This window comes from Phreatobacter oligotrophus (genome assembly GCF_003046185.1).
GTDB lineage: Bacteria > Pseudomonadota > Alphaproteobacteria > Rhizobiales > Phreatobacteraceae > Phreatobacter > Phreatobacter oligotrophus.
The window spans coordinates 109,552-164,073 of sequence record NZ_PZZL01000009.1 but is presented as its reverse complement, the minus strand read 5'-3'; the positions used below and the strand labels follow the sequence as shown (position 1 = coordinate 164,073).

The window sequence follows — 54,522 nt, the reverse complement described above, 5'->3', positions numbered from 1 at the left end:
GCGGCTCGCCTTGCCATAGGCGACCTCGCGCTTGAGGTCCGGGTAGCCGGTAAGTTCGGTAATGGTGCCGTCGCGGATCGCCTCATCGACGAGGGTGTTGGGATGGGCGGTGTTGATGCCGATCATCTCCGGCCCGAAGCCGACATCGGCCTCCACCAGTTCCCAGGAATGGCTGAGCTTCCGCGCGGGATTGTCGGATTTTGACAGCCAGACGCGGTTGCCCTCGCCCTGGAGCCCCATCATCGAGCCGGGATTGGCGCAATGGGCGGTGATCGCCTCGCCGCTGTCGAGGATCACGTCCGCCAGGAAGCGCTTGTAGCGCTTGACCAGGCGGCCGGGGACGAGCGGCGAGACGAAGCGCATGGGCGGATCAGGCCACCTTGCCCCCGAGCTCGTCCTCGACATGGGCGCGGACGATCTCCTCGAAGCTCGTCTCCGCCTTGAAACCGAGGGAGGCGGCGCGCTTGGCGTCGAAGCGGCGCGACCAGCCGGAAACGATGCGGATGATGAGCTCGTCCGGCTCACGGCGCACCAGCTTCAGCGCCTTGTCGCCGCCGATCTTGCGCAGCGCCTCGAGCTGCTCGCCGACGGAAGCGGCGACGCCGGGCATGGCGAGGCTGCGACGCCAGCCGAGCTGGGCCGTGTCCATGGTCGCGGCATGGATGAGGAAGCCCACCGCCGAGCGCGGGCTCGCATGGGTGTGCACCACGTCCTCGCCGACGGGCAGGATCGCCTCCTGGCCGACCAGCGGCTCGCGGATGATGTTGGAGAAGAAGCCGGAGGCCGCCTTGTTGGGCTTGCCGGGGCGCACGCAGATGGTCGGCAGGCGGATACCTATGCCGTCGAAGAAGCCCTTGCGCGAATAGTCGGCGAGCAGCAGTTCGCCGATGGCCTTCTGCGTGCCGTAGCTGGTGAGCGGGGTGAGGAAGAACTCGTCGTGGATGGCGTCGGGGAAGGGCGCGCCATAGACGGCGATGGACGAGGTGAAGACGACGCGCGGGTGATAGGGCGCCTTCACGCCCTCCTGGCGGATCGCCTCGAAGAGCTGGCGGGTGCCGTCGAGATTGATGCGGTAGCCCTTGTCGAAATCGACCTCGGCCTCGCCGGAGACGATGGCGGCGAGGTGGAAGATGACATCGGGGCGGCCGGCGACCATGGGGCCGGCGGTGTTGGGAAAGGAGATGTCGACGGCCCAGCTCGTCACCTTGCCGGAAAAGCCGGCAGGCGCCTCGGGCGCCACCACGTCGACCAGCGACAGTTCGGTGACCGGCTGGCCGCCGAGCCCGCCGTCCTTCACCAGGCATTCGGTGAGCTTGCGGCCGATCATGCCGGCGGCGCCGATGATCAGGATATGCATGGGCGTGTCCTCGTCTTTTGAATCGATTTGGACGCACGCTAGCGCGCCCCGCGGTGGCGGGGAATGGGCGCGCCGCGAAGAGGCGCCGTGCGCGGGACGGGTAACGGGATCAGCGCGCCAGATGCTCGGGCGCGACCGCAAGGCGGGCGTCGAGGCCGGCCTGCAGCCAGGTGATGTCCAGACCGGTGCGGAACTGGCCCGCCAGCACCTTCTGGATCAGCTCGGTGCCGAAGCCCTGGCGCGCCGGCCTGGCGATGGGGCGCTCCGACCGTTCGCGCCAGGTGATCTCGACGCGCTCGCTCCCGCGCACGACGGACAGTGCGAGGCGGCCGTCGCTGCCGGCCAGCGCGCCATATTTCACCGCGTTGGTGGCGAGTTCGTGCACCATCAATGCGAAGGCGGTGGCGGCCCGCGGGCCGATCTCGATCTCGTCGCCCTCCAGCGTCACGGCGCCTGGGCGAAGGTCGTCATAGGGCGCGAGCATCTGGCGCAGGAAGCCAAGGAGGGGCACACGCTCGCCGCGCTGCAGGCCGCCAGGAGCGACATATTGCGTCGCCTGGGCGAGAGCGGCGATGCGCTCGCTGACCGCGCGGGCGAAGGCGAGGTGCTCGGTCTGGGAACGTGCCGACAGCATGATGACGCCCTGCACCACCGCGAAGACGTTCTTGATGCGGTGGGCGAGCTCGCGGGCGAGAAGCTCCTTCTCCTCCTCCGCGACCCGGCGCGCCGTCACGTCGATATGGGCGCCGACGAGGCGCAGGGGCTCGCCGCTCTGGCCGCGCTCGATCTCCGCCTTGGCGAGGATCCAGCGCAAGGCCCCGTCAGAGGGCCGGATGATGCGGTATTCGGCGGTGTAGTCCGTGTCGGTGCCGGCCACCGCGGCCTTGAAATGCTCAACCACCCGCTGGCGATCCTCGGCATGGATGCGGGCGACCCAGGCCTCGTGGGTCTCATGGGTGGCATCCTCGGGCAGGCCATGGAGCTGGAGATATTCGGGTGACCGGCGGTTGCGAAACTGGCCTCCGGTCAGGTCGACCTCGAGGCCGCCGACCTGTCCGATCCGTTGCACCCGCGCCAGCTCCGCCTCTCGCTGATGAAGCCGTTCGGCGACATCGTGCTCCGCGTCGCCGGCCCTCCCCGTGTCGCGCATGGGTCTCCTTCACCGGCCCATAGCGCCGGACCTGCGTCAACGCGGTCAATGGGAGCTGGTTCCAACTGCGTGGAGAGACTTTGACGACGGAACCGCCGGCGTTGTCAGCGCTTGTCTCGGCATCACCTCAGGAGACAGCCATGAGCCACGAAGCCGGGACCCCGGACGCCGTCTACGACCTCATCGAGACCATCGGCATCGGTATGCTGGTTACGTCGCGCCAGGGCGCGGACATGCTGCGCGCCCGCCCGATGGCCGCGTCGGTGAAGCGGCAGGAGAATGCGATCTTCTTCCTCACCGATGCCGAAGGTTCCAAGGACGACGAAGTGCGCGAGGACCCGAAGGTCTGCCTGGCCTTCGCCGACCCGAAGGGTCAGCGCTATGTCTCGGTCTCGGGGACAGCGCGCATCAGCAACGACCGCGCCCGCATCAAGGAGCTCTGGTCGGTCGGGGCCCAGGCCTTCTGGGACACGCCGGACGACCCGGCGATCCAACTCGTCGAGGTTCGTCCGACGGAGGCCGAATTCTGGCAGGGCCCGGGGCGCATTGTCAGCGCTGTGAAGATGGCCGTGGCGGCGGCGACGGGCGGGCGTCCGGATCTCGGCACCAATGCCAAGGTCGGAATGCGCTGAGCCGCAGCAGCCCGGTCAGACGCGACAAGGGGGAGCCGGCGGCTCCCCCTTTTTGATGGTGCTCAGGGAATCGCAGGCGCGGGCGTCGGCGGACCGGCGCCATCCGCCTAGCGATCTCCCGGCATGATCGCATCCGGCTCGTCCGATGGACGGGGTTCCGGGAGGATCACGTCATGATCGATCTGGACGTGGCGTTTGGGCAGCTTGACCGGCCCCTCGCCGGTTTTGGCCGGGGGTGTCGGCAGGTCGGTGGGTATGGCGCGGCTCCTTCAGCGGCGATCGCGCGTTTCGGCGGGATCGGCGAAGGGCGCGGGATCGGTCTCGCGCCGGCGGTCCTTCGGCATGGGATCGCGCTCGGGCGCCTGCTGCTCCGCCTCGACCGGTTCGCCCCAGCCGCCGGGCTCCTTGGGATGGTTGATCGGATGATTCACGGCATCCTCCTCGCCTCGGTGACGACGGGTCGAAACGACCCGTCCTCATCACCAACCGGCGGGAGCGGCGGCCGTTCCCCTCTCAGCCACGCGAGGCAGGATCTGTCGCCGGATAGGCGCGCAGGAAGGTCTCGGTGGCCATGCGGGCATGGGCTGCCGCCTCGTCGGCGGTCACAGTCGGGTCCATGCCGAAGATGATGGCGCGGCTGGTATCGGCGAGGCAGAGATCGAGGAACTGCCGGGCGGCGCGGTAGGGATCGGCGGCGGTGAGGCGCCCCTCCCGCACCAGGCGCTCGAAATAATCGCCGAGCCGGCGGGTGGAGAATTGCGGGCCATCCTCGAAGAAGGCGCGGCCGATCTCCGGCATGCGCGGCGCAAGGCCGACGACGAGGCGCAGGCGCTGCACGGCGTCGGGCCGGGCCATGGCGAGGATGGTGCGGGTGCCGAGCTCGGTGAGGACCTCGGCCAGCGGCCGCTGGTCGTCGGACGGGAGCGCGAACCGTTCGGCCTGCTCACGCTTCTCGATCGTCACGAGGGCGACGATGAGATCCTCCTTGCTGGGGAAATAGGCATAGATCGTCGCCTTGGAGACGCCGGCGGCGCGGGTGATGGCATCCATGCTGGCCGCCTCGAAGCCGCGTTCGAAGAAGACCCGGCGCGCTCCGTCGAGGATCTGGCGGCGCTTGGCGCTGTCCAGATCCGGCGCTGTCGCCACGGCGGCCTCGGCCTGCCGATCTCCCATTTGCGCTCATCTCCCATGCCGGATCGCCCTTGAAGGCCGCTTGTCCTCGCCGAGGCTGCGGGCTAAGTCAAGATAAAACTAAACTGTACAGTTCATTGGAGGTCGCCATGGCCGAGACACCCGGTTCGCCTCCCGCCGCCACGCCAGCACCGGTCGCGGCAGCTCCGGTTCCGAAGGGTCGCCGCCCCGCACGGATCCTCGCGGTGATCGGGCTGGTGGCGGTTGCCGCTGGTGGCTGGTTCGGCTGGGACTGGTGGGTGAACGGTCGCTTCACGGTCTCGACGGATGATGCCTATGTGAAGGCCGACACGACGGTGCTCGCTGCCAAGATTGCCGGCTATGTCACGCAGGTCGTGGCCCGCGACAACGCCGCGGTAAAGGCCGGCGACCTTCTGGCGAAGATCGATGACGGCGACTACCGGCTGGCAGTGGATTCCGCTGCGGCCCGCGTCGCCACGCAGGATGCGACAATCCAGCGGATCGAGACGCAGGTCGAGGCTCAGGGCGCGACGGTGGAGCAGGCCCGCGCCCAGCTCTCCGCAGTCGAGGCTGACACACCCCGCGTCGAGGCCGCCCTCGCCCGTGCCCAGCGTCTGCTCAGCCAGGAGTTCACCAGCCAGGCGGCGCTCGATACGGCGAAGGCCGATCGGGAGCGCAACCGGGCCCAGATTGCCCAGGCGAGAGCCGCCATCCTTGGTGCCGAGGCGCAAACGACGGTGCTGAAGGCGCAGCTTGCCGAGGCGCAGCGCACGAAAGTGGAGCTCGAGGCCGCCCTCGACCGCGCCCGCCGCGACCTCGCCTTCACCGAGATCCGCGCCCCCATCGATGGCGTCGTCGGCAACCGGGCCGTCCAGGTCGGGCAGTATGTGCAGGCCGGCACGCGTCTCCTGGCCCTCGTCGACACCGGCACGACCTATGTCGAGGCGAACCTCAAGGAGACACAGCTCGCCCGCATCGCGGTCGGCGAGCCCGCGACGGTGGCGGTGGATGCGTTCGGCGGAAGGGTGCTCGCAGGCCGCGTCGACAGCATCTCGCCGGCCTCCGGATCGCAGTTCTCGCTGCTGCCCCCGGAAAATGCCACCGGCAACTTCACCAAGATCGTCCAGCGAATCCCCGTCCGCATCCGCCTCGACGCGGAGACACTGGCGGAGGGGCGTCTTCGCCCCGGCATGTCGGTGGTCGTCTCCATCCGCACGGACGGCGGTGCCGCGCCGTCCAAGGTCGGTGCGGTCGCCCCTCGCAGCCAGCCCGCTGACGGTGGCCGGGCCCTGACCGCCAGGTCGGCGCCGTGAGCGCGGCAGCGGGCACCATGACGGCAGAACCGCCGGTCGCCGTGCCGGCCGACAGGGTGCCGCTGTCGCGGGTCTTCGCCTTCCTCGCCATGGTCTTCGGCATGTTCATGGCGATCCTGGACATCCAGATCGTCTCGGCCTCGCTCGCCGAGATCCAGGCAGGTCTCTCGGCCAGCGCCGACGAAATCTCCTGGGTCCAGACCTCCTACCTGATCGCCGAAGTCATCATGATCCCCCTGTCGGGGCTGCTGTCGCGGGCGCTCTCGACGCGGGTGATCTTCACCGCCTCCTGCGCCGGTTTCACGCTGATGAGCCTGATGTGCGCGATGTCCGGCTCGATCACCGAGATGATCATCTGGCGGACGCTGCAGGGCTTCCTCGGCGGGGCGATGATCCCGACCGTCTTTGCCACGGCCTTCACCGCGTTCCCGCCGTCGAAGCGAGCGGTGATCTCGCCGATGATCGGCATGGTGGCGACGCTGGCCCCGACCATCGGCCCGACGGTCGGCGGCTATCTCACCGACCTCTTCTCCTGGCACTGGCTGTTCCTCATCAACGTGCCGGCCGGGATCATCGTCTGCCTCATGGTCTGGCGGCTGGTGGACTTCGACAGACCCGAGCCGGCGCTGCTGAAGCGCTTCGACTGGATCGGCCTCGCGGGCATGGCGATATTCCTCGGTTGCCTCGAATTCGTGCTGGAGGAAGGGCCGAGCAAGGACTGGTTCCAGGACCACCTTGTCCTCCTCTGCGCCGTGCTCTGCGTCACCGGCGCCGTCGTCTTCTTCTGGCGTGCCTTCACGCAGGACGTGCCGATCGTCGACCTGACGGCCTTCGGCAACCGCAACTTCTGGAGCGGGTGCCTCGCCTCCTTCATCTGCGGCATCGGGCTCTACGGCCTGACTTATCTGTACCCGGTCTATCTCAGCCGCGTGCGCGGCTTCTCGGCGCTGATGATCGGCGAGACCATGTTCCTCACGGGCATCGTCATGTTCATCTCGGCGCCGATCGTGGGCCGCCTGTCGCGAAGCATGGACCTGCGGCTGATGATGGCCTGCGGCTTCATTCTCTTCGCCGCCGGCACCTGGCAGGCGAGTTTCATCACCAAGGACTGGACCTTCGGCGAGCTCATCATCCCGCAGGTGCTGCGCGGCTCGGCGCTGATGCTGTGCATGGTGCCCATCAACAACCTGTCGCTGGGCACCATGCCGCCGGCGCGGATGAAGAATGCCGCCGGCCTCTACAACCTCACGCGCAATCTCGGCGGCGCGGTGGGGCTCGCGCTCATCAACACGCTGATGAACAACCGCACCGACCTGCACCTGCAGCGCCTGCGCGATTCCGTCGCCTGGGGGCGAACCACGGCCGAGGAGACCCTGGCGGCCCTCACCCAGCAATATCAGTCGCTGGGCTCGGATGCCGAACTCGCCGCCATCAAGCAGATGGCGGCCATGGTGCGCCGCGAGGCCTTCGTCATGGCGCTCGGCGACGTCTTCCTGGCGCTCACCGCGCTGTTCCTGATGATGCTGCTGCTCATCCCGCTGATGCGGCGGCCGCAGGCGGCGGGAGCGGCCGGAGCGCATTGAGCCCGGGCCGGCCGGTTCGTTGCTTCCAGCCGGGGCGCCAGGCCTTGAACTCGGCCTTGGTCGCCTCGTTGGCGGGATAGAGCCCGAAGATGGTGCGCCCCTCGCGCACCTTCTCTTCGACGAAGTCCTCGAAGGCGGTCTGCTCATAGGTCTCCGCGGCGATCTCGTTGGCGAGATGGGCGGGGATCACGACCACGCCCTCGGCATCGCCCACGACGATGTCGCCGGGGAAGACCGGGACGTCACCGCAGCCGATCGGCACGTTGATGTCGGTGGCGTGGTGGCGGATGAGGTTGGTCGGGGCACTTGGACGGTTGTGGTAGACGGCGAAGTCCATGGCGGCGATTTCCGGGCTGTCGCGGAAGCCGCCATCGGTGACGATGCCGGCGACGCCGCGCTGGTGAAGGCGGGAGATCAGGATGCCGCCGGCCGAGGCGGCACGCGGATCCTTGCGGCTGTCGATGACCATGACATGGCCGGGCGGGCATTCCTCGACCGCCTTGCGCTGGGGATGCTCCCAGTCCTCGAAGACGCCGAGATGGTCGAGGTCCTCGCGCGCGGGGATGTAGCGCAGCGTATAGGCCTCGCCGACCATGCGCGGCGCGGCCGGGTTCAGCGGCCTCACGTCCTGGATGAACTGGTTGCGGAAGCCGCGCTTGAACAGGGCGGTGGTGAGTGTCGCGGTGGAGACGCGCTTCAGCTTGGCGCGGTTCTCGTCGGTGAGGGCAGTGGTCATGGTGGCGGGTCCGATGCTCATTCGATGGTGATGCGGGCCTTTTCCGCGACCACCTTCCAGCGGGCGGTCTCGGCGGCGATATGGGCAGCAAACTCGGCTTCCGTCGATCCGATGGCGGTGACGCCGACGGCCTTCAGCTTCTCGACCGTCTCCGGCTCGCGCATGACGGCCTGCACCTCGCGGGAGAGGCGGGCCGAGATCTCCGCCGGCACCGCGACAGGGGCGAAGAACCCGTGCCAGGACGTTGCGGCGAAGCCGGGAATGAACTCGGAGAGGGCCGGGAGATCCGGCGCGAAGGGCAGGCGCTCCGGCGTCGCAGTGGCGAGCGCCCGGATCTTGCCGGCCTGGATATGCGGCCAGGCGACGGTGATGTTGTCGAAGGTCATGTTGACCTGACCGGCGAGCAGATCCTGGGTCACCTGGCCGGAGGAGCGATAGGGCACGTGGACGATGTCCGTGCCGGTCTCCAGCTTGAAGAGCTCGCCCGCCATGTGGATCGAGGTGCCGGCGCCCGAGGAGGCGAAATTGTACTTGCCGGGCTCGCGCTTCAGCAGGGCGATGAGCTCCGGGACGGTGCGCACCGGCATGTTGACGTTGACCATCAGCAGGTTCGGCACCGAGGCGACCAGCGACAGCGGCGCGAAGTCCTTCACGTGGTCATAGGGCAGCTTCTTGTAGACGCTGGGATTGATGGCGTGGGTCGAGACCGTGCCCATGCAGAGCGTGTAGCCGTCCGGGGTCGAACGCGCAGCCGATCCGACGCCAAGACTGCCGCCAGCCCCCGCCTTGTTCTCGACGATGAAGCTGCCGCCGATGCGCGAGGCGAGCCGGTCCGCGAGGATGCGGCCGAGCAGGTCCGTCGTGCCGCCGGCGGCGAAGGGCACGATGATGGTGACCGGGCGGGCCGGCCAGCCAGCCTGGGCACGGGCGAGCGACGGGGCCGCGAGACCGGCGGCACCGGCGGCGAGCAGGGTGCGGCGGGACAGGGCGGAGACAGAGGGCGGGAGCTTGGTCATTGGGCTGGTCCTCGGATGCGGTTCCTCATGGGCCGGCTGGGGGCCGGTCTTGCCGCGGGTCCTAGCATGCAAACCTGGAATTTGAAATCTGAAATTTCAGATTGCAGATGCTTGCGTTCTGTGGTGAGAAGGCGCCCCATGCCGCGGCGTCGCCGCCGCCGGACCCGACCATGACCACCGCCACCGCCCTGCCCCCCGTGGACCCGATCCTCACCCGCAGCCTGCGCGAGCACGTTCACGAGCGACTACGCGCATCCATCGTCGCGGGGCGCTTCCCGACGGGCGAGCGGCTCAACGAGCGTCAGCTGGCCGACATGCTCGGCGTCTCGACGACGCCGGTGAAGGATGCCATCCGCATGCTGGAGGGCGAGGGCCTGGTGCGCATCGAGGCGCGACGCGGCGTCTACGTGCTGTTCTCTGCGCGGCAGGCCTACGAGATGGCGCTGGGACGCGCCTCGCTCGAAAGCGTGATGGCGCATATCGCCGCCAAGACCATTTCGATGGAACAGCTGGCGAACCTCTCGGGCCTCGTGAACGAGATGGAACATGCCACGGCCCACGGGGCTCTCGAGGAGCTGGTGCGGCTCAACGAGAGTTTCCACGGCGCCATCCACGCCGCCTCCGGCTGCCACTATCTCGAGCGCCGGCTGGACGGCCAGCGCATGTACGACACCGCCCAGCGCCTCTCGCTGCTCTCCGAGCCCGGCCAGCGTCAGGCGGGCTTCGTCGAGCATCGCGACATCTACGAGGCGCTGGCCGCCCGCGATCCCCGGCTCGCCGAAACGCGGATGAAGCGGCACATCCTCCGCTCCGCCCGGGAGCACGTTCACCTCGTCTTCGGCGACGTCCTGAAGGATCTCGACTATGACTGCGATTGATGTGAAGGCCACCCTGACCGGCATTTCCGGTGTCCATGCGACGCCCTATGACGCCGACGGCAACCCGCACTGGCCGACCATGGCGCGCATCGTCCGCACCATCGCGGAAGCCGGCATCCACAACATCGTTGCCGCCGGCAATACCGGCGAGTTCTATCCGATGACGCCGGCCGAGATCGCCCGCACCCATGCGGTGGCGGCGGAAGCTGCCGCCGGCAAGGCCATGGTGACCGCCGGCATCGGCCGCTCGCTCAAGGAAGCCATCGAGGCAGGCCGCGCGGCAGCGAGCGCCGGCTGCAACGCGGTGATGGTGCATCACCCGCTCGACCCCTTCGCCGCGCCGCAGTCGCAGGCCGACTACATCCTCGCCATCGCCGAAGCCCTGACCGTGCCGGTCGTCGCCTATATCCGCTCGGACGCCATGGGCGTCGCGGACCTGTCGCGCGTCGCCACCCATCCGAATGTCGCGGGCGTGAAGTTCGCGAGCGCCAACCTCATGCTCTTCGCCGATTGCGTGCGCGCCACCGCCGGCACCTCGGCGGTTTGGATCTGCGGCCTCGCCGAGGGTTGGGCCGCGCCCTTCTATGCGCTCGGCGGCCGCGGCTTCACCTCTGGCCTCGTCAATGTCGTGCCGGATCGCTCGCTCGCCATCTGGCAGGCGCTCGAGGCCGGCGACTTCGCCACGGCCCGTGCCGGCGTCACCGCCATTGCCGGTTTCGAGCACATGCGCACCAAGTACGGCAACGGCGCCAATGTGACGGTGGTGAAGGAGGCCATGGCGCTGATGGGCCTGCCCATGGGCCCGGTGCGCCTGCCGGGCCTGCCGGCGCTGAACGCGCAGGAGAAGGCGGAGCTGACCCGCATCATGACAGGCTGGGGCGTGCTGCCCGCTGCCGCCGCCGAATAATCCAAGCGCCTGACACTTCCAGAACAAGATTGCCGAGGAACGTCCCATGTCCGCCAAGAAGTCGCCGAAGGATCTGCGCAGCTACCGCTGGTTCGGGACCAGCGACATGCGCTCGTTCGGCCATCGCTCCCGCACGCTGCAGATGGGCTATGGCCGCGACGAGTTCATGGGCAAGCCGGTCATCGGCATCATCAACACCTGGTCGGACGTGAACCCCTGCCACCTTCACCTGCGCGACCGCGCGGAGGCGGTAAAGCGCGGCGTCTGGGCGGCCGGTGGCTTCCCGGTCGAGATCCCGGTCATGTCGGTGTCGGAGCAGTACCAGAAGCCGACAACGATGCTCTACCGCAACTTCCTCGCCATGGAGGCGGAGGAATCGATCCGCTCCCACCCGCTCGACGGCGTGGTGCTGCTCGGCGGCTGCGACAAGTCCACCCCCGCCCTCGTCATGGGCGCGACCAGCGCCGGCCTGCCCTTCATCTTCGTGCCGGCGGGGCCGATGCTGCGCGGCAACTGGGCGGGCAAGACGCTCGGCTCGGGCTCGGACGTTTGGAAGTACTGGGCCGAGAAGGAAGCCGGCAACATCACCGAAGCGCAGTGGAACGACATGGAGACGGGCATCGCCCGTTCCTTCGGCACCTGCATGGTGATGGGCACCGCGGCGACGATGATGAGCCATGCCGAGGTGCTCGGCCTGACCCTGCCCGGCGCCTCGGCGATTCCGGCTGCGGATTCGGCTCATCCCCGCATGGCCGCCATGGCCGGCAAGCGCATCGTCGAGATGGTCTGGGACGACCTGACGCCGGACAAGATCCTCACCCGGAAAAGCTTCGAGAATGCCCTGGTGGTTCACATGGCCGTGGCGGGCTCGACCAACGCCATCATCCACCTCATCGCCATGGCGGGCCGCGCCGGCGTGCCGCTGACGCCCGACGACTTCGACGCCTTCTCGCGGAAGGTGCCGGTCATCGCCAATATCAGGCCCTCCGGCGGCTTCCTCATGGAGGACTTCTACTATGCGGGCGGCCTGCCGGCCATGCTGAAGCAGCTGAAGAGCCTCCTTCACACCGACGCCATGACTGTGACGGGCAAGCCGCTCTCGCACATGATCGACCTGGCGCAGGTCTATGACGCGGACATCATCCGGCCGCTGGACAAGCCCGTCTCCACCGAGAACGGCCTTGCCGTGCTGCGCGGCAACCTCGCCCCCGGCGGCTGTGTCATCAAGCCCTCGGCGGCCGAGCCACGGCTCCTGAAGCATACCGGCCCGGCGCTGGTCTTCGAGACCTATGACGAGATGTCCAAGGCGGTGAACGACGAGACCCTCGACGTCACCGCCGACCACGTCATGGTGCTGAAGAATGCCGGCCCCGTCGGCGGACCAGGCATGCCCGAATGGGGCATGCTGCCCATCCCGAAGAAGCTGCTGAAGCAGGGCGTGCGCGACATGCTGCGCATCTCCGATGCCCGCATGTCAGGCACCAGCTATGGCGCCTGCGTGCTCCACGTGGCGCCGGAGGCCTATGTGCGCGGGCCGCTGGCGGCGGTGAAGACCGGCGACCTGATCAGCGTCGACGTGGAGGCGCGCTCCATCTCGGTGAACCTCACCGAGGCCGAGATCGCCGCCCGCATCGCCGCCTGGACGCCGCCGGACCGCGACTATCCGCGCGGCTGGGGCAAGATGTCGGCCGAGCATATCCGGCAGGCCGACCAGGGCTGCGACTTCGACTTCCTCGAGGGCACGGCGAAGATCCCCGAGCCCGAGATTCACTGACGCCTGCGCGTCCGCCGCAGGGGTGGCAGCGCCGCCCCGGCATGGACGGCCGGGGACCTGCGTGACAGTCTCCGTGCCATGGCGGTTCTCTGGCTTGGCGAAGCGGATGTCGAAGCGCTCGTCGACCCGGCGATGCTGGTCGACGGGCTGGCGCAGGCTTTCGCCGACCTTGGCCGCTTTATCGAGCGTGACGCGGCGCGGATCGACGGCACGGATGGCGCGACCGGCTATCTCTCGGTCTTCCCGGCGGTGGATCACGGCGGCGACCTCGCCTCCGCCAAGGTGCTGGCGGGACGGCCCGCCAATGCGGCCGAGGGGCGCCCCGAGATCGATGCGGTCGTGATTGCCGCCGAGCCCACCACCGGCCAGATCGCCGCCATCCTCTCGGCCCGCAGGCTGACGGCCTATCGCACCGCGGGTGTCACCGCGCTGGCGCTGCGCCTGCTCGGGGTGACGAACGCGACCATCGCGCTGGTGGGCACCGGCCTGCAGGCGCGCACCCATGCGCGGGTACTGATCGAGACGGACATCGCGGAGCGGGTGATCATCGCCTCGGCCTCGCGGGGTGTCGAGGCGGCTGACACCTTTGTGGCCAGCCTGTCGCCCGCCATCGCCGCACGATGCGAGGCGGCCCCGCTGGCCGGCCTTGCCGGACGGGCCGATGCCCTGGTGACCCTGTCGCTGGCTGCGACGCCGCTGCCGGTCGGGCCGCTGCCGGATGGCGGCATCCTCGTCGGGGTCGGCCCCTTCTATCCCGAGGCGCACGAACTCGACCCTGCCCTTGTCGCATCCGCTGATACCGTCATCTCCGACCATCCCGAGCGGCTGCGCCGGCAATGGGCCGGGCATGCGGTCGCGAGCCGCGCACTCATCGGGATCGACGACCTCGCCGTTGGCCGCGCGAGCGCGCCTGCCCAGGGCCGGCGCATCGTCCTCTCGGATGGCCGTGCCTTCGAGGACAATGTCGCAGCCCGCCAGATCCTCGCCGCCGCCCGCGCCACCGGGCGTGGCCATCCCCTGCCCTGAGGCCCGCATGACCAGCCCAACGCCCGTTGCCTTCCTGCAGGAGCTCATCCGCCTTGGCCGCGACGGCGAAGCGGCCGTTCAGGCACGGGTCGCCGATGCGCTTGCGGCGATCGGCTGCGCGGTCGAGACGGTCGATTACGATCCCGCCGGCGTGACCCTCAAAGAGGAATTCGCCACCGGCCAGACGATCCAGCCGGGCCTGCGCCGCGCCGTGGTGGGCCGCCTCAAGGGGAGCGGCGGCGGACGCAGCCTCATCCTCTTTGCCCATCCCGACGGCGAACCGCACGGCGATCTCTCCCGCTGGAGCGTCGATCCCTTCGCCGGCGTAATCCGCGACGGCCGCATCGTTGGCTTCGGCGTCGCCGACGATCTCAGCGGCGTCGCTGCGATGATCTCGGGGCTGGCGCTGGCCCAGGCAGATGGCTGGCGCCCGGCGGGCGACATCATCATCGCCTCGACGCCGAGCAAGCGCCACGCCCGCGGCGTCGCTGCCCTGCTGGCGCGGATGGTCCCACCCGACGCGGCGCTCTACCTCCACCCCGCCGAGTCCGGCATGGGCATGGCGGAGGTGAAGGCCTGCACGCCGGGCCTGGTGGAGTTCCGGATTTCCTTTGCCGGCAAGGCACCGGAGACGGTGGAGCCGGGTCAGACCGCCTTTGCGCATCGCGCAGTGAGCGCTGCAACCGTTCAGGCGGCGCTGCTTGCTGCCCTCGCTGAGCTGGACCAGGCGCGCGGCGCGCGCATCCGCCATGAGCGCATCGCCGGCTTCGTCGGGCGTGCGACCAACCTCCACGTCTCCCATGCCCGGCTCGGGGTCGAGGGTAAGCGCAACACCATCGCCGTCTCCGGCGTGATCGAGGGCGCGGTGTCGATGCCGCCGGGCGAGCGCCTCGCCGACGTGCGGGGGGAGATCGCAGCGACTGTGAAGGCGGTCTTCCAGCGCGCCCCCTTCGACGCCCTGCCGAAGCCGGAGATCGCCTTCCTCGCCGGCGTCGCGGGCGCCGAAGTTCCGGCCGATCATCCGCTGTTCCGCGCCGCCGATACCGCCATCACCGCCGTGGTCGGCAAGCCGTCCTTCGTCAATCCCGTCCATACGGCGAGCGATATCCGGGTGCCGATCCTGCAGGCCGGTATTCCCTGCATCGGCCTCGGGCCGCTCGGCGGCAACCTCACCCAGAACGGCTTTGCCGATGAATGGGTGGACGCCGCCGACCATGAACGCTGCGTGGCGGTGGTGGCGGCGATCCTGAAGGACTGGTGTGGCTAGAACCTGTCGAGCCCGAACATGGCGTGCGGCAGGTCTGAGCGGCCGTCGACCATGAGGTCGCGGGTGATACGGGCGACGACCGGCGCCAGCGAATAGCCGTTCGAGGTCACGCAGTTGAAGAACCCAGGCGCGCCAGGCATTTCGCCGAGGATCGGCGCGCCGTCGATGTTGATGTTCATCGCCGCCCAGACACGGACGATGCGCAGCCGCGCCGCCGCGGGCAGCACATGCGCGGCAACCCAGGCATTGCCCTCGATGCTCGCCATCTCGACATGGCTCGCGCCCGTCGCCGGGTCGAGCGAGGCCGGCCAGGCGCCGCCGATGACGAGGCCGCCCGTATCGGCCTGCTTGAGGCTCAGGTGCCGGCTCGCATGGGCGACGAGGTGCTTGACCATTGTCGGCCCGGGCTCGGTGACAATCATCTGCAGGGGCGCGCCCTGGACGGGGATCGGCCGCGCCGCCATGGCGGCGACGCGCGAGGCCCAGCCGCCGGCGCAATTGACGACGCGGCGGGCGACCACTGTCCCGGCTTCCGTCTCGACGCGCCAGCCTGCGCCCTCGCGTTCGATGGACGTGACGCCGGCAAAGGTCTCGAACCGCGCCCCGGCTGCTTTCGCCATGGCGACGATGGCGGGCGTCGCCCTGAGCGGATTGATCTTGCCCTCGTCGCGGCAGAGCGCGGCGCCGGTGAAATGCGGGGCGATCAGCGGCTCGAGGCTGCGCAGCTCGTTGGCGCCGATCAGCTCGGAATCGATGCCGTAGCTTTTCTCCAGCGCCGTCTTCTGGGCGAGGAAGGCCATGTCGGCCTCGCTCTCGCCGACCATGACGCCGCCGGGCGTCGCCATCTCGAAATCGGCTCCCGACAGAGCCTCGATCTCCTTCCACAGGCGGATGGAGACGGGGGCAATGCGCAGCACCTCCGCCGCCGGGCGGCCGCCGGCCTGGGCCTTGGCGCCGAAATCGAAAGAGAGGAGCTGGACGTGGAGGCTGCCGGCATTGGCGCCTGAGGCTTGGACGTTGGGCTCGTGCCGGTCGACGACGGTGACGGAAACGCCGGAGCGGGCGAGCTCCCAGGCGACCGCGGAGCCCACCACGCCGGCGCCGATCACCACGACATCGGTGTCGATGCGGCCGAAGGGCTCGCGTTGCAGCGTCACGCGCGGCGAGACCGCGGGCGGGGCAGACTGGCGGTGGCCACCCCATTCCGCCTTCTCAACCGCGATGGCGCCAAGCGGCACGGGCCGGGCCGGCGGTCGCGGCGCGAAGAAGGCGCCGACATCGGGCGCGGGGCCGCCCTCCGCCGCGACGAGGCGGGTGAGCGGGCCGGCGCAGAAGCGGCCCTGGCAGCGGCCCATGCCGGCGCGGGTGAGGCGCTTCACCGCCGCCAGCGTCGGGCTCGCCGTACGGCAGGCCTCGCGCACGGCGCCGGCGGTCACCTCCTCGCAGCGGCAGACATGGGTCGTGTCGGCAATGGACCCAGCGTCGAATTTTGGCTGCGTGAACAGCGACCAGAGGGCCGCCTGGAAGCGGCGGGCCTTGGCCAGGTCGGCGGGCGCCGTGGCCGCTTCCGGAGGAGGCCTGAGGCCGAGCTTCGCCGCGATCGAGCCGGCCGCCAGCGCACCCTGCGCCAGCGCCACCCGCGATCCACCGATGGCCGCGCCATCGCCTATCGCATGAATGCCCGGCACGCTCGTCGCACCGTCATCGGCCGTTTGGACGGCGACGTGGCCGGCGGCGGCATCGACATAGGTGAGCCGGCATCCGAGCTGCCGGGCAAGTTCCGCCTGGGGCTGGAAGCCCATGTTGAGCGCGACGGTGTGGCAGGCGATGCGGTCGGTCGCGCCATCGGCGCGGCTTATCTCCACAGCCTCCACGCCATCCGTGCCATGGATCGCCGCAACGGTGCTGCCCCACAGCACCGGCACCCCGGCACGGCGCAGGGCTGCGAGCTGGCCGATGCCGGCGAGGGTCAGGCGCCAGTCGGCGGCGAGCATCCGGGCGAAGGGCGCGAGCGCGGCCAGCGAGGGCCCGGGACCCGAATCGATCACCGCGGCCGGCCTGTGCCCGGCCTTCACCAGTTCCAGCGCCATCTGGATGTTGAGCGGGCCGGATCCGGCGATAACGATGGGGCCGGCGGGAATCGCCCCTTGCGCCCGGACGAGGCCCTGCAGGCCGCCGGTGGTCATCACGCCGGGCAGGGTCCAGCCGGGCAGCGGCACGGGGCGCTCGCTCGCCCCCGTGGCGATGATGGTGAAGCGCGGCTCGACCACACAGGCGCCCTCGGGGCGCAGCACGCCGACGCCCTCGCCCGCCGAGGCGTACCAGACGGTGGCGGAGGTCCAGAGTTCGGCACCGGAGCGGCGCAGGCGCTGGTCCAGCGCGCGCCCCTCGGCGAATTGCGCATCGGCCGGAGTCGCAGAGGGATCGCCCACCTGCCGCGGCTTGAAATACTGGCCACCCGTGGCCGCCCGCTCGTCACAGACGATGACGCTGGCGCCGGCCTCGGCCAGGAGCGCAGCAGCTGTTGCACCCGCCGGTCCTGCGCCGACCACCAGCACGTCGACGGCGCGGCGCGGCAAGGGGCCGGCCGCAGGCGGCGCGAGATCGGCCAGAGTCTCGGCCGTGCCGGAAGCCGAGCCGACGGCCATGCCGTCGGTGACCTTCTCCAGGCAGGCGCGCACACCTGTGCGGCCGTCAACAGTGACGAGACAGTCGAAGCAGGCCCCCATGCCGCAATGGATGCCGCGGGGGCGGTCGTTCCGCGTCTGCCGCAGGGCCGCCATGCCCTGTGCGGCGAGCGCAGCGCCGATCGTCTCTCCCCGGCGGGCGAGAATGGCCTGTCCATCGAAGGTGAAGCGGAGGGCCTCCTCCGGCGCGAGGTCAGGACGCAGGGCCGGGGTCATGTTGCCTATCGCTTTGCATACAAGGCATATACTGTTTCGATCATCTGACCGGAAGCCATCCGAGGAGAAGGCCATGCGCCCGTTTCGTGGAACCTACACGGTGCTGGTCACCCCCTTTACGGCCGATGGGTCGGCGGTGGACCTCGCGGCGCTGGCGCGGTTGGTCGAATTCCAGATCGCCGAGGGCATTCACGGCCTCATCCCGCTCGGCTCCACCGGCGAGTTCCTGTCGGTGACGCCGGACGAGCGCCGCGCCATCGTCGAGACGGTGGTGAAGACCGCCGCCGGCCGCGTGCCGGTGCTGATCGGCACGGGCGGCGAATGGACCCGCGACGTGGTCGCCATGTCGCGCGAGGCGGAGGCCCAGGGCGCCGACGGCGTGATGATCATCCCGCCCTTCTACAGCGTGCCGACCGAGGACGAGCTCTACGTCCACTACAAGACCGTGGCGGACGCCATCTCCATCCCCATCATGGTCTACAACAACCCGGCCACCGCCAATGTGGACCTGTTGCCGGAGACCGTGGCGCGGCTCTCAACGATCGAGGGCTGCTGCTACATCAAGGAATCGACCCTGGACGTCACCCGCGTGCGCGACATCGTCCGCATCTGCGGCGACCGCATGACGGTCTTTGCCGGCGTGCTCGGCTTCGAATCCTTCTGGCTCGGCGCCGAGGGCTGGGTGGCGGTCTGCTCGAACGTGGCGCCGCGCCTGTCGGCCGAGCTCTTCAACGCCTCGGTGGACCGCCGCGACCTCGACGAGGGAACGGCCATTCACCGCAAGCTGATTCCGCTGCTGCCCTTCGTCGGCGGGCCGCGCTATGTCTCCGGCACCAAGGCGGCCTTCGAGATGATGGGCATGCAGATGGGTCCGCCGCGCGCCCCGCGCCTGCCGCTACCCGAGGCCGACAAGCCGGCGCTGCGCAAGGTGCTGGCCGGCATGGGCCTGCTCCCGACCAGCGCAGTGGCGGCCGAGTAATCAGCCGATCGCCAGCAACCGGCGCGGGGTCGCGACGAGGAGCGTCTCGATCTCGGCCTCGCTCCAGCCGCGGTCGCGCATGAGCGGGCGGACATTCGCGAGGATGTGCCGGTAGCCGTGGCCGCCCTGGGCAAGAAGGCGGGTGCGGGTGCAGATGTCGTGGCTGATGACGACGCGGTCTCCAAGGCCCGCATCGAAGAGCCGGCGAAGCGCCCGCAGGCGCATCCAGTCGTTGGGCAGGTCGACCACGCCCATCCAGTAGTTCGATGTCTCGATGCCGAAGAAGTCGTATTCGACGACGCAGCGGCGGGCGAGCGCCACGACCGCGTCCACATCTTCCGGGTGGGTGCGGTCCATGTGGCTCATGACCACGCGGGAGAGGTCGGCGCCGGCCGTCTCGAGCACGTCGCAGATCTCGGTGCAGGCTTGCGGATGGCGACCGGGATGGACGTTGATCATCGCTCCCGTCCGCCGCTGGGCCTTGGCGCCGGCGATCAGCGAGCGCCGCTCGAAGGGCGTCATCGGCCAGGAGACGCCGATCTCGCCGATCACGCCGCAGCGCACGTCGGTGCCCCAGGCGCCCTCCGTCACCTGCGCGACGATCGTCTCGGCCAGGGCCTCGACCGGCGCCTCCCGCGTCGCCTCATCGACATAGCCGTCGGTATAGAACCCTGCGCCGAGGACGATGTGCACGCCCGTCTCACGGGAGAGGTCGCGCAGGCCGATGGGGTCGGGGGCGATGCCGCCTGTCGTAAGGTCAACGATGGCGCTGCCGCCGGCGGAGGCAAATGCCGCGAGATCGTGCGCCGCGACGGCCCGGTCGGCGAGGATGTGGTGGCCGGGGACCATCGGCCGGTAATCGAGCTCGTGGCGATTGTCGAGGGTGATCGAGAAGTCGCCGCCCTGGCCGCGCCATTCCGGTCGGGTGAGGTCGCAGAGAACGTGCTCGTGCATGAGCGTCGGCCCCAGCGCCTCCGCCGCGACCGGTCCGCTGACCGTGATGATCGTGCCGCTCATGCGTTGGTCCTCATCGTGTCGGGCGCTGTCTGGCCCACTGGGAGGCCCGCGTCAGGACCACACCGGACCTGCTGATTCATCGCCCCGCGCCGCTTGCGGTTCCAGCTTATCGTGGCATACGCTGTGCATACAATCGGGATGAAGCCGCTCCCGAACCGGGCGGCGCGATGAAGGAGTGTCGCACCATGAGTCGTGATCCGTCCCTGACCCTGATCGATCGCCGAACGCTGCTGGCAGGCACCGCCGCTGTCGGCCTCGCAGCGGCCCTGCCCGGCCGCGCCTTCGCCCAGGCGAAGATCGCCGCGCCCAACATCATCAAGCCCGGCACGCTCGTCATGTCGGTCAACCCGACCCTGCCGCCACTGCAGTTCGTCGATGATCGCGGACAGTTGCAGGGCATGCGCGTCGAGCTCGGCAACGAGATCGCCAAGAGCCTCGGCCTGACGCCGGAATATGTGCGGATCGAGTTCGCCGCCATGGTGCCGGGCCTCGCCGCCAGGCGCTGGGACATGATCAACACCGGCATCTTCTGGACCGAAGAGCGCTCCAAGCTGATGTACATGGTGCCCTACGAGCGGGCGGCGATCAGCTTCCTCGTGGCGCGCGGCAATCCGCTGAAGATCGAGAAGTGGGAAGACCTCGCCGGCAAGGCGGTCTCGGTCGAGCTCGGTGGCATCGAGGAGCGGCGCACCCGCGAGGTCGACACGATGCTGAAGGCCAAGGGCCTCGCCGGCATCACCATTCGCACCTTCAACAACTTCGCCGAGGCCTTCCAGGCGCTGCGCGCCGGCCAGGTCCAGGCCTCGACCTCCATCGACGCCACGGCGATGTTCTGGCAAGGCCGCGGCGACTTCACCCGCGCCGTCGCCGGCCTGTTCCCGCAGACCGCGACCTTCGCCTTCGCCAACAAGACGCTGGCCGAGGCCGTGGTTGGATCGCTGAACGACCTCAAGAAGTCCGGCTACTACGACCAGCTCTTCGACCGCTACGGCGTGCTGAAGATCGAGGGCGACACGTTCAAGATCGACGGTCCCGGCCCCGCCTGATTTCGCAGCATCCGCAGTCCGGCGGCCGGAGCCCTTCCGGCCGCCCATACCCCGAGGAGCCCCGCCGATGCGCGTGTGGAACTGGGAAGGCTTCTTCAGCTATTTCACCAACCCCTATCTGCTCGAAGGCGCCCTGGTCACCCTGTTCCTGACGCTGTCGACGCTCGTCCTCGGCTTCGTGCTCGGGCTTGTCATCACGCTGATGCGCATGTCGTCGTCGCGTGTGTTGTCGGGTATCTCCAAGTTCTATGTGTGGGTGTTCCGCGGCACGCCCCTGCTGGTCCAGCTCATCATCATCTATACGGGCCTGCCGCAGCTCGGCCTGGTACGGCTTTCGGTGTTCGAATCGGCCGTCCTGGGCCTTGCCCTCAACGAGGCGGCCTACCTCTCCGAGATCCTGCGCGGCGGCATCCTGTCGGTCGGGCCAGGGCAGAAGGACGCGGCCAAGGCGCTCGGCCTCAACCGGCGCCTCGCCTTCGTGCTGATCACCATGCCGCAGGCGCTGCGCGTCATCATCCCACCGCTCGGCAATTCGGTGAACGGCCTCCTGAAGACGACGTCGATCGCCTCGGTCATTTCAATGGAAGAGCTGCTGCGGCGCGGGCAGATCCTGATGCAGCAGCGGTTCGAGGTGCTCGAGATCTTCTGCGTCGTCGCGATCATTTATCTGGTGATGACCACCGGATGGGACTTCATCCAGAGGCGCATCGAGGCGCATTTTGGCAAGGCCTATGGCGGCATGAGTAACACGCAACTCGTCCGTGACGACCGCTGACGATGGGTGTAGGGAGGCGGTATGACAACTGTCCTCAATCCTGACAGAGACCTTTCGGCCGACCACCTGACCTCCGGGGGTGGCGTGAACCTATCGTCGCTCGCCCACAAGGCCGTGTCCGAGATGATCCGTGACCGCCGGCTGAGGGGCGGCGACACCATCGTCGAGGCGCGGCTTGCCGACATTCTGGGGATCTCCCGCACGCCGCTGCGCGAGGCGCTGCAGCGACTGGAGGGCGAGGGGCTGGTGCGCAAGGTGGCGAACCGCTCCTATGTCGTGCGTCTTGTCGACCTCGGCGAATATCTCCACAGCCTGAAGGTCCGCGAGATCCTCGAAGGCGAGGCAGCCGCGCTCTCCATCGGCGCCATTCCCGGCGAGGAACTGGCTGCGACGCGCCACGAGATCGAGACCCTGATGTCCTCGACCTCCTATCACACGCAGGCGCACTGGCAGTCCGACGACCGCCTGCACGGTCTCTACATCGACCATTGCGGCAATCCGGTCATGGCGGAGATGATCCGGGCGCTGCGCGTAACGACGCGGCTCTTCGAGATCGCCAAGCTCAAGGACCGGCTGGAGCCCGACTCGACCGAGCACCTCGCCATTCTCGCTGCGCTGGAGGCCGCGGACCGCCGCGCCGCCCGCACCGCGGTGCAGGTGCATTGCCGCAGCCTCAGGGATTTTGCGCTGGCGACGGTGCGCTGATCCGGAAGAGCCGGCGGGGATTGTCCCGGACCGCCTGTGTCAGAACCTGGCGCGGCACGCCTGCCGCCTCCAGCAACATGAGGAAGCAGCGCAGGCCCTCGACCGGCGGCGGCAGCAGACACACCCCGCAGTCGCTCGACAGAATCACGCGCTCAGGCGGCGCTGCAGCGATACGCGCGACCATATCGCCGACGCCGGAGGCGGCGATGGTGTGTTTCTCGGAATCCACATGGGTGAGCCCGACGGCCGTGGCGTGGCTGACGAAGAAGAACGAGAACTCCACATGGCCACCCGCCGCGACCACGGCGGCGACGGCCTCGGGCGCGGCATGGTTGGTGGGGAAGAGGATGCGGGCGACGCCGCGGGCCTTCGCCTCCTCCGCCAGACGCACGGCCTCGGCATCCGCGACATGGCCGAGATTGAACACCACGTCGTGGGCCGCGCAGAGGTCGAGAATCTCGGGCAGCGGATCGGGCAGAGGCCCCGACTCCGGTACGGCGAAGCAGGCCTCGACATGGAGGGGCGAACGGTGCTCCTGCCGCGCGACATGGCGGGTGTGGTGGGTCGGCAGCGACAGGAAGCGCGCGCCGGTTCCCGCGCCATAGCCATAGGCTAGGGCGATGCGCGCGGCCTCCGCCGAGACGCCGCCGGCCGGCGGCTCCATGATGAGGCCGCCGAAGACCTCGACGCCGAGGTGACCGAGCTCGCGCATGGCGAGGGCCGCAATCCCTGAGGAATTGGCGAAATTGTCCATGAGACCGAGGCCGGCCATGCCGGCGGCGGCGGCCTCGCGCACCGCCTCGAAGACGTCGAGGCGCCGTCCGTTGATGTGCGGACAGGCATGGACATGGCCGTCGACGGCGCCGGCGAGGAGGTCAAGGCCGGGCGGCGGCGGGCGCATGGGTCGCCTCCTCAGTGCCGCAGGATCTTGGCGGTGAAGTCGCGCAGGCGCTCGGTCTGCGGGTTCTCGAAGATATCCTTCGGGCTGCCCGTCTCGACGATGCGGCCGCGGTCCATGAAGATCACCCGCGTCGCGACCTCGCGCACGAAGGCCATCTCGTGGCTGACGACGAGCATCGTCATGCCCTCGGCCGCGAGGCCGCGGATCGTGTCGAGCACCTCGGTGACGAGTTCGGGATCGAGGGCGGCGGTGATCTCGTCGAGGAGCAGGATGGCGGGGTGCTGGGCAAGCGCCCGGGCGATGGCCACGCGCTGCTGCTGCCCGCCGGAGAGCTCGTCCGGATAGGCACCGAGCTTGGCGCCAAGGCCGACGCGCTCAAGCAGCTTCGCCGCCTCGGCCTCAACCTCCGCCTTTGGCCGCTTCTTCACGATCTGCGGGGCGATGGCGACATTGCGCAGTGCCGTCATGTTCTGGAAGAGATTGTACTGCTGGAAGACGATCGCGAACTGCTCGCGGGCACGGCGCAGCGACTTGGCCTGGTCATAGCCGATCGTCTCGCCGGCGAGGCGCACCGTGCCGCGCGTCGGCTTGTTGAGGCCGATCAGCGTGCGGAGCAGCGTGCTCTTGCCCGAGCCGGACGGCCCGATCAGCGCCACGACCTCGCCCTTGGCGATGCTCACCGAGACGTCCGTGAGCACCTCCTGACGCCCATAGTTGGCGCTCACGCCCTGCAACTCCAGAAAAGACAACTGCGCCTCGCGTTCCATCGCCTGCCCGATGATTCAGCTTGCACCGAGACGGAAGATTGCACAACATCGGTATACAATCCTGGCCAAACGAGAGGGGGCACTCATGAGCGCGGATCGTATCAAGGGCGCGAAGGGAACAGGCGGGCTGTCGCGTCGCGGCGCCCTCATCGGCGCCGCGAGCCTCGCCGGCCTCGGCCTGACCAAGGCCGCGCTGGCCAAGCCGCTCGCCGAGGTCCTGTCGACCAAGAAGCTGCGTGCCGGCATCAACCCGACGCTCGTGCCCTTCGGCGTGTTCAACCAGCAGAACCAGATCGACGGTTTCGACGCCGACATTGCCCGCGAGATCGCCCGGCAGATGCGCGTCGAACTCGAGATCGTGCAGGTCGGCTCGCCGGACCGCATCCCCTTCCTGCAGGCCGACCGGATCGACATCGTCCTCGGCGCCATCACCCGCACGGTCGAGCGGGCCCTGGTCATCGACTACACGATCCCGCTGCACACCCAGAGCGTGGTCATCCTCACCAAGCAGAGCGGCACGGCCGTGCCGATCGCCAAGCCCGCCGACCTCGACAACCCCGCCGTCCGCCTGGTCCAGGTGCGCGGCACTGTCGGCATCCCGTGGATCCAGGCCAATGCACCGAAGGCCCAGGTGACGCTGCTCGACAACTACCCCGACACGTTCCGCGCCCTGCAGCAGGGTCGCGCCGACGCCATGGTCGACGTCCTCGAGTCCATCGTTGTGCCGATGAAGAACGTCGCCGGAGTGCAGTGGAAGGTGCTGGACGAGGTGCTCGCCAGCACCTGGGTCGGCATCGGCGTGCAGAAGGGCAACACGACGCTGAAGGATGTCCTGAATATCGTGCTGTTCGAGATGCATCGCTCCGGCTTCGTCGGCAAGACCTGGGAAAAGTGGTTCGGCGTGCCGATGAAGACGCCCGTTCCGATGAACCCCATGTTCTGAGGCCCTCGATCCTCTGACGGGTGCCGCGCCGGCCCTGAGCCGGCGCATCGTCCGGGACCCGGCCACGGCCGGGTCACCAGGAGAGCAGCATGACCCTGCAATACGGCCAGGTCCTCCGCTACCTGCCCGACTTCTTGATCGGCGCGGCGATCTCGCTCGTCATCGCCCTTGTCGCCTTCGCGCTGGGGCTGCTCATCGGCCTGGTTGGTGCGTCGGTGATGACCTACGGGCCGCGCATGGCCCGCTGGGGCGTGCGGGCCTATGTCAGCTTCTTCACCAACACGCCGCAGCTCGTTCAGATCTTCTTCCTGTTCTTCGCCCTGCCGGAATTCGGCATCCTCCTATCGCCGGTGCAGGCGGTGCTGATCGGCATGACGCTGAACGCGGGCGCCTATCTCACCGAGATCCAGCGCGCCGGCTTCCAGTCGCTGCCACAGGCCGAGATCGATGCGGCTGAGACGCTGGGCTTCACGCGGGTGCAGACCGTGCGCCACGTCATCGCGCCGCACATCATCAAGGCGCTCTACCCGTCGCTGTCCAACCAGTACATCATCATGACGCTCGGCACCTCGATGGCCGCGATCTTCGGTGTCGAGGAACTGACCGCGCGGGCCCTCAACGCCAATGCCATCAGCTTCCGTTCCATCGAGATCTTCTCGCTGACGGCGCTCATCTATATCGGCCTGACCATCATCGCCTCGGCCATCCTCTACACCTTCGGGCGGCTCGCCTTCCGGGTGAAGGCGAGGGCCTTCTGATGACGGCGATCCAGCAGTTCCTCGCGGAAGCGCCGCGCTTCTACACCTACTGGAACATGGTGTTCCTCGGGCAGGCGGCGCTCAACACCATCCTCGTCTCGCTGATCGGCTGTCTCATCGGCTACCTCATCGGCTTCGTTGTCGCGACGCTGCGGCTTGCCGCCATCATGCCGGTCGCGCCGGTGCGCGGGTTGCTCATCACACTGGTCGAGGCGATCCGGCGCATCCCCTTCCTCGTGCTGCTGATGTGCGTCTTCTTCGGCTTCCAGCTGTCAGGCGCCAACCAGAGCCTCTTCGTCATCGCGGTGACGGCGGTGGCGCTGCGCATGTCGGCGCTGGCCGCGGAAAACATCCGTGCCGGTTACGAGGCCGTGCACCAGCGCCAGTGGGAGGCGGCCGCCGCCCTCAACATCCCGCCGATCCAGGCGCTGTTCCGCATCATCCTGCCGCAGGCCTGGCGGATCATCCTGCCGCCCTCCACCATCCACACGGTGAGCATGATCAAGGAGACCTCGCTGGTCTCGCAGATCGGCTTCCTTGAGCTCACCTTCGCCGCCCGGGCGCTCAACCAGCGCGGCTTCTCCGCGCTCATCTGCTTCGGCACGATCCTCGTGGCCTACTTCGTCATCTCCTGGAGCTTCGCGCAGGTCGGCCGGAGGCTTGAGAGGAAGCTCGTCCACGAGGCGCGCGGGGTTCGCCGCGAGGCCGGCCCGCGATGACCGCCCGCCGCCTCCATGCGGCGCCGGAGCGCGTCGCGGTGACCATCGACGGTGAACCGGCGATGCTGCCGGCGGGCGAGAGCCTCGCCACGGCACTGCTCTGCGAGGGTCATGTGCTGCTGAGGCGCAGCCCGCGCGACGGCACCCCGCGCGGCGCCTTCTGCTTCATGGGCGCCTGTCAAGAATGCGCCATCCTCGTCGATGGCAGCGTGCGACAGGCCTGCCTGACGCCGGTCACCGCGGGCATGGCGATCGAACTCAGGGGCGCGCCATGATGGCCGCGTTCGACGTCATCGTGCTCGGCGCGGGTCCGGCGGGTGCGACCTGCGCCGCCACTGCGGCGGAAGCCGGACGCAGGGTCGCCGTCATCGACGAACAGCCACGCGCCGGCGGCCAGGTCTGGCGCGCGCCCATGGGCGGCTTTCCGGGAAAGGGCGACGCGGACCAGGCCTCGGGCGACACGCTTCGCCGGCGGCTCGCCGCCTCGCCCGCAACACGTCGCCTTGGCCATCGTGTCTGGTCGGTGGTGCGGACGGACACAGGCTACCGCGTCGACACGCTGGGGCCAGATGGTCCAACCGCGCTCGAGGCCCCCTTCCTTGTCGTCGCCACCGGCGCGCATGAGCGCGTCGTCCCCTTCCCGGGCTGGACAACGCCGGGCGTCATCGGGCTCGCGGCTGCGACCGTGCTGCTGAAGTCCCACGGCGTCGTGCCGGGCCGTCGCCTGGTCGTCGCGGGATGTGGGCCGCTGCTGGCCGTTGTCGCCGCCGGCCTCGTCAAGGCGGGCACCGAGGTCGCGGCGGTCGTCGACATCGCGCCGCGCAGCGCCTGGCTCACGCGCCTTCCCGCCATCCTTGGCCAGCCGCGCCTCGCCGCGCGTGGGCTCGCATGGGGCTTCGCCGTGGCCAAGGCGGGCGTACCCGTGCTGTCCGGCCATGGCGTCCGCCGCGTCGAGGGTGGCGAGGCGGTGACCCGCGTCGTCATCGGCCCGGTGGATGCGGATGGCGCACCGACGGAAGGCCCCGAGCAGATCATCGAGGCGGACGGGCTCATCATCGGCCACGGCCTCACCACGGCCTGCGAGGTCACGCGGCTCCTGCGCGCAGAGCACCGGTTCGACCGGCTGCGCGGCGGCTGGATTCCCGTCGTGGACGGCGCGTTCCAGACGAGCCTTCCCGGCCTCCATGCGATCGGCGACGGCGCCGGCATTCGCGGTCAGGCCATGGCGAGCCTCGCCGGCGAAGCGCTCGGCTGGCATCTCGCCGGCCGCATGGCAGAGGCCGAAGCGACGCGGGCGAACATGGCGGCGGCAACACCCTTCTCCGACGCCATGGCGGGATTGATGGCGCAGCGCCCGGCGCAGGTTCGCGCCATCGCGGCCGACACCGTCGTCTGCCGCTGCGAGGACGTCACCCGCGCCGAGATCGATTCTGCGGTCGACGCGGGGGCGACGCAGATTGACCAGCTCAAGCATTTCACCCGCTGCGGCATGGGCCCCTGCCAGGGTCGCTCCTGCGCCGACACGGTGCAGGAACTGATGGCGGCACGGCTCCGGATGTCGCGACAGGAGGTCGGCCAATGGACGGGACGCCCGCCGCTGCGGCCTGTCCCGCTGGGAGAGGTCATCGGCGCCTTCTCCTATGACGACATCCCCATTCCGACGCCGGCTCCGCTATGAGTGCGCGTCATGACCTCGTGGTGGTCGGCGGCGGCATCCATGGCTGCACGGTCGCCCTGATGGCGGCGCGCGGCGGCCTGAAGGTGGCATTGGTCGAGCGCGGCGCGCTCTGCCGCGAAGCCTCGGGCGTGAATGCCGGCACGCTGACCCTGCAGATGACGCGCGTCGCGCTCATCCCCTATGCGCTGCGCGCCCATGCCATGTGGGCCGATGCACCCAACTGGCTCGGCCACGATGTCGGTGTGGTCGTCTGCGACGGGCTGTCGCTTGCCTTCACCGAGCGCGAGGAGGAGCTGCTGAGCTATCGCGCGGGCAAGCGCCGCGAGGCCGGCGCGCCCATCGAGCTCATCGGCGCCAATGCGGCGCGGGAAGTCGAGCCCGGCCTCGGCGATGGGGTCAGGCTCGCCGGCCATTGCAAGGTGGACGGCTATGCCAATGCCTATCTCACCGGCCTTGCCTTCCACCGCGCCCTGACCGATGCGGGCGTGACCCTGATGGAGCATCGCGCCGCCACCGGCATCGAGCGCGAGGAGGGCGGCTTCGCCGTCCAGACGGCGCAGGGGCCTGTGCGGGGCAAGCGCCTCGTCATCGCCGGCGGCGTCTGGATCGAACCGATGATGGCCTGGCTCGGCGTGCCCCTGCCGATCAAGGTGCTTGTCAACCAGCTCGCGGTGACGGAGCGCCAGCGTCCGGTGATGCGAACCGTCATCGGCATCGCCAGCGGCCTCCTCTCGCTCAAGCAATATCCCCACGGGACCACGGTCATCGGCGGCGGCTGGCAGGGCGTCGGCGACCGCGAGCGCGGCGGCGTCGCCCTCATGCCGGAACGGCTTATCGGCAATGTGCGCCTCGCCTGCCACGCGATTCCGGCGCTGAAGGAGGCGCGGCTCGCCCGCGCCTGGGCGGGCCTCGAGGCCGAGACCGCCGATGCCCTCCCCGCCGTCGGGCCCATCCCCGGCATCCCCGACGCCTATGTCTGCGGCTCGGTCCATTCCGGCTATACGAGCGGACCCTATCTCGCCCGCCTCCTCGCCGACCTCATCCTGGAGCGCGAGCCCGCGCTGCCGCTCTTTCCCATTGACCGGCTGCTTCCCCCGCAGGCCGGGAGGGCCGCCTGATGACCACGATCGCCGACCGCCTCCGGGGGATCCACGCCGCCACCATCGTGCCGATGACGGCGCACTTTGCCGTCGACGAGGCGCGCCTCGCCGAGCACATCGCCGCCGTCTCCCATGTGCCGGGGATTCGCGGCCTGCTGGTCAACGGCCATGCCGGCGAGAACTTCGTGCTGAGCTCGGCGGAGAAGCGGCGGGTGGTGGAGATTGCCCGTCAGGTCGCGCCCGCCGAATGCCTCATCTGCTCCGGCGTGAACGCGGAATCGAGCCTTAAGGCCGCCGACGACGCCCGCGACGCCGAGGCAGCCGGCGCCGACATTCTCCTCATCTTCCCGCCCAATGCCTTCGCCCTGTCGCATGATCCGGCGGCCGTGCTGCTGCACCACGAGATCATCGCCGAGGGCTGCTCGCTGCCGCTCCTGGTCTATGGCGCACCGGTGGGGGCCGGGCACATGGCCTATCGCCCGGAGGTGCTGACCGCGCTTGCCGCCAACCCGCGCTTCGTCGGGGTCAAGGAGGGCAGCTGGGAGGTCGCGACCTATGAGCAGAACCTGCGGCTCCTCAAGGCCGCGCGGCCTGATTTCGTGGTCATGGGCTCGGGCGACGAGCACCTGCTCACCAGCTACATCATCGGCAGCGCCGGCAGCCAGGTGAGCCTTGCGGCGGTGGCCCCGGAGCTCTGCGCCGCCTTCTTCGCGGCGGCCGATGCGGGCGACTGGGCGGAGGCGCGGCGGCTGCACGAGCGCATCTATCCGCTGGCCGTGGCGATCTATCGCGACGCGCCGGGAGGGCGGGCGACGGCGCGGCTGAAGGCCTGCCTCCAGCTTCTGGGACGGCTGCCAAATGCGGTGGTGCGGCCGCCGCAGCCGCCCGCAACGGCCACGGAGATCGCGGCGCTGACGACGGCGCTGGCCGCTGCCGGAATCTCCTGACGGCGCCCCATCGGCCAAGCGGACGAGCCAAGCGCGATTGACCGGCAGGCGGGCCGCCGCGCAGTCTCGGGGGCATCATGGCCCTGCCCCGTCCCGCCGACCTGCCGCCGCCGACGCCTCACCGTTTCGGGCCGATCACCGTTTTTCTCGGCCACAAGAGCGGCAAGTATCCGGACGCCAACATGATGGTGGTGACGGGCCGCGACAGTCGGGCCGCGGTGGACGCGCCGCTCTGTTCCAACCGCGTTGGCGCTGACTTCGACGGCTGCGACCTCGTCATCCTCAGCCATGTCCACGAGGACCACATGGCCGGGCTCCACCGCGTGCCCCGGGCGGATGTGGCTGTGCACTGGCTCGACCTGCCGGCAGCGGCGAGCTGGGAGGGCTATCGCGACGCGCTCGGCCTCAGCGATGCGGTCTGGCCGGCCATGCGGGAGAAGCTTCGGTCTGAGTTCGCCTTCACGCCGCGCCCCGACGCAACGCCTTACGAGGACGGGCATGTCTTCGACCTCGGCGGCGTGCGCCTCACCGCCATGCTCCTGCCGGGCCATACGGCCGGCCATTGCGCGCTGATCGAGGAGACGCAAGGCCTTGCCTTCATCGCCGACATCGATCTGTCGGGCTTCGGCCCCTATTACGGCGACGCGACCTCGTCACTCGCCGATTTCCGCGCGAGCCTGAAGCGGCTGCCCGAGGTTCCTGCCTCGGTCATCGTCACCGGCCACCACCGCGGAATCTATACCGACCGGGCGCGCTTCCTCGCCGACCTAGCCGCCTATGCGGAGAAGCTCGACGTGCGCGACAACAAGCTCCTCACCATGCTGGCGCGAGGGCCGCGCACCATCGCCTCTCTGGTGGCGGAACGGCTGATCTATCCGGCAGATTACCAGGAGCTGTGGGTCGAGGACGTCGAGCGGCGGACGATCGAGCAGCACCTGGCGGCGCTGGCGGCGGAGGGCCGGGTCTTCGCGCAAAACGGCCTCTGGTCGCGCGCCTGAGCGGGCGGGGACGGCGTCGCGAGGCCGGGAAGGAGTGGTGCCGCGGAAGGGATTCGAACCCCCGACCCCATCATTACGAATGACGTGCTCTACCAGCTGAGCTACCGCGGCAATGGGGGCGCCTTTTAGACGCGCCCCGGGGTTTTGGCAACAGCGACGGCGCCTCAGCCGACGAGTTTCAGCCGGGTGATGCGGCTGGGATTGCCCTCGGCGAGCAGGATGTCGCCGGAAGGCGTGCCGCAGAGGCCGTGGGCGCCGTTCAGCATGGGACGGCAGCGGCCGATACGGGTTCCGTCGGGCGCGACCTTGGTGAGGCTCGGCACCATGTCGGTGATGTAGGCATTGCCCTCGACATCGCCCCAGATGCCGACCGGCTGGTAGAAATCATACCAGGTGTCGAGCCAGCGGCCCTCGCCGTCGAAGACCTGGACGCGGTTCCAGGTGCGGTCGATGACCACCACGCGCCCATCGGCGAAGGCCCAGATGGAATGGGGCCAGACGAATTCGCCGTCGCCCGAGCCATGGCCGCCCCAGGTCTGGACGTGGCGGCCATCGGAGGCGAAGCGGTGGACATGGGGGGCGCCGTAGCCGTCGGAGACGTAGATGTCGCCCCAGGGGGCGACGGCCACATCGGTCGGGTGGTTGAACGGGCTGTTCGGCCGGCCGCGAACGCCCAGCTGGCCGACGCGCTCGCCGGAGGCGGTGAACCAGATGACCTCGTGCATGTCGCGGTCCACCGCGATGAGGTGGCCCGACGGGGTCGCGGTGAGCATGTGCGAATCGGCGATGGCCTCGCCACCCCATCCCGCGATGTAGCGGCCCACGGGATCGAGCTCGATCACCCTGGCATCGGCGGGGTGAACGAGGGGATCGTGGCGCAGCATGACGAAGACATGGCCGCGCGGATCGACCGTCACGTCGGTGACGAAGCCGGTATTGGTCGGCCACGAGCCGAAGGGGCGCTCGACGCGATAGGTGCGGTCGCCGAGCGCGACGATGAGCTCATGGGGCATGACGTTTCCTCTTGGGCGCGGACCTCACCCCTGGAAGGGATGGGTCTTTGCCCAATGCTGCGCGATGTCGAGGCGCCTTGTCACCCAGACTCCCTCGTGGGACTGCACATAGTCGAGGAAGCGGGCAAGGCCGGCGGCGCGCGCGGGATGGCCGATGAGCCGCATATGCAGGCCGACCGACATCATCTTCGGCTGGGTGCGCCCCTCGGCATAGAGCATGTCGAAGGCGTCCTTATGCCATTCGAAATAGTCGCCCGAGGTGGCGAAGAAGCCGGTGCCGAACTTGCCGTCATTGTTGACGAGCGAATAGGGCACGACGAGATGCGGCTTGCCGTCGACCTTCGTCCAGTAGGGAAGCTCGTCGTCATAGGCGTCGGAATCGTAGAGGAAACCGCCCTCCTCGACCACGAGCTTGCGGGTGTTCACGCTCGGCCCATAGCGGCAGTACCAGCCGAGCGGACGGTCGCCGACGGTCGCCTTGAGGGAAGCCACCGCCTTGCGGATGTGCTCGCGCTCCTCGGCCTCGTCGAGCTCGTAATGCTTGATCCAGCGCCAGCCATGGCAGCAGACATCGAAGCCCGACTCGCGGATGGCGGCGGCGGCCTCGGGGTTGCGCTCGATGGCCAGCGCGCAGCCGAAGACGGTCATCGGCAGGCCCCGCTCCTGGAACAGGCGCATGAGCCGCCAGAAGCCGACGCGGCTGCCATAGGCGAACATGCCCTCGCCCGCGAGATCGCGGCCCTTCACCGGCATGTTGAGGCTGCTGGACTCGGTGAGCGCCGTCTCGGTGAAGCCCTCGCCATCCTGGACCGAGGGCTCGGAGCCCTCCTCGTAGTTCATGACGAAGTTGATGGCGATGCGGGCGCCATTCGGCCATTTCGGGTCAGGCGGGTTGGCGCCGTAGCCGATGAGGTCGCGGTCGTAGGGCACGGTCATGGCAGGGCTCCGGGGGGGACGGCGTCAGGCGCTCATGCGACGGGTGAGGCCGGTGAGCCGGTCCATCACCACCATGAGGACGAGGGTGGCGAGGATCAGCACGCCGGCAATGGCTGCGATGCGGACGTCGAGGGTCGATTCCATCATGCCCCACATGCGGATGGGCAGCATGGAGGTGCGCGCCGTCGAGAGGAAGAGCGACACGGGCACATTGTCCATGGAGGCGATGAAGGCGAGGAAGGCGCCGGCCGCGATGCCCGGCGCGATGAGTGGCAGGGTGATGCGGCGGAAGGAATAGAACCGGCTGGCGCCGAGATTGGCGGAGGCTTCCAGGAGAGCCGGATCGAGCTGGGTGAGGCTCGCCAGGGTCGTGCGGAAGACGAAGGGCGCGATGACCACGAGGTGGCCGGCGATGAGCAGGTTCAGCGAGGGGCGGATACCCATCACCGAGAAGAACATCAGCGCGGCAAGGCCATAGGAGAGGGTCGGCAGGACGAGAGGCGAGAGGAAGCTTGCCTCCAGCGCCCGCGCCGAGGGACGGGCGACGCGGGTGATGGCCAGCGCCGCGAGCACCGAGAGAACCGAGCCGATGACAGTCGCCCAGCCGGCGACCCAGACGCTGTTGATCGCCGCGGTGTGGATCGGCGCCGAGCGGACGGGATCGAAGAGCTCGCCATACCAGCGCAGCGACAGGCCGGGCGGCGGGAAGCGCAGGGCCTGGCTGGTGGTGAAGGAGGTGGCGATGACGATGATCACCGGCGCCACGAGGATGAGGATCGCCACGGTGGAGATAGCCCCCACCACGAGGTTGAAGGAGACATCGGCCGGAGTGGAGCGCTGCGACATGGGGGCCTCAGGTGGTCCGGGCGAAGCGGCCGAGCCAGCTCAGCGCCATGATGCCGGCGAGCACGGTGAAGAGCAGCGTCAGCGAGGCGACCGCGGCGAAGGGCCAGTTATAGACCACCATGGACTGCTGCCAGATCAGCGAGGGCAGGTAGACGAGCCGCGCGCCGCCGATCACAGACTGCGAGATGAAGGCGGTGGTGGCCGAGGCAAAGACCAGGGTCGCGCCGGCGATCCAGCCGGGAAGGGTCAGCGGCAGGATGACCCGGAAGAAGGTCCGCCATTTGGACGCACCCAGGGCCCGCGAGGCGTCCACCAGGTTCTGGTCCATCTGGTTCATGATGGTGAGCAGCGGCAGCAGCATCAGCGGCATCTCGATCTGGGTCAGCGCGATGACGAGGCCGAGTTCGGTCTGCAGCAGGTTGAGCGGTGTGGCGGTGAGGCCGAGCGCCATGAGGGTCTGGTTCACCACGCCTTCGCGCGCCAGGATGACGATCCAGGCGAAGGTGCGGATCACCACCGAGGTGAGCAGCGGCATCAGGATGATGAAGAGAAGAACCCGCTGCCAGGTCGGCGAAGCGGCGCGGTAGACCAGTGCCAGCGGATAGGCGAGCAGCGTCGTGGCGATGACGGCGAAGATGCCGAGCTTCAGCGTGTCCCAGATGACCTTGAGATAGAAGCGGTCGGTGTAGAACTTGAGCCAGCTATCCAGTCCCAGCCGCGTCTGCTCGGCATCGGCGTAGAAGCTGATGCCGAGCAGGATGAGGAAGGGCGCCGCGAAAAAGACGAGGTAGGTCAGGCCGAGCGGCGTCGCCAGACGCCAGTCGACCTTGTCCCCCGCGGGCGCGGCGCCCGCCGTTGCGATGGCAGCGGCCATTCGCGGCGCCTTACTTCGTAATTTCCTTGTTGAAACGCTCGATCCAGGCCGCGCGCTGCGGATTGATCCGGGTCCAGTCGTGGGTGACCATCTTGGCCAGCTCGTCGATGGACTTGATGTCCAGCGTGTCGACGTAGGTCACGTCCTTGTTGATCGGGATCATGTTGTAGGGGCTGCGCTGCAGGGCGTTCTGCACCTCGGCCGAGATCGCGACATCGATGTACTTGTGGGCGTTGGCTACGTTCTCGGCGCCCTTCACGATATGCAGCGTCGTCTGGAAGGTGATGGCGCCGGAGGCGGGGGCGGCGAAGGCGATGTCGACGCCGCGGCCCTTCAGGATCGCGACCGTGTTGGTGTTGGTGTACATCACGTCGATCTGGCCCTGCTGGAACAGGCCAGGCATGGCGGCCGGCGCCGCCACGGCGGCGACCTTGGAGACGGCCTTCTTCAGCTCGGTGAAGATCGGCTCCATGTTGGCCTCGGACCCGCCGAAGGCCTTGCACATCTCGATCAGCGACACGGTGCCGAAGGTGGTCTGGAAGCCGGTGAGGCCGAGGCGCTCGACGAAGGGCGACTGGAACAGGTCGGTCCAGCTCTTCGGCGCGGTCGGGAACTTCTTCGGGTTGTAGGCGATGCCGACCACCTGGGCATTGCAGGTGACGCCATCGCGGGTGATGAGGCCGGCGGGCACCTTCGGCGCGTTGGTCAGCTTGGCGGAGTCGATGGGCTCGAAGAGACCCGCAGCGCGAGCGGCGGCGGCCGGGCCGGGGTCGAGAACGAAGCAGTCGAAGGGCGGTACGCCGCGCGCGGCGCGGACCTTGGCCACCTGGTCGACGGCGAAGAGCGAGTCGAAGGCGACATCGACGCCCGAGGCCCTCTTCAGCGCCGGGGCGACGACGGCGCGATAGGCCTCCTCCCAGGTGCCGGGGTAGATGGCGGCGGTCATGCTGCCGGAGGCGCTGGCGCCGCGGGGCGCGAGGCCCGCAAGGCCGAGGGCCGAGGCGCCGGCGAGGACGTCACGACGGGTGAGCTTGGTCATGCGGGGCTCCTTGGAGACGAGGATCAGGCTGCGGGGAAAAGGGCGGGGCGCGCGTGCGGCGCAAGGGCGGCGTGGGCGGTGCCAGGGGCGCTGGCGGCCATGCCGGGCCGGCGCGGCACGGCAATCTTGAGCTGCTCGCCACCGGGGGCGGCGACGTCGTGGATGAGCGCGCCGCCGATGGGCAGGCTGAGCTTCAGGTCGACGGGGATGCGATCCGGCGCCGCCGCGTCGGCGAGCATCATCTGCTCGGGGCGCACCGAGACGAGGACCGGCGCGCCGGGCTCGAAGCGGCCGCGAGCGGGCACGGTCCAGGTGGCGCCGCAGGCGAGCGCGATACGCGCCTCGCTGCCGTCCACGGCCTCGACAGCGCCCTTCAAGAGGTTGCTGGAGCCGATGAAGTTATTCACGAAGAGCGTTGCCGGATCGTCGTAGATCTCGGCCGGTGCGCCGAGCTGCTCGATGCGGCCCTGGCTCATGACCGCGATGCGGTCGGCGATCGACATGGCCTCGTCCTGATCGTGGGTGACCATGATGGCCGTCAGCGCGAACTGCCGCTGCAGGCGCTTGATCTCGATCTGCATGTCGAGCCGCAGGTTCTTGTCGAGAGCGGCGAAGGGTTCGTCGAGAAGAAGGATGCGCGGGCGGATGGCCAGCGCCCGGGCGAGCGCCACGCGCTGCTGCTGGCCGCCGGACAGCTGGCGCGGCTTGCGCTCGGCAAAGCCCTCCATGCGCACGGTGGCGAGCATCTCCTTGACGCGCTCGGCCTGCACCGCGCGGCTCTCGCCGCGGGCGGCGAGGCCATAGGCGATGTTCTCGGCCACGGTCATGTGCGGAAAGAGCGCGTAGTTCTGGAAGACGATGCCGATCTCGCGACGGTTCGGCGGCAATTCATCGATGGGCCGGTCGCCAATGACCACCTTGCCATTGGTCTGCTGGATGAAGCCGGCGACGATACGCAGCAGCGTGGTCTTCCCGCAGCCGGAAGGACCGAGAAGGGCCACCAGCTCGCCGCCCTTCACCTCCAGCGTCACGTTGTCCACGGCGAAGCCCGCGCCATAGCTGTGAGTCACGCCATCCAGCGTCAGCGGCTGGGCTGCGGGCACGACGGGGGTGGAAGGCGAGGCCATGTATGCAGGAGCTCCGGCATGTGTCGGGCTCTCGTCAGCAACGCCCATGCCAAGCCCAACCGCGAGCGAACCTTGGTGGAATCGCCCGCGCCTCGGGCTTTTGGAGGCTCTCTAGGTGAAAATTGCTACGCCCCGACGTGGTCCTGCCGAAGGCCTCGTCGGGGTCCGACGGCGGGGTGACGGGGATTTGCCCATTTTTTCACCGGACAAATGCATAGACTTTGGCCTTGCTTAATTTGTAATCGCGACACTGCGGCAGGCCGACGGACGGCACATGTCTTGCTGCCTCATCCTGGCGCCATGGCGGGACGGCCCCGAGGAGGCAGGCATGACGGGCGAGACGATGGTCGCCGCGAGAAGCGGAGACGCGGGCACGACGCGCAATCTCGTCGGCTATGGTGGCGCCTGGCCGCGACTCGTCTGGCCGAACGGGGCGCGTCTGGCCGTGAGCGTCAATATCAACCTGGAGGAAGGCGCGGAGTGGCAGGTCGGCGATGGCGACCCGGCCAGCGAGCGCATCGGCGAGGTCATCAGCGTCGTTGAGCCGGGCACCCGCGACATGGGGCAGGAGCAGATCTTCGCCTATGGCACTCGCGCTGGTTTCTGGCGCATCCTGGAGGCCCTGAGCGATCGCGGCCTTCCTGCGACCTGGCTGTGCTGCGGGCGGGCGGTGGAGCGTTCCCCCGCCCTACTCTCGGCCCTGGTCGCCGACGGGCATGAGGCCGCGGTCCACGGCTGGCGCTGGCGGCCGCATGCGGACTATCGCAGCCGCGAGGCCGAAGCCGCGGATCTCGACCGGTGCGTCGCTGTGATGGAAGCCGCCGGGGCCCCGCGCCCCGTTGGCTTCTTCTGCCGCGGCGCGGAGAGCACCTGGACGCGGGAGCTTCTGATCGAACGCGGCTTCCTCTACACCTCCAACGCCTTCGACGACGACTTGCCCTATTGGGATCGCGGCGGCGCGCGGCCGCTGATCGTGGTCCCCTACGCGCTGGATGCCAATGACATGAAGTTCTTCCACCCGAACGGCTTCGTGACGGCCGATGCCATGGCGACCTATGTGGCGGATTCGCTGGAGGTCCTGCTGGCGGAGGCCGAGCGCGGCCGGCCGCGCCTGCTCAACCTCGGCTTTCACCTGCGCATCGTCGGCCGCCCGGGCCGATTCGCGGCGCTGGCGCGGATCTTGGACCGGCTCCGAGACCTCGGTGACCGCATCTATGTCGGCACGCGCGCCGACATCGCCCGCTCCTTCGCCGCCTCCGTCCCGGCCTGATCCCCATGCGCTTTCTTCTGGTCAATCCCAACACAAGCCAGGCGACGACAGCCGCCATGGTCGGCATCGCGCGCGAGGCCATGCCTGACGCGGAGATCGACGGCGTCTCGGCGCCTTTCGGCGTGCCGCTCATCACTGGCCCAACGGAGCTCGCCATCGCCCATGACGCGGTGCTGGCGCTGATGGCCGCGCGGCCGCCCTTCGGCTATCACGGCCTGATCGTCGCCGCCTTCGGTGACCCGGCCGTCGAGGACCTGCGCCGTACTGTCGCCATCCCCATCACCGGCATTGCCGAAGCGGGCATGGCGGAGGCCGCCGCCCATGGCGATTTCGCGGTGGTCACCACCACGGCCGACCTCGTCGAGAGCATCGCACAGCGCGCCATGGCCTATGGCCATACGGATCGGTTCCTCGGCACCGTTCTGACCCCGGGCGACGCCCACCAGGTCATGGCCGATCGCAAGGGGCTGGTGACCGCACTTCTCGCCGCCTGCCGGCGGGCGGTGGACGATCATGGGGCCAAGGCCATCGTCATTGGCGGCGGGCCACTCGCCGTGGCAGCGCGCGAGATCGCGGGTCAGGTCGGTGTGCCGGTGATCGAGCCGGTGCCGGCGGCCGTGCGGCTCGCCGCCGAACGGGCGCGGCGGTCGACGCTGCTGAACTGACAGTGCTGGCGGTCGCCCTCAGCGGGAGCCGGTCGACCCATCCGCGTCGGCCTTCAGGGCGCGGGTGACGAAGCCGAGGATGTCGCGGGAATGGAAGGGCTTGCGGACGAAGACGGTCCCGGCCAGCTCTTCCGGCAGGTCGGAGGGCAGCGAGCCCGACACGAAGGCGAAGGGTGTCCCGCGGGCGCGCAGCTTCAGGGCGACGTCGAAGGTTTTGCCACCGACGACGTCCACGTCGAGGAGGGCGCAATCGACATCGTCTTCGGCGAGGCTCTGCGCCTCGCGAAGACTATCCACGACGATGACCTCCGTCCCATCGCCGAGGTCATCGAGGACAGCCGCCTCGATATCCATGGCGATGAAGGGATCATCCTCCACGATGAGTATGCGCTGCCTGTCCATCCTCAACCAATCCGGGCCGGACCGCGCGCCGACACCACGGGTTCCCAAGAGCGCTCCTGGTACCACGAATCCATGAATGACACGTCATCGGCGATGCCAGGGCGGCACGGCGATGCAGCGAACGGCCGGCACACGACACCGGTCACGTTCAATGGCCGGCCTCCGCGAAGCGGACGACCAGGCTGGCGCCGCCGAGAGCTGCGGCCAGAAGGCCTGCATCGATCGCGACGGGAGCAGGGTCCACGACGCCGCCGAAGACGAGACCGGCCGCCGCCGCGACCACAATCGTCGAAACTGCAGACATCATGAGAGTCTCCCGGGCAAGCACGCGCGAACCTTTCGCCATCGCACCTGAAACGGCCGGGGGCCGGCGGGAGTTCCCGCTGGCCCCCGGAATTTTCTCCGATTGAAGCGACGCCCTGTCAGGCGACCTTCCGCTCGGAGCGGCGGTCGAAGAACAGCGCCTGGCTGATGGCCGCCTTCACCGCCTCGGGCTGGAACGGCTTGGTGATGAGGAAGGCAGGTTCGGGGCGGTCGCCGGTAAGCAGGCGCTCGGGATAGGCGGTGATGAAGATGACCGGCAGGTCGATGGACTGGAGGATCTCGGCCACCGCCTCGAGGCCCGAGGAGCCATCCGCAAGCTGGATGTCGGCGAGCACGAGGCCCGGCCGCTTGCGGGCGACGAGGTCCACCGCCTCCTTGTGGGTGCGGGCGATGCCGGTGACGGTGTGGCCCAGCTCCTGGACCAGCGTCTCGATGTCGAGGGCGATGATCGGCTCGTCCTCGATGATGAGAACGTCGGTCGCCACCTGCTCGGCGATCTCGCGCCCAGCCTGCTCGATCAGCGCGCTCGCCTCATCGATGGGGATGTCGAGAACGGCGGCAACGTCCTCAAGGGCAAAACCCTCGACAGTCCGCAAAAGGAACGCCTGGCGGGGTCTGGGCGTCAACGCTTCGATATTCCGCTCGACCGCACCAGCCCGGATGACAGCGGTATTCGGATGCACCATGTTGACGGGCATCGACGACCACAGCTTCAGGAAGATGCGATAGAGCGCGATGCGGGCCGACACAGTCCGCGGGAAGGTCGATGGATCCGCAACGAGCGCCTCGAGGGTGGCGACGACGTAGGAATCGCCGCCGGCCTGCGACCCATTGAGGGCGCGGGCGAAGCGACGCAGGTAGGGGAGATGCGGTGCGATTTCCGCAGCGATGGTCATGCCGAACTCCTGGTCGAATAGTGCCAAAAACAGCCTGGAACCCATTGGTATGGCAAGCGATTTATTTTTTTTCTGAGGCGGAACCCGCCATGAGGTTGTGCGTTTTGGGTTGGATCAGCGTCACATCCCGCCGCGGATGTCGGGGAGAAGTCGATGGGCGAGAGGACAGAGAAACAAGAGGCCGTGGAGCCGCCGGAGGAGCGCGACGTGGTGCTCGATCCGCGCATCCAGGAGGCCATCGGAAAATCCCTGAAGGCCCATTACGACGACCTCGTGAAGGCGCCCGTGCCGGACCGGTTCCTCGTCCTCCTGGCCGAACTCGAGGCCAAGGAGCGCAAGAATGGCCAGTGACGAGTTCCGCGAAGGCCTCATCGCCGAGTTGTCGAACCTGCGCGCCTTCGCCGTGTCGCTGTGCGGGTCCGTGCAGCAGGCCGATGACCTCGTTCAGGACACGATGCTCAAGGCCTGGGGCAATTCGGAGAAGTTCCAGCCGGGCACCAGCCTGCGCGCCTGGCTCTTCACCATCCTGCGCAACACCTACTACTCGCTCTACCGCAAGCGCGGCCGCGAGGTTCAGGACAGCGACGGCACGTATGCCCAGCGCCTGACCGTGTCGGGCGAGCAGGAAAGCGCTCTCGACCTCGCGGACTTCCGCGTGGCGCTCGCCAAACTCTCCGAGGAACACCGCGAGGTGCTGATCATGGTCGGCGCCTCGGGCCTGTCCTACGAGGAGGCCGCGGAGATCTGCGGCGTGGCGGTGGGCACCATCAAGAGCCGCGTCAACCGCGCCAGGGCCAAGCTCGCCGACCTGCTGGGCATTTCCAGTGTCGACGACATCGGACCCGACCGCAGCACCGCCGCCGTCATCCACCAGAACCCGGCCGACATGGCCCGTACATGAAGCGATGAATGTCACCGCCTTCCGGACGGTTCGGGGCCGGCTTCTGGCCCTGATCGTGCTCGTGATCCTGCCCATCGCCGTCATCACGGCGGTGACGGCGGTCGCGACCTATCGTTCGGTGCTGAGCTCCATCGAGGCCTCGCAGTTGCAAACGGTCGGCAACTTCTCGGTCCGCACCCGCATCTGGTACCGCGAGTCGCTTCGCACGCTGCTGACCGCGAGCGCCAGTGTCGCCGCTATCGGACAAACCGATGCGCAATGCCGGGCCGTCACGGACAGGCTGATCGCCGACAATATCGGCATCAGCGGCATCATCATGCAGGTGGGTGATGACACGGCCTGCTCGGCCGGAAACCACAGTTCGATTACCGAACCGGTTCTGATGGGGCTGGTCGAAAACTACCGTTCGCGGACCCGCAGCCCGACCTGGATCGGCAGCGAGATGGCCGAAACAAGCTATGGCGTCACCATGGTGGGCGACCAGCGCTACATGGTCATCTACGCCGGCCGCCCCCGCGGATCCTCGAGGATGGAAGGCCTGCTCCTGGTCAACGCCACGATCGTGGACCGCGCCTTCGATCTCGGCACACTCGGAGGCGGCACCGTGGTGGGCCTCGTCCGGACGCCGGGCGAGGTGGTCATCACCCGTGGTGCGGCCGAGCAGGATTCTGACTGGCTACCTGCGGAACTGCCGGCGCCAGCCCAGCTCCTGCGGTGGGAGGCGACAAGCCGCAGCGGAATGACCGCGACCTTCGGCATGCAGCTGGTGGCCGAGCCCGACCTCTACGTGCTGGCGCGCTTCGACCAGCAGGCCGAACGCGCCGCCTTCCTCCAGTTCATCGCGCTGCTGCTGACCCCGCTGGTGACGCTGATGGTGCTCTTCGCCGTCTATTCGCTGGCGATCGACACCAACATCGTGCGCTGGATCCGCGGCATCGAGGCGGCGGCGCTGGCGCGCGCCTCGCAGCAGCCGCAGGAGGCGCCTGTCGACCCGACCATGCCCGACGACATCCGGCGCGTGTCGGAAGCCTTCAACGCGCTCGTCGCCGACCAGGCTGATCGCGTGGAGCGGCTGAACGTGACGATCGGCGCCAACCGGCATCTCGTCCGCGAACTCCACCACCGCGTGAAGAACAGCCTGCAGGTGGTCCAGAGCTACATCAGCCTGGCGCGCCGTCAGCACGGCCCTGAGCACCGTTCCGTGCTCGCGGCAATCGAGGCCAAGGTCCAGGTGCTGTCCATCGCCTATCGCCATGCCCTCGCGCAGGGGGAGATGCGGCCCGTGGAATTGCAGCCCTTCCTCGACGAGGTGGCGGTCATGCTCAACGGCCTGCTCCAGGCCGGCCGGCCATGGGTCAGCGCCCATTCCGCCGCGGATCTCGCGCTCGTGGTCGACCGTGCCATTCCGCTCGGCCTGCTCGTCGTCGAGATCGCCTGTCACGCCATCGAGGAGCGGCACACGGACCATCTCGCGGTCGAGGTCAGCTGCACTGACGGCGACCATCTCGCTCTGGTGGTGGCCACCGATGACCGTCGCACTGACGCGATCGACACCAAGATCGTTCACGGCCTGCTGCGCCAGATCGGCGCCACGCGGCGGAATGGCCCGACGGAGAGCGGAGTCGGTCTCTGGGACATCCCGCTCTGACGCGCGGCGTCAGGCGACGGCGGCAAAGACCTGTGTCGGCGTGACGTCGACCCCGACCCAGAGTCCGATCTGCGCCCCCGGCGCGCCGGTGAAGCTGCCCGAGACCGGTGAGGCGTCGAGGGGCACGCGCGCCACCGCAACCCGGACCAGATGGGGATCCGCGACCAGCGCATTGGTCGGGTCGAACTCAACCCAGCCGTCCCCGGGGACGTAGACCTCCGCCCAGGCGTGGGTGAGTCCGAGGGCAGCGCGGCTGGAACCGGCCTCGCCGGGGGCATTGTGCAGGTAGCCGGTGACAAAACGGGCCGCATAGCCGAGCCGCCGAACCGCCTCGATGAACAGCCAGGCGAGGTCGCGGCAGGAACCGGCCCCCAGCGACAGGGTGGCGGCCGGAGACTGCGTCCCTTCCTCGTAGCGCACCGAATAGCCGAAGCCGCCATGGATCGCCTCGGCGAGCCGCGACAGGGAATCCGCATCGCCTGGCTCCTGAAGAACGCCGGAGAGCCAGTTTGCGAGCGAGCCATCATCGTCGGAGCTGGCCGGCGTGATGAAGGGCTGGAGGACGATGCGCTCGCCATCGGAGTAATGCGGCACGAAGGCGACGGCCGCCGCTGCGGGCTTGCGGAACAGGGCGGAGCCGTAGCGACGCAGGACGAGCGAGGAGGTGATCTCCAGGCGGTCGGCGGCCTCCGCGAAGGTCGCGAGCGCCACCGGGTTGCCGTAGACGTCGTGCGACCAGGCGAGCTCGGCCCGCGGAAAAATGTCCAGTTCGGTCTCGAGGATGCGCAGGTCGAAACTGTCCCGCGGGCGGAGCATGAGCCTGTGCGGTCCGAAGACCACTGGCTGGGCATACTGGTAGCGGGTGACGTGGCGGACGTGGAGGTCCATGGCTGAAGGTCCCGGCTGATCCGCCCGCAGGATCCGGACAAAAAAGAAGCCGCCAGAGGCGGCTTCAGTGAAGAGGTCCACATCGCGGGCAGGGATATGGCGATGATCGTCGAAAGAACCCCCGGCGATGCCGATGGTTCCCAAGCGACCCCATGATTTCGCCGCGCCCGTCCAGTCCGGCTCAGGCACTGCGGCGGCCAGCGCTGCGCACGACGCGCCAGAGCGAGTGGCGGATGGGGGCGGAGGTGACGCGGGCGCCGGCGGGACGACGGGTCAGGGTGATCTTGCGGCCGTGGAACTCCTCGAGCCCGGGACGGTGGCCGACGCTGATGACGGTGGAGGCGGCGAGCTCGTCTTCGAGCAATGAGAGAAGCGAGTCCTGGCTACCCTCGTCGAGCGCGGCGGTTGCCTCGTCCATCACGATGATCGCCGGCTTCTGGATGAGCAGGCGGCAGAAGGCGATGCGCTGGCGCTCGCCGCCGGAGAGCACGCGATCCCAGTCGTCCTCCTCGTGGAGGCGCTTGACCATGTAGCCGAGGCCACAGCGCTCCATGGCCGCACGGACGACATCGTCGTCGACCGCCACGTCGCCGTCCGGATAGAGCATCAGGTCTTTCAGCGTGCCGCGCGGCATGTAGGGTTTCTGCGGCAGGAAGGCGTACCGGACGCCACGCGGAAAGGCGATGCGTCCGGACCCCCAGGGCCACAGCCCGGCCAGGGCGCGAATGAGGGTGCTTTTGCCGGTGCCGCTCTCGCCGGCGATCAATACCTTCTCGCCCGGCTCGATGCGGATCGATGCGTCCTCGATGACAACACGGCCATTGCGGTGGGCCAGCGAGAGATTTTCGATCTGGATCGCGTCGTCGTCGCTCTCCTCGAGGCTGATCTGCTGGTCGTCCTCCATGATGGTGCCGATGTCGAGTTCCTCGAGCGTCTCGGAGAGTTCATCGACCCGGACAACCGAGGCATACCACTCGGAGAGTCGGACGAAATTGTCGACGAACCAGACGAGGGCGGCCTGGACGGCGGAAAATGCGGCGGCGACCTGCATCACCCCGCCGAGGGTGAGCTCGCCGGACAGGAACTTCGGCGTCGCCAACAGCAATGGCACGACGGGAAAGAGCGCGCCGTTGGTGTTGAGGACGAGGGCGAGGAAGCCCTGGCGGCGCACGACGGCGAGCCAGGCGGCCACGACCTGACCGTAGCTCGCGATAACGGACGAGCGCTCGTCAGCATCGCCCTTGATGAGCGCAATGCTTTCGGCGTTCTCGCGCAGGCGGGTCATTTCGGCGCGAAACTGCGCCTCCATCTCGTTCTTGGTGGAGACCTTTCCGACAAGCGCCCGGCCCACATAATAGGCGGCGAGCGAGGCAATGACGGCGTAGAGCACGGCGGCGATGGCCATGTAGGCCGGGATGAAGAAGGTGCTGCCGGCGATCTCGAAGGTGATCGATCCGGCAACGGTCCACAGGATCGCCGCGAAGGTGAGCGCCGTGACGGCGGCGCTCAGCAGGCCGATGGCGAACTCGACGAGTGGCTCGGTGGCGATGCGGACATCCTCGGCGATGCGGAATTCGGGTGCCTTGTGCTCGGTGGCGAGGAAACCGAGGCGATAGTAACGCTGGTCAGCGATCCACCAGCCGGCGAGGCGCTCGGTGACCCACTCGCGCCAGCGCACCTGCAGCAGCATGCGGGAGACGACGAGGCCGGACATGGTAAGGGACGCGGCGGCGAGCAGCACCGGCAGGAGACCGATCGCGGTGATCACGGCGCCCATGTCCTTGGATTCGAGGGCGTCGAAGAACAAGCGGTTCCAGCTGTTGATACCGACCTGGGCGCCGATCTGCGCGAAGGCGAAGGCGAGCACGACGATGGTCAGCAGCCATGCCCGGCCGGCAGAGGCGCCTTTCCAGAACCCGTTGGCGATGCGGAAGAAGGAGCGCGAGCGGGAGCGAGCCGGGACGGCGTCGGCGGGATGGGCGGCGGTGTCGGTCATGGGAGGTCCGGCGGATCGTCAGCCCCTCCCGCCGTCTCCCGATCCTTCGAGGGGGCGGCCATCACGATCGGAGGGTCGAGCCGGGAACGCTGGCGACGGTAACGGGTTCCATGTGGGTTTGAGGGGGGTGCCACGCGCCCCGAGACCACGAGGACCCATGCTCTCCAATCCTGTCACCCGGCAGTCGCTCCATCCCTGGTGCCATGCCTGCCCTTTGCGCCGGAAACGCGCCTTCCACCCCAAGACCGATGCCGAGATCGCCTTCACGGCCGAGTTCAAGACCGACCACCGCCGCATCGCCGCCGGCCAGGAGATCATCTATCCCGGCCAGGCGGACGCCGAGCTGTTCACGCTCTTTGCCGGCTGGGCCTTCCGCTACAAGGTCATGCAGGACGGTCGTCGCCAGATCCTCAACTTCCTCCTGCCGGGCGACCTGATCGGCCTTCAGGCCTCCCTGCTCGCCGTCGCCCAGCATGGCGTCGAGGCGCTAACGGATGTCGAGGTCTGTGTCTTCCCTCGCCGCAAGATCTGGGACGCCTTCGTGCGCATGCCGCAACTCGCCTATGAGATGGCCTGGCTCGGCTCCCGGGAAGAGAACCTGACCGATGAAAACCTGTTGTCGGTCGGCCAGCGCAGCGCGACTGAACGCATCGCCTCGCTGGTCATCTCGCTCTACCGACGCGCGGAGACCCTTGATCTCGTCACCGACCGGAGCTTCGACTTCCCGCTCTCGCAGCAGCAACTCGCCGATGCGCTCGGCCTGTCGCTGGTCCATACCAACAAGACCTGGGCGAAGCTCCGCCGCGCCGGCCTGTTCACTTTCGGCAACGGCCGACTGACGCTGGAGAACCCACGGCTGACCGAACGGATCGCCGCATATTTCGAGCGGGATCTGGTGGAACGGCCCATCCTCTGACAGGGTAGGCGCGGGAACCGGCGCCGCGCGCGCGGCGTTAGCCCCGACAGGCATCGGCGAGGGTCCGTCACGGGCACGGCCGGCAGCGCCGGGAGCCTCCATGCACATTCGCTACGGATACGACATCACCATCTCCTGCGAGCAGGCGACCCCCGCCATCCTGATGCTCGACGTGCATCCCGATCGCCGTGGCGACCTCGCCGAGCCCGACGAGCCCGAGGTCACCGCTCTCGTCGGCGGAGCGAGCCTTGTCACCGAGCCGTTCATCGATCCCTTCGGCAACATCGCCCGCCGGCTGCTGGTGCCGGCCGGGGGCGCGCGGCTGACCGCCGCGGGCATGATCCACGACCCTGGCTTCCCCGAGGTCCTGCCGCTGGACGCCCACGCCACGATGCCGCAGGACCTGCCCAAGGAGGCCCTGCCCTTTCTGGCCGGAAGCAGATATTGCGAGACCGACCGGTTGATGGCGCTGGCCTGGGAGCAGTTCGGCACGGTCCCCGCCGGAGGGCGTCAGGTCCAGGCGATTTGCGACCTCGTCCATGCCCACCTGCGTTTCGACTACATGGCCGCGCGCAGCACCCGTACGGCGGCGGAGGCCTGGGATGAACGCACGGGCGTTTGTCGCGATTTCGCCCACCTCGCGCTGACGCTGTGCCGCTGCCTCAACATCCCGGCGCGCTACGTCACAGGTTACCTCGGCGATATCGGTGTACCGGCCATGCCCGATCCCATGGACTTCAGCGCCTGGTTCGAGGTCCTTCTGGACGGGCACTGGCATGCCTTCGACGCGCGCCACAACCGGCCCCGCATCGGTCGCATTCCGGTCGCGCTGGGCCGTGACGCCGCCGACGTCGCGATGATCTCAACCTTCGGCGCGCATCGGCTCGAGAGCTTCGCCGTGATCACCGAAGAGGTGGAGGGCGACCGTTTTCCGCAGACGGCCGGGGAGCGGCGGGACCACTGGCAGGCCATGAGCCGATTCCGCAGCGCCGGCTAAGTATTTTACGGACATCCTCATGCTGGTCGATCGGAACAAAGGGCGCCGGCTGCGGTTGGGACTTTGACAGCGCGCGGCACCCGTTTCGCGCCGCTGCTTTCCGAAGAGCCATCATGAGGATCGCCATGTTCAGGAAACACCTCGTCACCGCGTCCGTCGCCACCCTGCTGGCCACCGGCGCCCTCGCCCAGACCAACACTCCGAACACCACCACCACGCCGGGCGCGCAGACCCCGGCCCAGACCGCGCCGGCAACGCCGTCCACCCGCGCCCAGCAGATGACCAATGAGCAGCTCACCGCCAACAAGATCATCGGCATTTCCATCTATGCGCCGAAGCCGGATGCTCCCGCCACCACCGGCTCGACCGTGACGCCGAACCGCAACGCCGCTGCTCCGAACGCCGGGGGCTCGTCCACCGGCACCCCCATGGGCAGCACCAGCGGCTCCACGGCCATGCCGGGTTCCGGCACCGCCACCACCACGTCCGGCATGACCCCGGGTCCGGGCTCCATGGCCATCACCCCGGTGAGCGACGAGCAGTGGCGCATGATGCGCGATCGCCACGACTCCATCGGCAAGGTCGATGACCTCGCGATCGGCAATGACGGGCGTGTCTCCCATGCCATTCTCGGCGTCGGCGGTTTCCTCGGCATTGGCGAGAAGAACGTCGCCATTCCGCTCTCCGATGTGAAGTTCATGCGCATGTCCGACGGGACGCTGGTCGGCTTCGTCACCAGCACGAAGCAGCAGCTTCAGGATATGCCGACCTTCGTGCGCTCCCGCACCTGACAACCAGCTCCCGGCAGGGAGTGATCGAGCCCCGCACCCCTCAGGTGCGGGGCTTTTCGTTAGCCGGGTATTTTCACTGACAAAGGCGGCTCTCTCCGTCGCGACCACGAGGTTCGCGGTCGACATGAAGGTGGTCGTCATGGGCCGCATCCGAGCCCGGTCCGAGCACAGTGGTGAACCAGCCACAGCCTGCCCGGCGCAGGGCTGCGAGATAGCGCGTCGCCGAAGCGTCCGAGGGCGTGGCGACAGTTTCGCGGCGCCCGTCCAGAACGATCCAGGCGATGTCGATGGCAAGACCCCGGCCATGGGCGCTGATGCGCGCGCCCGGCATCCGGTTGCGGCTGCGGCAGGAAAACCCGGGACCGGTCCCGACCGCCGTAACACGCGCCCCGAGATGACCCGCGGCGAGCGGGACCAAGGCGTCCCGCGTGAAGGCGGCCAGGACCTCGGCGAACCCGCAGCTCACGAGCGGTCGATCGGGAAAGGCCACCACGCCGGCCTCCCCCTGCAGCGCCTCGAGCCGCACCGGATCGGCGATGCGGCAGGCCTCGGGACCAGCGGGTTGGTTTTCGATCGTGAAGCGCAGCCCGGTGAGGGCCAGCCGGACAAGACAGGTGCTTACCGGTGAAGGAGGAGCCTGGGGCTGCGGCAGAGGCGCCGGCGTTGCTGTGGTGGTCGGTCGTGGAACGGGAAGCGGCGTCGTGCCATGCGCCCCCGGCGCAGGGCTCCCCGCGGTGAGGACGAGGGCCAGCGCGAAAAAGGCGCAGGGGACGCTCTGCGGCGTCGCTCAGCGGCAGGCCAGGGCGTGCACCGCCACGGCCATAACGGCCAGGACAATGACGTGGAGGTTCGTGGCGATATCGGCCATGGCCAAAGCTCCCGATGGGACTGTCGGGAGAACGTGTGGGCATGACGGCAGGTTCCGCCGGAAAGTCCAGAGATTCACTGAACTTTCGAGCCTCGGAAGCGTTGGTTCCATGACACGAGACAGGAGACTCTCCATGGATCGCCAGGCCCTGATTGCCCGCCCCGCCACCAAGCGCCGCGCCGCGCTCTGGGCCATCGCCGTCATCGCCGCTGGCACGGTCGGCGCGATCGCCGCAGGCACGGCCGCGATGGTGGCTGACCGGCATTCCCCGGTGCGAGCCATTGCAGCTCTGCCCGCTCCCGCCGATCTCGACCACGCCCATCATGCCTTCGATGCCTTTCGGGACCAGCCGCCGCAGCCTGGGGTGGGCAGCACGGCCTCGGTGGCTGCCCAGGAGGGCGGCAGTCGGCTGTAAGGGTCTGTGCGGGTATAATCAGGCGTCGACCAGGCCTCCCGCGTCCGGGTGGCTCCGCCGCCGCATCTCGTGACGCAGGATCTCCTGCAAGATGCTGGCGTTCAGTGGCTTTGGCAGAAAAACGTGGTCGATGCGCGCCAGCACCGCATCGACCGTCTGATCCCCCGACACCACGACGACCTTGATGCCGCGCTCGGCGAAATCAGCGGCGATGCGCGGACCTGAGCGCCCGTCGCCAAGATGCAGATCCACAATGGCGAGGTCGGGCAAGGTGAGCGCAGCAAGCCGGTGCGCCTCATCGTGCGAGGGTGCCGAACCGCAGGTGACCGCGCCGCATTCGGCAATGCAGGTCTCAAGCTCCAGGGCCAGCACCGGATCATCCTCACAGACCAGCACGCGGAGAGTTTCCGGGCCCTTGCCATTGCCGCGCAGGCTGCGGGACGCGGTCACGAGATATTGGCCCGCAGCGGCAGCCGGGGGCTTGGTCGGCGACACATCGATGGACATGCACTGCTCCTTCGGCGGGCAGCCTTCATGGCGAAGGCCGCGCGCGACGCGGATGGGAACGGTTGAGCGGAATCAGCCGGGTCAGCTGTCGGAGCGGGCAGCCCAGCGGCTGCCGACGAGCGCGCCAACGGCGAGGACGGTGGCGGCGATGGTGGCCGCAAGATTGGGGCGCCGGGCGAGGGCCCGAAGGGCGACAGGCGCGACCGTCGGCGCCACGACAAGCGCCGTGGTCGCCATGGAGCGTCGGCGCTGGGCGCGCCATTTGATGGCCAGACCGATGAGCGCGATTCCGAGGGCCAGCACGAAGAACCAGCCGGCGAGGACCAGGCTCGCCACATCGGCGCCGTAGCGCCAGGCGAGCGCTCCGTGGCCGGCAGCAACGAGGAAGCCGAGCGAACACAGCAGGGCCAGGCCGGCAACGGCATAGATTGCCGCCACCAGGATGCTGCGCTTCACGGAAGCCCCGAGCTCGGCAACGCCGAGCAATGCCAGTCCCCTCCACATGATGCTCACCGCGACGAGAGGAAGCCGAGAACGACGCCGGCTGCGGCGGCAAGGCCAAGGGTGTGCCAGGGCCGCTCGGTGAGCTCGTCGGCGATCATCTTCTTCAGGTCGCCGGCCTGGTCCTTGGCGGCGCCGAACATCACGTCGGTGTCGATGCCGACGGCCTTCAGCTTGGCATTCACGTCGCGCGCGACATCCGCCGCACCGTCCATGGCTGCGTCCTTCATTTCAGCGGCCTTCTCGCCGGCACGGGCGGCGCCGTCGGCCATGTCGGAAGCGGCATCACGCAGCGGTGTGCCGGCCGAGCGAGCAGTCTCGCGAAGCCCAGCCTCGGCATGGCCGGAGGTGTCGTGCAGGCTGTCACGGGTGGTGGTCTGGGCGGCGATGGGCATGGGAAAACTCCTGCTGTCAGGCGGTGAGGGACGTCGGGGTCGACGCTGAATTGTCGCTTCGAACGGTAAACTCGCGGCGGGGGTCGCAGTTCCTGCGGCGGCGTCCGACGCCTCGGCCTGGGCGATTTCATGGGCGATGCGGTAGGATCGCAGCACCTCGACCATGACGATCCCGACGAGCAGCAGCGGCGTCGAGAGGATGGCGCCCGCCGGACCCCAGAGCCACAGCCAGAAGACGAAGGACAGGAAGACGAGGAAGGGAGAGACCGTCAGCCGCTGGCCGACGAGGCTGGGGGTGAGGACGTTTCCCTCGATCACATGGATCACGACATAGGCGGCGCCGGGAGCCATGGCCCAGGCGGCGTTGTCAGTGAGCGTGATGCCCGCACCGACCATGAGCGCCGCGACGATCAGCGGCCCGATGAACGGCAGGTAGTTCAGCACGAAGGCGAGCGCCGCCCAGAACAGCGGATAGGGGAAGCCCGCGACCCAGGCGATGAGCCCGGTCACCGCGCCCATGCCGAGGTTGATGATGGTGACCACGGCGAAATAGCTGCCGATGCGAGTCTCGACCTCCTCGAAGAAAGAACCGGCGACCTGCCGGGCATCCCGGCCGAAGCAGAGGCGCAGGATACGCGCCTTCAGCTGCCGGCGGGCGGCGAGGTAGAAGAAGATCGTGGCGACGAAGATGAGAAGCCCGCCGGCGGCGCTGGTGGAGGTCACCGCGATGTTCAGCAGCGGCGTGAAGGACGAGCCGGCGGCCGTTTCCGTGGCGACGGGACGGGTGGCGTTGTCGGGAACGCCCTGAAGCCGGCGCATCATGTCGAAGAAGCCATCGAACTTCGCCCTTAGCGTATCGACGATGGCCGGGATCTGGTCCGCGCCGAGGGCGACGGGTGCCGCGAGCACCGCGAAGAGCACGATGATCAGGAGGAGCCCGACCATCACGACCACGCCGGCGGCGGCGGCATGCGGCCAGCCGCGCCTTACAAGCAGGTCCGCGAGCGGCCCCAGCACCAGGCCGAAGACAATGCCCGCCGTGACCGGCAGCGCAACCGGACGGGCGATGGCGAGGGCGGCGGTGGCCAGGATGACGAAGATGCCAAGCGTGGCGTAACGGACGACCGGATCATGGTCGCCCATGTCGAAGAAGCCGGGCTCGTCGGCAGCCGGCTCCGGCGGCTCCTCTGGCCGCGGCAGAAACCAGAGCAGCTCGCTGCGCATCACCCGATCCTCCAGGCCGATCTGCCCGCTCCGGGGCTGGGCGGCACGAGAACCCCCCGGACCGCCCGGCGGTTCCCTCAGGGTGAGCGGCTCAGCGCACGTCGTCCTTGCGCAGCACCACGTCGATCCGGGCGACGACGCCCTCGGGCCGGTAGTCGATGGCGACCTCGCCACCGAGCTGGGAGGCCAGCAGCCGGTTGAGGAGCAGCGAGCCGAAGCCGCGGCGCTCGGGGGTCTTCACAGGCGGGCCACCGGATTCCCGCCAGACGAGACCAAGCCGGGGTTCGGGTCCGGTGCCTTCCAGGCTGATGGTCACGTGGACCTGGCCCTCCGGCACCGAAAGCGCGCCGTACTTCACCGCGTTGGTGGTGAGCTCATGGATGGCCATGCCGATGGGCACGGTCATGTCCCGGGGGATCACAACGGCCGGTCCGTCGAGGGTGACGCGGCCCTCACCGTCGCCGAGATAGGGGGCGAGTTCGCTCTCGAGGATATCGATGAGTCCGGCACCGGCCCAGGCCTCGCGGGTGAGCAGCGAATGGGTCCGCCCCAGCGAGACGAGGCGGTCGGAGAAATCCTCGCGGAAGGTCTCGAAGGACGAGGCCGATCGCCCCGTGGCCGAGGCGATGGCCTGGACGGTCGCGAGGATGTTCTTCACGCGATGGTGGAGCTCACGGATGAGCATCTGCTGGCGCTCGTCGGCCTGTTTGCGGGCGCCGATATCGAGGGCGGTGCCGAGCACCTGCGTGACCTCGCCGGAAGCGTCGCGCAGGAACGGCGTCTCGCGCACCAGGAACCAGCGCCATGATCCATCGGTGTGCCGGATGCGATACTCGAGCTCGCGGATCTCGCCATCTGCCGCTCGCCGGACCTTGGCCGCGAAGGCTGCAACCCGGCGGCGGTCTTCCGGGTGAACGACCTCGGCGAGAGCCTTGAGCGGCCGGCCCATCAGTTCGGACGGGGCATAGCCCAGCGCCTCGAAGATCTGCGGATTGACGTAGGCGTTGCGGCGGCGCTTGAGGTCATTGATGTAGATAAGATTGGGCGCCGAGATCATCAGGCGCTCGAGCCGCGCCTTCTGCTGGGCCAGTTCCGCCACGCGGGCCTTGAGCTGGCCCTGGGCGGCGACAAGCGCCTCCTCCGCCAGCTTCTTGTCGTGGATGTCGGTGCAGGTGCCGAACCAGCGAACGATGTTGCCATCGCCGTCGCGCACCGGCACGGCACGGCCCATGAACCAGCGATAGCTGCCATCGCCCGCCTTGAAGCGATACTCGATCTCGTAGGGCTGGCCGGTGCGGAGCGATTCCTGCCAGCGGGCGGCGGAGCGCGCCTGGTCGTCGGGATGGACCAGCACGTTCCAGATGCCGCCCATGGTGGAGCCGGGCTGGGTGCCGGTGAACTGGTACCAGCGGTCGTTGAAATAGTCGTGGTAGCCGTCGGGCAGGGTCGACCAGACCAGCTGCGGCATGGCGTCGGCGATGGTCTGGAAGCGCCGCTCGCTGGCCTCCAGTTCGGCATCGCGCACCCTGAGGCTCTCGGTTACCTCGGCGCGCAGGCTCTTCTCCTCCGCATAGGTGTCGCGCACGGCCGTGAGGATGCTACGCGAGGCGATCATGGCGGCAGTGACCGCGGCAAGGACCAGCACCGCACCGATCAGCGCGACGGGGCCGAGGGTCGCGAGGGCGAAGCGGCCGAAAACGCTTTCGGGCACGGCGATCACCGCTGAGAAGCGACTCGCCGGCGCTCGGGCGACGGCGAGGGTGGCGGGCAGGTTCTCGATCGTCCGGGTGCGGACTATGCCACTCCTCATCGCGGCGAGGGCCTCACGCACCGCCGGGATCGCCCGGGTTCCGATGAAACGGTGACCGTCGCGGGAGCGCGCCACGACCTGATCCTCGCCGTCGAGCACGGCGGCGATCCAATCGGAGGGAAGGTTCTGCGCCGCGATCAGGTCGCCGAACCGGGTCGACGGGATGAGCAAGGCCACCGCGACGCGCTGACCGCTGCGGGTCGTCGCCCCGATGGCCGCGACCACGGCCGGCTCATCAAGGCTGCC

At 68.7% G+C, this 54,522-nt stretch carries 56 protein-coding genes and 1 tRNA gene (2 of these 57 cut by a window edge); 29 read left to right on the top strand and 28 right to left on the bottom strand.

Annotated features, from left to right (window positions below; genetic code table 11):
- The 3 genes from sfsA to C8P69_RS24585 all read right to left on the bottom strand — a co-directional run.
- Positions 1-363, bottom strand: the 5' portion of a protein-coding gene (sfsA, locus tag C8P69_RS18775; protein WP_108178971.1) for a DNA/RNA nuclease SfsA. Its footprint begins 351 nt before the window's first position; 363 of the gene's 714 nt are visible here — the first part of the coding sequence; the start codon lies at positions 361-363; the stop codon falls past the left edge of the window.
- Between the two features lie 7 nt (positions 364-370).
- Entirely contained in the window at positions 371-1,357 is a 987-nt protein-coding gene (gene denD, locus C8P69_RS18770; RefSeq protein ID WP_108178970.1) for a D-erythronate dehydrogenase, read from the bottom strand.
- A gap of 109 nt (positions 1,358-1,466) precedes the next feature.
- On the bottom strand, positions 1,467-2,507 hold the full coding sequence (locus C8P69_RS24585; RefSeq protein WP_170118302.1) for a PAS domain-containing protein: 1,041 nt from the start codon (positions 2,505-2,507) through the stop codon (positions 1,467-1,469).
- A 140-nt stretch (positions 2,508-2,647) separates the two neighbouring features.
- Between C8P69_RS24585 and C8P69_RS18760 the strand changes: the two genes are divergently transcribed.
- Positions 2,648-3,139 (top strand): pyridoxamine 5'-phosphate oxidase family protein, encoded by a 492-nt coding sequence (locus C8P69_RS18760; RefSeq protein WP_108178969.1) that lies wholly within the window; start codon positions 2,648-2,650, stop codon positions 3,137-3,139.
- 269 nt (positions 3,140-3,408) lie between these two features.
- Here the strand turns inward: C8P69_RS18760 and C8P69_RS23945 are convergent, their stop codons facing one another.
- Entirely contained in the window at positions 3,409-3,570 is a 162-nt protein-coding gene (locus C8P69_RS23945) for a hypothetical protein (protein WP_170118301.1), read from the bottom strand.
- 82 nt (positions 3,571-3,652) lie between these two features.
- Positions 3,653-4,312, bottom strand: a complete 660-nt coding sequence (locus C8P69_RS18755) for a TetR/AcrR family transcriptional regulator (protein WP_108178968.1) — start codon at positions 4,310-4,312, stop codon at positions 3,653-3,655.
- 107 nt (positions 4,313-4,419) lie between these two features.
- Here C8P69_RS18755 and C8P69_RS18750 point away from each other — a divergent pair, with 107 nt between their 5' ends.
- Together C8P69_RS18750 and C8P69_RS18745 are read left to right on the top strand one after the other, a co-directional pair.
- On the top strand, positions 4,420-5,604 hold the full coding sequence (locus C8P69_RS18750; RefSeq protein ID WP_108178967.1) for an HlyD family secretion protein: 1,185 nt from the start codon (positions 4,420-4,422) through the stop codon (positions 5,602-5,604).
- A gap of 17 nt (positions 5,605-5,621) precedes the next feature.
- On the top strand, positions 5,622-7,187 hold the full coding sequence (locus C8P69_RS18745) for a DHA2 family efflux MFS transporter permease subunit (protein ID WP_108178966.1): 1,566 nt from the start codon (positions 5,622-5,624) through the stop codon (positions 7,185-7,187).
- Here the strand turns inward: C8P69_RS18745 and C8P69_RS18740 are convergent.
- Positions 7,135-7,923, bottom strand: a complete 789-nt coding sequence (locus C8P69_RS18740) for a ribonuclease activity regulator RraA (protein ID WP_108179024.1) — start codon at positions 7,921-7,923, stop codon at positions 7,135-7,137. The two genes, C8P69_RS18745 and C8P69_RS18740, sit on opposite strands and share 53 nt — an antisense overlap.
- Positions 7,924-7,940: 17 nt before the next feature.
- Complete coding sequence (locus tag C8P69_RS18735; RefSeq protein ID WP_108178965.1) at positions 7,941-8,939, bottom strand: Bug family tripartite tricarboxylate transporter substrate binding protein; 999 nt, start codon at positions 8,937-8,939, stop codon at positions 7,941-7,943.
- Between the two features lie 170 nt (positions 8,940-9,109).
- Here C8P69_RS18735 and C8P69_RS18730 point away from each other — a divergent pair, with 170 nt between their 5' ends.
- From C8P69_RS18730 to C8P69_RS18710, 5 genes are all read left to right on the top strand, one after another.
- On the top strand, positions 9,110-9,817 hold the full coding sequence (locus C8P69_RS18730; protein ID WP_108179023.1) for a GntR family transcriptional regulator: 708 nt from the start codon (positions 9,110-9,112) through the stop codon (positions 9,815-9,817).
- Complete coding sequence (locus tag C8P69_RS18725; RefSeq protein ID WP_108178964.1) at positions 9,804-10,724, top strand: dihydrodipicolinate synthase family protein; 921 nt, start codon at positions 9,804-9,806, stop codon at positions 10,722-10,724. The genes C8P69_RS18730 and C8P69_RS18725 overlap by 14 nt, the downstream gene beginning before the upstream one ends.
- 46 nt (positions 10,725-10,770) lie before the next feature.
- The gene (gene araD / locus C8P69_RS18720; protein WP_108178963.1) at positions 10,771-12,498 is read left to right on the top strand and encodes an L-arabinonate dehydratase; all 1,728 of its coding nucleotides are present in this window, start codon (positions 10,771-10,773) and stop codon (positions 12,496-12,498) included.
- Positions 12,499-12,576: 78 nt separating this feature from the next.
- Complete coding sequence (locus tag C8P69_RS18715; protein WP_108178962.1) at positions 12,577-13,524, top strand: hypothetical protein; 948 nt, start codon at positions 12,577-12,579, stop codon at positions 13,522-13,524.
- A 7-nt stretch (positions 13,525-13,531) separates the two neighbouring features.
- Positions 13,532-14,791, top strand: coding sequence for a M20 family metallopeptidase (locus C8P69_RS18710; protein WP_170118300.1), 1,260 nt, complete (start codon positions 13,532-13,534; stop codon positions 14,789-14,791).
- Here C8P69_RS18710 and C8P69_RS18705 read toward each other — a convergent pair.
- A complete protein-coding gene (locus C8P69_RS18705; RefSeq protein WP_108178960.1) occupies positions 14,788-17,694 on the bottom strand; it encodes an FAD-dependent oxidoreductase in 2,907 nt (968 codons plus the stop codon). The two genes, C8P69_RS18710 and C8P69_RS18705, sit on opposite strands and share 4 nt — an antisense overlap.
- A gap of 73 nt (positions 17,695-17,767) precedes the next feature.
- On the opposite strand from C8P69_RS18705, the gene dapA reads away from it, so the two are divergent.
- Entirely contained in the window at positions 17,768-18,673 is a 906-nt protein-coding gene (gene dapA / locus C8P69_RS18700) for a 4-hydroxy-tetrahydrodipicolinate synthase (RefSeq protein WP_108178959.1), read from the top strand.
- Here dapA and C8P69_RS18695 read toward each other — a convergent pair whose 3' ends face one another.
- Entirely contained in the window at positions 18,674-19,690 is a 1,017-nt protein-coding gene (locus C8P69_RS18695; protein ID WP_108178958.1) for a phosphotriesterase family protein, read from the bottom strand.
- 185 nt (positions 19,691-19,875) lie between these two features.
- On the opposite strand from C8P69_RS18695, the gene C8P69_RS18690 reads away from it, so the two are divergent.
- The 3 genes from C8P69_RS18690 (at position 19,876) to C8P69_RS18680 (ending at position 22,216) form a co-directional block, all read left to right on the top strand.
- Positions 19,876-20,736: an ABC transporter substrate-binding protein gene (locus C8P69_RS18690; RefSeq protein ID WP_108178957.1), complete on the top strand. Its 861-nt coding sequence runs from the start codon at positions 19,876-19,878 to the stop codon at positions 20,734-20,736.
- A gap of 67 nt (positions 20,737-20,803) precedes the next feature.
- Entirely contained in the window at positions 20,804-21,511 is a 708-nt protein-coding gene (locus tag C8P69_RS18685; RefSeq protein WP_108178956.1) for an amino acid ABC transporter permease, read from the top strand.
- 21 nt (positions 21,512-21,532) lie between these two features.
- A complete protein-coding gene (locus C8P69_RS18680) occupies positions 21,533-22,216 on the top strand; it encodes a GntR family transcriptional regulator (RefSeq protein ID WP_108178955.1) in 684 nt (227 codons plus the stop codon).
- Here the strand turns inward: C8P69_RS18680 and C8P69_RS18675 are convergent.
- Both C8P69_RS18675 and C8P69_RS18670 read right to left on the bottom strand, forming a co-directional pair.
- The gene (locus tag C8P69_RS18675; RefSeq protein ID WP_108178954.1) at positions 22,185-23,117 is read right to left on the bottom strand and encodes a DUF6282 family protein; all 933 of its coding nucleotides are present in this window, start codon (positions 23,115-23,117) and stop codon (positions 22,185-22,187) included. The two genes, C8P69_RS18680 and C8P69_RS18675, sit on opposite strands and share 32 nt — an antisense overlap.
- An 11-nt stretch (positions 23,118-23,128) precedes the next feature.
- Positions 23,129-23,866 carry an amino acid ABC transporter ATP-binding protein gene (locus tag C8P69_RS18670; protein WP_108179022.1) on the bottom strand — a complete coding sequence of 246 codons (738 nt, stop codon included), beginning with the start codon at positions 23,864-23,866 and terminating at the stop codon, positions 23,129-23,131.
- A gap of 103 nt (positions 23,867-23,969) precedes the next feature.
- Here C8P69_RS18670 and C8P69_RS18665 point away from each other — a divergent pair, with 103 nt between their 5' ends.
- The 8 genes from C8P69_RS18665 (at position 23,970) to C8P69_RS18630 (ending at position 31,027) form a co-directional block, all read left to right on the top strand.
- A complete protein-coding gene (locus C8P69_RS18665) occupies positions 23,970-24,827 on the top strand; it encodes a transporter substrate-binding domain-containing protein (RefSeq protein WP_170118298.1) in 858 nt (285 codons plus the stop codon).
- A gap of 89 nt (positions 24,828-24,916) precedes the next feature.
- Entirely contained in the window at positions 24,917-25,585 is a 669-nt protein-coding gene (locus tag C8P69_RS18660; protein ID WP_108178952.1) for an amino acid ABC transporter permease, read from the top strand.
- Positions 25,585-26,304, top strand: coding sequence for an amino acid ABC transporter permease (locus tag C8P69_RS18655; protein ID WP_108178951.1), 720 nt, complete (start codon positions 25,585-25,587; stop codon positions 26,302-26,304). The genes C8P69_RS18660 and C8P69_RS18655 overlap by 1 nt, the downstream gene beginning before the upstream one ends.
- On the top strand, positions 26,301-26,579 hold the full coding sequence (locus C8P69_RS18650) for a (2Fe-2S)-binding protein (protein WP_108178950.1): 279 nt from the start codon (positions 26,301-26,303) through the stop codon (positions 26,577-26,579). The genes C8P69_RS18655 and C8P69_RS18650 overlap by 4 nt, the downstream gene beginning before the upstream one ends.
- Positions 26,576-27,982, top strand: a complete 1,407-nt coding sequence (locus C8P69_RS18645) for an FAD-dependent oxidoreductase (RefSeq protein WP_108178949.1) — start codon at positions 26,576-26,578, stop codon at positions 27,980-27,982. Before C8P69_RS18650 ends, C8P69_RS18645 begins: the two co-directional genes overlap by 4 nt.
- On the top strand, positions 27,979-29,100 hold the full coding sequence (locus C8P69_RS18640; RefSeq protein ID WP_108178948.1) for an NAD(P)/FAD-dependent oxidoreductase: 1,122 nt from the start codon (positions 27,979-27,981) through the stop codon (positions 29,098-29,100). The genes C8P69_RS18645 and C8P69_RS18640 overlap by 4 nt, the downstream gene beginning before the upstream one ends.
- Positions 29,100-30,029 carry a dihydrodipicolinate synthase family protein gene (locus tag C8P69_RS18635; protein WP_108178947.1) on the top strand — a complete coding sequence of 310 codons (930 nt, stop codon included), beginning with the start codon at positions 29,100-29,102 and terminating at the stop codon, positions 30,027-30,029. The genes C8P69_RS18640 and C8P69_RS18635 overlap by 1 nt, the downstream gene beginning before the upstream one ends.
- Positions 30,030-30,106: 77 nt before the next feature.
- Positions 30,107-31,027, top strand: coding sequence for an MBL fold metallo-hydrolase (locus C8P69_RS18630; RefSeq protein ID WP_108178946.1), 921 nt, complete (start codon positions 30,107-30,109; stop codon positions 31,025-31,027).
- A 35-nt stretch (positions 31,028-31,062) separates the two neighbouring features.
- Here the strand turns inward: C8P69_RS18630 and C8P69_RS18625 are convergent.
- The 7 genes from C8P69_RS18625 to C8P69_RS18595 form a co-directional block, all read right to left on the bottom strand.
- Positions 31,063-31,138: transfer RNA gene (locus C8P69_RS18625), tRNA-Thr, on the bottom strand.
- A 53-nt stretch (positions 31,139-31,191) separates the two neighbouring features.
- Positions 31,192-32,040 (bottom strand): NHL repeat-containing protein, encoded by an 849-nt coding sequence (locus C8P69_RS18620; protein WP_108178945.1) that lies wholly within the window; start codon positions 32,038-32,040, stop codon positions 31,192-31,194.
- A gap of 24 nt (positions 32,041-32,064) precedes the next feature.
- A complete protein-coding gene (locus C8P69_RS18615; RefSeq protein WP_211353846.1) occupies positions 32,065-32,976 on the bottom strand; it encodes an allantoinase PuuE in 912 nt (303 codons plus the stop codon).
- 24 nt (positions 32,977-33,000) lie between these two features.
- Positions 33,001-33,822, bottom strand: coding sequence for an ABC transporter permease (locus C8P69_RS18610; protein ID WP_108178944.1), 822 nt, complete (start codon positions 33,820-33,822; stop codon positions 33,001-33,003).
- Positions 33,823-33,829: 7 nt separating this feature from the next.
- Positions 33,830-34,696 carry an ABC transporter permease gene (locus C8P69_RS18605; protein WP_108178943.1) on the bottom strand — a complete coding sequence of 289 codons (867 nt, stop codon included), beginning with the start codon at positions 34,694-34,696 and terminating at the stop codon, positions 33,830-33,832.
- Positions 34,697-34,706: 10 nt separating this feature from the next.
- Positions 34,707-35,735, bottom strand: a complete 1,029-nt coding sequence (locus C8P69_RS18600; protein WP_108178942.1) for an extracellular solute-binding protein — start codon at positions 35,733-35,735, stop codon at positions 34,707-34,709.
- Positions 35,736-35,758: 23 nt separating this feature from the next.
- Positions 35,759-36,862 carry an ABC transporter ATP-binding protein gene (locus C8P69_RS18595; RefSeq protein ID WP_108178941.1) on the bottom strand — a complete coding sequence of 368 codons (1,104 nt, stop codon included), beginning with the start codon at positions 36,860-36,862 and terminating at the stop codon, positions 35,759-35,761.
- Between the two features lie 328 nt (positions 36,863-37,190).
- Between C8P69_RS18595 and C8P69_RS18590 the strand changes: the two genes are divergently transcribed.
- Entirely contained in the window at positions 37,191-38,132 is a 942-nt protein-coding gene (locus tag C8P69_RS18590; protein ID WP_245902126.1) for a polysaccharide deacetylase family protein, read from the top strand.
- Positions 38,133-38,137: 5 nt separating this feature from the next.
- Positions 38,138-38,797 carry an aspartate/glutamate racemase family protein gene (locus C8P69_RS18585; protein ID WP_108178940.1) on the top strand — a complete coding sequence of 220 codons (660 nt, stop codon included), beginning with the start codon at positions 38,138-38,140 and terminating at the stop codon, positions 38,795-38,797.
- An 18-nt stretch (positions 38,798-38,815) separates the two neighbouring features.
- Here the strand turns inward: C8P69_RS18585 and C8P69_RS18580 are convergent, their stop codons facing one another.
- The 3 genes from C8P69_RS18580 to C8P69_RS18575 form a co-directional block, all read right to left on the bottom strand.
- On the bottom strand, positions 38,816-39,199 hold the full coding sequence (locus C8P69_RS18580; RefSeq protein ID WP_108178939.1) for a response regulator: 384 nt from the start codon (positions 39,197-39,199) through the stop codon (positions 38,816-38,818).
- A 148-nt stretch (positions 39,200-39,347) separates the two neighbouring features.
- Positions 39,348-39,506: a hypothetical protein gene (locus C8P69_RS23940; protein WP_170118297.1), complete on the bottom strand. Its 159-nt coding sequence runs from the start codon at positions 39,504-39,506 to the stop codon at positions 39,348-39,350.
- A 115-nt stretch (positions 39,507-39,621) separates the two neighbouring features.
- Positions 39,622-40,419 carry a response regulator gene (locus tag C8P69_RS18575; RefSeq protein WP_108178938.1) on the bottom strand — a complete coding sequence of 266 codons (798 nt, stop codon included), beginning with the start codon at positions 40,417-40,419 and terminating at the stop codon, positions 39,622-39,624.
- A gap of 153 nt (positions 40,420-40,572) precedes the next feature.
- Between C8P69_RS18575 and C8P69_RS18570 the strand changes: the two genes are divergently transcribed.
- Genes C8P69_RS18570 through C8P69_RS18560 form a run of 3 tightly spaced genes read left to right on the top strand, consistent with a single transcriptional unit; the run spans position 40,573 to position 42,968 of the window.
- Complete coding sequence (locus tag C8P69_RS18570) at positions 40,573-40,770, top strand: NepR family anti-sigma factor (protein ID WP_108178937.1); 198 nt, start codon at positions 40,573-40,575, stop codon at positions 40,768-40,770.
- On the top strand, positions 40,760-41,320 hold the full coding sequence (locus tag C8P69_RS18565) for a sigma-70 family RNA polymerase sigma factor (RefSeq protein WP_108178936.1): 561 nt from the start codon (positions 40,760-40,762) through the stop codon (positions 41,318-41,320). The genes C8P69_RS18570 and C8P69_RS18565 overlap by 11 nt, the downstream gene beginning before the upstream one ends.
- Before the next feature lie 4 nt (positions 41,321-41,324).
- Positions 41,325-42,968, top strand: coding sequence for a sensor histidine kinase (locus C8P69_RS18560; protein WP_108178935.1), 1,644 nt, complete (start codon positions 41,325-41,327; stop codon positions 42,966-42,968).
- 9 nt (positions 42,969-42,977) lie between these two features.
- Here C8P69_RS18560 and C8P69_RS18555 read toward each other — a convergent pair whose 3' ends face one another.
- Positions 42,978-43,856 carry a transglutaminase family protein gene (locus C8P69_RS18555; RefSeq protein WP_108178934.1) on the bottom strand — a complete coding sequence of 293 codons (879 nt, stop codon included), beginning with the start codon at positions 43,854-43,856 and terminating at the stop codon, positions 42,978-42,980.
- 181 nt (positions 43,857-44,037) lie between these two features.
- Positions 44,038-45,852: an ABC transporter ATP-binding protein/permease gene (locus C8P69_RS18550; protein ID WP_108178933.1), complete on the bottom strand. Its 1,815-nt coding sequence runs from the start codon at positions 45,850-45,852 to the stop codon at positions 44,038-44,040.
- A gap of 157 nt (positions 45,853-46,009) precedes the next feature.
- Here C8P69_RS18550 and C8P69_RS18545 point away from each other — a divergent pair, with 157 nt between their 5' ends.
- From C8P69_RS18545 to C8P69_RS18535, 3 genes are all read left to right on the top strand, one after another.
- Positions 46,010-46,768: a Crp/Fnr family transcriptional regulator gene (locus C8P69_RS18545; protein WP_108178932.1), complete on the top strand. Its 759-nt coding sequence runs from the start codon at positions 46,010-46,012 to the stop codon at positions 46,766-46,768.
- Positions 46,769-46,868: 100 nt separating this feature from the next.
- Complete coding sequence (locus tag C8P69_RS18540; protein ID WP_108178931.1) at positions 46,869-47,765, top strand: transglutaminase-like domain-containing protein; 897 nt, start codon at positions 46,869-46,871, stop codon at positions 47,763-47,765.
- Positions 47,766-47,890: 125 nt separating this feature from the next.
- Positions 47,891-48,556 carry a PRC-barrel domain-containing protein gene (locus tag C8P69_RS18535; protein ID WP_108178930.1) on the top strand — a complete coding sequence of 222 codons (666 nt, stop codon included), beginning with the start codon at positions 47,891-47,893 and terminating at the stop codon, positions 48,554-48,556.
- Between the two features lie 73 nt (positions 48,557-48,629).
- Here the strand turns inward: C8P69_RS18535 and C8P69_RS18530 are convergent, their stop codons facing one another.
- Positions 48,630-49,208 (bottom strand): extensin family protein, encoded by a 579-nt coding sequence (locus tag C8P69_RS18530; protein WP_281260074.1) that lies wholly within the window; start codon positions 49,206-49,208, stop codon positions 48,630-48,632.
- A gap of 349 nt (positions 49,209-49,557) precedes the next feature.
- On the opposite strand from C8P69_RS18530, the gene C8P69_RS18525 reads away from it, so the two are divergent.
- A complete protein-coding gene (locus C8P69_RS18525) occupies positions 49,558-49,839 on the top strand; it encodes a hypothetical protein (RefSeq protein WP_108178928.1) in 282 nt (93 codons plus the stop codon).
- Positions 49,840-49,857: 18 nt separating this feature from the next.
- Here C8P69_RS18525 and C8P69_RS18520 read toward each other — a convergent pair whose 3' ends face one another.
- From C8P69_RS18520 to C8P69_RS18505, 4 genes are all read right to left on the bottom strand, one after another.
- A complete protein-coding gene (locus C8P69_RS18520) occupies positions 49,858-50,346 on the bottom strand; it encodes a response regulator (protein ID WP_108178927.1) in 489 nt (162 codons plus the stop codon).
- Positions 50,347-50,427: 81 nt separating this feature from the next.
- A complete protein-coding gene (locus C8P69_RS18515; protein WP_146167378.1) occupies positions 50,428-50,850 on the bottom strand; it encodes a hypothetical protein in 423 nt (140 codons plus the stop codon).
- Positions 50,851-50,855: 5 nt separating this feature from the next.
- The gene (locus tag C8P69_RS18510; RefSeq protein ID WP_108178925.1) at positions 50,856-52,466 is read right to left on the bottom strand and encodes an AI-2E family transporter; all 1,611 of its coding nucleotides are present in this window, start codon (positions 52,464-52,466) and stop codon (positions 50,856-50,858) included.
- Positions 52,467-52,557: 91 nt separating this feature from the next.
- Positions 52,558-54,522 carry the 3' portion of a PAS domain-containing protein gene (locus tag C8P69_RS18505; protein ID WP_108178924.1) on the bottom strand. The gene runs 483 nt beyond the window's last position, so 1,965 of the gene's 2,448 nt are visible here — the last part of the coding sequence; the start codon falls outside the window, past its right edge; the stop codon is at positions 52,558-52,560.

Coding starts and splice junctions, on each gene's coding strand:
- C8P69_RS18680 (WP_108178955.1), top strand. CDS start 21,533: ATGACAACTGTCCTCAATCCTGACAGAGACCTTTCGGCCGACCACCTG.
- C8P69_RS18630 (WP_108178946.1), top strand. CDS start 30,107: ATGGCCCTGCCCCGTCCCGCCGACCTGCCGCCGCCGACGCCTCACCGT.
- C8P69_RS18760 (WP_108178969.1), top strand. CDS start 2,648: ATGAGCCACGAAGCCGGGACCCCGGACGCCGTCTACGACCTCATCGAG.
- C8P69_RS18655 (WP_108178951.1), top strand. CDS start 25,585: ATGACGGCGATCCAGCAGTTCCTCGCGGAAGCGCCGCGCTTCTACACC.
- C8P69_RS18620 (WP_108178945.1), bottom strand. CDS start 32,040: ATGCCCCATGAGCTCATCGTCGCGCTCGGCGACCGCACCTATCGCGTC.
- C8P69_RS18650 (WP_108178950.1), top strand. CDS start 26,301: ATGACCGCCCGCCGCCTCCATGCGGCGCCGGAGCGCGTCGCGGTGACC.
- C8P69_RS18560 (WP_108178935.1), top strand. CDS start 41,325: ATGAATGTCACCGCCTTCCGGACGGTTCGGGGCCGGCTTCTGGCCCTG.
- denD (WP_108178970.1), bottom strand. CDS start 1,357: ATGCATATCCTGATCATCGGCGCCGCCGGCATGATCGGCCGCAAGCTC.
- C8P69_RS18545 (WP_108178932.1), top strand. CDS start 46,010: ATGCTCTCCAATCCTGTCACCCGGCAGTCGCTCCATCCCTGGTGCCAT.
- C8P69_RS18605 (WP_108178943.1), bottom strand. CDS start 34,696: ATGGCCGCTGCCATCGCAACGGCGGGCGCCGCGCCCGCGGGGGACAAG.
- C8P69_RS18565 (WP_108178936.1), top strand. CDS start 40,760: ATGGCCAGTGACGAGTTCCGCGAAGGCCTCATCGCCGAGTTGTCGAAC.
- C8P69_RS18695 (WP_108178958.1), bottom strand. CDS start 19,690: ATGAGCGGCACGATCATCACGGTCAGCGGACCGGTCGCGGCGGAGGCG.
- C8P69_RS18740 (WP_108179024.1), bottom strand. CDS start 7,923: ATGACCACTGCCCTCACCGACGAGAACCGCGCCAAGCTGAAGCGCGTC.
- C8P69_RS18735 (WP_108178965.1), bottom strand. CDS start 8,939: ATGACCAAGCTCCCGCCCTCTGTCTCCGCCCTGTCCCGCCGCACCCTG.
- C8P69_RS18725 (WP_108178964.1), top strand. CDS start 9,804: ATGACTGCGATTGATGTGAAGGCCACCCTGACCGGCATTTCCGGTGTC.
- C8P69_RS18665 (WP_170118298.1), top strand. CDS start 23,970: ATGAGCGCGGATCGTATCAAGGGCGCGAAGGGAACAGGCGGGCTGTCG.
- C8P69_RS18675 (WP_108178954.1), bottom strand. CDS start 23,117: ATGCGCCCGCCGCCGCCCGGCCTTGACCTCCTCGCCGGCGCCGTCGAC.
- C8P69_RS18705 (WP_108178960.1), bottom strand. CDS start 17,694: ATGACCCCGGCCCTGCGTCCTGACCTCGCGCCGGAGGAGGCCCTCCGC.
- C8P69_RS18515 (WP_146167378.1), bottom strand. CDS start 50,850: ATGTGGAGGGGACTGGCATTGCTCGGCGTTGCCGAGCTCGGGGCTTCC.
- C8P69_RS18730 (WP_108179023.1), top strand. CDS start 9,110: ATGACCACCGCCACCGCCCTGCCCCCCGTGGACCCGATCCTCACCCGC.
- C8P69_RS18510 (WP_108178925.1), bottom strand. CDS start 52,466: ATGCGCAGCGAGCTGCTCTGGTTTCTGCCGCGGCCAGAGGAGCCGCCG.
- C8P69_RS18600 (WP_108178942.1), bottom strand. CDS start 35,735: ATGACCAAGCTCACCCGTCGTGACGTCCTCGCCGGCGCCTCGGCCCTC.
- C8P69_RS18755 (WP_108178968.1), bottom strand. CDS start 4,312: ATGGGAGATCGGCAGGCCGAGGCCGCCGTGGCGACAGCGCCGGATCTG.
- C8P69_RS18595 (WP_108178941.1), bottom strand. CDS start 36,862: ATGGCCTCGCCTTCCACCCCCGTCGTGCCCGCAGCCCAGCCGCTGACG.
- C8P69_RS18525 (WP_108178928.1), top strand. CDS start 49,558: ATGGATCGCCAGGCCCTGATTGCCCGCCCCGCCACCAAGCGCCGCGCC.
- C8P69_RS18690 (WP_108178957.1), top strand. CDS start 19,876: ATGAGTCGTGATCCGTCCCTGACCCTGATCGATCGCCGAACGCTGCTG.
- C8P69_RS18715 (WP_108178962.1), top strand. CDS start 12,577: ATGGCGGTTCTCTGGCTTGGCGAAGCGGATGTCGAAGCGCTCGTCGAC.
- C8P69_RS18575 (WP_108178938.1), bottom strand. CDS start 40,419: ATGACCATCGCTGCGGAAATCGCACCGCATCTCCCCTACCTGCGTCGC.
- C8P69_RS18520 (WP_108178927.1), bottom strand. CDS start 50,346: ATGTCCATCGATGTGTCGCCGACCAAGCCCCCGGCTGCCGCTGCGGGC.
- C8P69_RS18710 (WP_170118300.1), top strand. CDS start 13,532: ATGACCAGCCCAACGCCCGTTGCCTTCCTGCAGGAGCTCATCCGCCTT.
- C8P69_RS18590 (WP_245902126.1), top strand. CDS start 37,191: ATGACGGGCGAGACGATGGTCGCCGCGAGAAGCGGAGACGCGGGCACG.
- C8P69_RS24585 (WP_170118302.1), bottom strand. CDS start 2,507: ATGCGCGACACGGGGAGGGCCGGCGACGCGGAGCACGATGTCGCCGAA.
- C8P69_RS18555 (WP_108178934.1), bottom strand. CDS start 43,856: ATGGACCTCCACGTCCGCCACGTCACCCGCTACCAGTATGCCCAGCCA.
- C8P69_RS18570 (WP_108178937.1), top strand. CDS start 40,573: ATGGGCGAGAGGACAGAGAAACAAGAGGCCGTGGAGCCGCCGGAGGAG.
- C8P69_RS18540 (WP_108178931.1), top strand. CDS start 46,869: ATGCACATTCGCTACGGATACGACATCACCATCTCCTGCGAGCAGGCG.
- C8P69_RS18585 (WP_108178940.1), top strand. CDS start 38,138: ATGCGCTTTCTTCTGGTCAATCCCAACACAAGCCAGGCGACGACAGCC.
- C8P69_RS18745 (WP_108178966.1), top strand. CDS start 5,622: ATGACGGCAGAACCGCCGGTCGCCGTGCCGGCCGACAGGGTGCCGCTG.
- C8P69_RS18750 (WP_108178967.1), top strand. CDS start 4,420: ATGGCCGAGACACCCGGTTCGCCTCCCGCCGCCACGCCAGCACCGGTC.
- C8P69_RS18640 (WP_108178948.1), top strand. CDS start 27,979: ATGAGTGCGCGTCATGACCTCGTGGTGGTCGGCGGCGGCATCCATGGC.
- C8P69_RS18660 (WP_108178952.1), top strand. CDS start 24,917: ATGACCCTGCAATACGGCCAGGTCCTCCGCTACCTGCCCGACTTCTTG.
- C8P69_RS18535 (WP_108178930.1), top strand. CDS start 47,891: ATGTTCAGGAAACACCTCGTCACCGCGTCCGTCGCCACCCTGCTGGCC.
- C8P69_RS18645 (WP_108178949.1), top strand. CDS start 26,576: ATGATGGCCGCGTTCGACGTCATCGTGCTCGGCGCGGGTCCGGCGGGT.
- C8P69_RS18685 (WP_108178956.1), top strand. CDS start 20,804: ATGCGCGTGTGGAACTGGGAAGGCTTCTTCAGCTATTTCACCAACCCC.
- C8P69_RS23940 (WP_170118297.1), bottom strand. CDS start 39,506: ATGATGTCTGCAGTTTCGACGATTGTGGTCGCGGCGGCGGCCGGTCTC.
- C8P69_RS18615 (WP_211353846.1), bottom strand. CDS start 32,976: ATGACCGTGCCCTACGACCGCGACCTCATCGGCTACGGCGCCAACCCG.
- dapA (WP_108178959.1), top strand. CDS start 17,768: ATGCGCCCGTTTCGTGGAACCTACACGGTGCTGGTCACCCCCTTTACG.
- araD (WP_108178963.1), top strand. CDS start 10,771: ATGTCCGCCAAGAAGTCGCCGAAGGATCTGCGCAGCTACCGCTGGTTC.
- C8P69_RS18550 (WP_108178933.1), bottom strand. CDS start 45,852: ATGACCGACACCGCCGCCCATCCCGCCGACGCCGTCCCGGCTCGCTCC.
- C8P69_RS18635 (WP_108178947.1), top strand. CDS start 29,100: ATGACCACGATCGCCGACCGCCTCCGGGGGATCCACGCCGCCACCATC.
- C8P69_RS18580 (WP_108178939.1), bottom strand. CDS start 39,199: ATGGACAGGCAGCGCATACTCATCGTGGAGGATGATCCCTTCATCGCC.
- C8P69_RS18610 (WP_108178944.1), bottom strand. CDS start 33,822: ATGTCGCAGCGCTCCACTCCGGCCGATGTCTCCTTCAACCTCGTGGTG.